The organism is Prauserella shujinwangii (genome assembly GCF_003001955.1).
Classification (GTDB): Bacteria; Actinomycetota; Actinomycetes; order Mycobacteriales; family Pseudonocardiaceae; genus Qaidamihabitans; species Qaidamihabitans shujinwangii.
The window spans coordinates 163,683-221,353 of record NZ_PVNH01000009.1; the positions used below are offsets into that span (position 1 = coordinate 163,683).

At 73.2% G+C, this 57,671-nt stretch carries 53 protein-coding genes and 1 pseudogene (2 of these 54 cut by a window edge); 38 read left to right on the forward strand and 16 right to left on the reverse strand.

What is annotated here, in order from left to right; genetic code table 11:
* Both B0I33_RS21845 and B0I33_RS21850 read left to right on the forward strand, forming a co-directional pair.
* Window positions 1–7,936, forward strand: the 3' portion of a protein-coding gene (locus B0I33_RS21845; protein WP_106180706.1) for a non-ribosomal peptide synthetase. Its footprint begins 5,531 nt before the window's first position; 7,936 of the gene's 13,467 nt are visible here — the last part of the coding sequence; its start codon lies off the left edge, out of view; its stop codon occupies window positions 7,934–7,936.
* Window positions 7,933–8,130, forward strand: coding sequence for an MbtH family protein (locus B0I33_RS21850; protein WP_106180707.1), 198 nt, complete (start codon window positions 7,933–7,935; stop codon window positions 8,128–8,130). The genes B0I33_RS21845 and B0I33_RS21850 overlap by 4 nt, the downstream gene beginning before the upstream one ends.
* A 15-nt stretch (window positions 8,131–8,145) precedes the next feature.
* On the opposite strand, the gene B0I33_RS21855 is transcribed toward B0I33_RS21850, so the two are convergent.
* A complete protein-coding gene (locus B0I33_RS21855) occupies window positions 8,146–8,778 on the reverse strand; it encodes a LysE family transporter (protein ID WP_219927240.1) in 633 nt (210 codons plus the stop codon).
* 255 nt (window positions 8,779–9,033) lie between these two features.
* On the opposite strand from B0I33_RS21855, the gene B0I33_RS21860 reads away from it, so the two are divergent.
* Entirely contained in the window at window positions 9,034–10,464 is a 1,431-nt protein-coding gene (locus tag B0I33_RS21860) for an ATP-binding protein (protein WP_106180709.1), read from the forward strand.
* 79 nt (window positions 10,465–10,543) lie between these two features.
* On the opposite strand, the gene B0I33_RS21865 is transcribed toward B0I33_RS21860, so the two are convergent.
* Window positions 10,544–12,295: an ABC transporter ATP-binding protein gene (locus tag B0I33_RS21865; protein ID WP_106180710.1), complete on the reverse strand. Its 1,752-nt coding sequence runs from the start codon at window positions 12,293–12,295 to the stop codon at window positions 10,544–10,546.
* Window positions 12,292–13,971 (reverse strand): ABC transporter ATP-binding protein, encoded by a 1,680-nt coding sequence (locus B0I33_RS21870; protein WP_106180711.1) that lies wholly within the window; start codon window positions 13,969–13,971, stop codon window positions 12,292–12,294. The genes B0I33_RS21865 and B0I33_RS21870 overlap by 4 nt, the downstream gene beginning before the upstream one ends.
* A gap of 83 nt (window positions 13,972–14,054) precedes the next feature.
* On the opposite strand from B0I33_RS21870, the gene B0I33_RS30225 reads away from it, so the two are divergent.
* Genes B0I33_RS30225 through B0I33_RS21885 form a run of 3 tightly spaced genes read left to right on the forward strand, consistent with a single transcriptional unit; the run spans window position 14,055 to window position 16,989 of the window.
* Window positions 14,055–15,110, forward strand: coding sequence for a FecCD family ABC transporter permease (locus B0I33_RS30225; protein ID WP_106180712.1), 1,056 nt, complete (start codon window positions 14,055–14,057; stop codon window positions 15,108–15,110).
* Complete coding sequence (locus tag B0I33_RS30230) at window positions 15,107–16,159, forward strand: FecCD family ABC transporter permease (RefSeq protein WP_245900923.1); 1,053 nt, start codon at window positions 15,107–15,109, stop codon at window positions 16,157–16,159. The genes B0I33_RS30225 and B0I33_RS30230 overlap by 4 nt, the downstream gene beginning before the upstream one ends.
* The gene (locus B0I33_RS21885; protein WP_425440511.1) at window positions 16,156–16,989 is read left to right on the forward strand and encodes an ABC transporter ATP-binding protein; all 834 of its coding nucleotides are present in this window, start codon (window positions 16,156–16,158) and stop codon (window positions 16,987–16,989) included. Before B0I33_RS30230 ends, B0I33_RS21885 begins: the two co-directional genes overlap by 4 nt.
* Window positions 16,990–17,051: 62 nt before the next feature.
* Here the strand turns inward: B0I33_RS21885 and purU are convergent, their stop codons facing one another.
* From purU to B0I33_RS21920, 7 genes and pseudogenes are all read right to left on the reverse strand, one after another.
* Complete coding sequence (purU, locus tag B0I33_RS21890; protein WP_106180857.1) at window positions 17,052–17,921, reverse strand: formyltetrahydrofolate deformylase; 870 nt, start codon at window positions 17,919–17,921, stop codon at window positions 17,052–17,054.
* A 128-nt stretch (window positions 17,922–18,049) separates the two neighbouring features.
* Window positions 18,050–18,691 (reverse strand): annotated as a pseudogene (locus tag B0I33_RS21895) (maleylpyruvate isomerase family mycothiol-dependent enzyme); the annotation flags it as partial.
* Window positions 18,588–19,373: a DedA family protein gene (locus B0I33_RS21900; protein ID WP_245900925.1), complete on the reverse strand. Its 786-nt coding sequence runs from the start codon at window positions 19,371–19,373 to the stop codon at window positions 18,588–18,590. The pseudogene B0I33_RS21895 and the gene B0I33_RS21900, both read right to left, overlap by 104 nt.
* Complete coding sequence (locus B0I33_RS21905) at window positions 19,366–20,049, reverse strand: lysophospholipid acyltransferase family protein (RefSeq protein WP_106180716.1); 684 nt, start codon at window positions 20,047–20,049, stop codon at window positions 19,366–19,368. Before B0I33_RS21905 ends, B0I33_RS21900 begins: the two co-directional genes overlap by 8 nt.
* A gap of 68 nt (window positions 20,050–20,117) precedes the next feature.
* Complete coding sequence (locus B0I33_RS21910) at window positions 20,118–20,852, reverse strand: GNAT family N-acetyltransferase (protein ID WP_106180717.1); 735 nt, start codon at window positions 20,850–20,852, stop codon at window positions 20,118–20,120.
* Window positions 20,853–21,004: 152 nt separating this feature from the next.
* Window positions 21,005–21,796 (reverse strand): class I SAM-dependent methyltransferase, encoded by a 792-nt coding sequence (locus B0I33_RS21915; protein ID WP_106180718.1) that lies wholly within the window; start codon window positions 21,794–21,796, stop codon window positions 21,005–21,007.
* Window positions 21,778–22,275, reverse strand: coding sequence for a DUF2505 domain-containing protein (locus B0I33_RS21920; protein ID WP_106180719.1), 498 nt, complete (start codon window positions 22,273–22,275; stop codon window positions 21,778–21,780). Before B0I33_RS21920 ends, B0I33_RS21915 begins: the two co-directional genes overlap by 19 nt.
* A gap of 25 nt (window positions 22,276–22,300) precedes the next feature.
* Here B0I33_RS21920 and B0I33_RS21925 point away from each other — a divergent pair, with 25 nt between their 5' ends.
* A complete protein-coding gene (locus B0I33_RS21925) occupies window positions 22,301–23,350 on the forward strand; it encodes a UDP-N-acetylmuramate dehydrogenase (RefSeq protein WP_106180720.1) in 1,050 nt (349 codons plus the stop codon).
* Between the two features lie 122 nt (window positions 23,351–23,472).
* On the opposite strand, the gene B0I33_RS21930 is transcribed toward B0I33_RS21925, so the two are convergent.
* The gene (locus tag B0I33_RS21930) at window positions 23,473–24,204 is read right to left on the reverse strand and encodes an SDR family NAD(P)-dependent oxidoreductase (protein WP_106180721.1); all 732 of its coding nucleotides are present in this window, start codon (window positions 24,202–24,204) and stop codon (window positions 23,473–23,475) included.
* 71 nt (window positions 24,205–24,275) lie between these two features.
* Between B0I33_RS21930 and B0I33_RS21935 the strand changes: the two genes are divergently transcribed.
* The 4 genes from B0I33_RS21935 to B0I33_RS21950 all read left to right on the forward strand — a co-directional run bounded on the left by B0I33_RS21935 (window position 24,276) and on the right by B0I33_RS21950 (window position 28,168).
* Window positions 24,276–25,436 (forward strand): L,D-transpeptidase, encoded by a 1,161-nt coding sequence (locus B0I33_RS21935; protein ID WP_106180722.1) that lies wholly within the window; start codon window positions 24,276–24,278, stop codon window positions 25,434–25,436.
* Window positions 25,437–25,510: 74 nt separating this feature from the next.
* Entirely contained in the window at window positions 25,511–26,338 is an 828-nt protein-coding gene (locus B0I33_RS21940) for an alpha/beta fold hydrolase (RefSeq protein ID WP_106180723.1), read from the forward strand.
* Window positions 26,339–26,354: 16 nt separating this feature from the next.
* Window positions 26,355–27,650 carry a D-inositol-3-phosphate glycosyltransferase gene (gene mshA / locus B0I33_RS21945; RefSeq protein WP_106180724.1) on the forward strand — a complete coding sequence of 432 codons (1,296 nt, stop codon included), beginning with the start codon at window positions 26,355–26,357 and terminating at the stop codon, window positions 27,648–27,650.
* Window positions 27,647–28,168, forward strand: a complete 522-nt coding sequence (locus B0I33_RS21950) for a type III secretion system chaperone family protein (protein WP_106180725.1) — start codon at window positions 27,647–27,649, stop codon at window positions 28,166–28,168. The genes mshA and B0I33_RS21950 overlap by 4 nt, the downstream gene beginning before the upstream one ends.
* On the opposite strand, the gene B0I33_RS21955 is transcribed toward B0I33_RS21950, so the two are convergent.
* Window positions 28,165–28,563 (reverse strand): hypothetical protein, encoded by a 399-nt coding sequence (locus tag B0I33_RS21955; RefSeq protein ID WP_106180726.1) that lies wholly within the window; start codon window positions 28,561–28,563, stop codon window positions 28,165–28,167. The genes B0I33_RS21950 and B0I33_RS21955 overlap by 4 nt on opposite strands.
* A gap of 466 nt (window positions 28,564–29,029) precedes the next feature.
* Between B0I33_RS21955 and B0I33_RS21960 the strand changes: the two genes are divergently transcribed.
* Window positions 29,030–29,779, forward strand: coding sequence for a phosphoglyceromutase (locus B0I33_RS21960; RefSeq protein ID WP_106180727.1), 750 nt, complete (start codon window positions 29,030–29,032; stop codon window positions 29,777–29,779).
* A gap of 16 nt (window positions 29,780–29,795) precedes the next feature.
* Here B0I33_RS21960 and B0I33_RS21965 read toward each other — a convergent pair whose 3' ends face one another.
* Window positions 29,796–30,440: a helix-turn-helix domain-containing protein gene (locus tag B0I33_RS21965; RefSeq protein WP_106180728.1), complete on the reverse strand. Its 645-nt coding sequence runs from the start codon at window positions 30,438–30,440 to the stop codon at window positions 29,796–29,798.
* Between the two features lie 96 nt (window positions 30,441–30,536).
* On the opposite strand from B0I33_RS21965, the gene B0I33_RS21970 reads away from it, so the two are divergent.
* From B0I33_RS21970 to B0I33_RS22030, 13 genes are all read left to right on the forward strand, one after another.
* On the forward strand, window positions 30,537–31,424 hold the full coding sequence (locus B0I33_RS21970; RefSeq protein WP_106180729.1) for an oxidoreductase: 888 nt from the start codon (window positions 30,537–30,539) through the stop codon (window positions 31,422–31,424).
* A 150-nt stretch (window positions 31,425–31,574) separates the two neighbouring features.
* Window positions 31,575–32,786, forward strand: coding sequence for a sensor histidine kinase (locus B0I33_RS21975; RefSeq protein ID WP_281259453.1), 1,212 nt, complete (start codon window positions 31,575–31,577; stop codon window positions 32,784–32,786).
* On the forward strand, window positions 32,783–33,475 hold the full coding sequence (locus B0I33_RS21980; protein WP_106180730.1) for a response regulator transcription factor: 693 nt from the start codon (window positions 32,783–32,785) through the stop codon (window positions 33,473–33,475). The genes B0I33_RS21975 and B0I33_RS21980 overlap by 4 nt, the downstream gene beginning before the upstream one ends.
* Before the next feature lie 27 nt (window positions 33,476–33,502).
* On the forward strand, window positions 33,503–34,492 hold the full coding sequence (locus B0I33_RS21985; protein ID WP_106180731.1) for a Ppx/GppA family phosphatase: 990 nt from the start codon (window positions 33,503–33,505) through the stop codon (window positions 34,490–34,492).
* 35 nt (window positions 34,493–34,527) lie between these two features.
* Window positions 34,528–36,051: a hypothetical protein gene (locus B0I33_RS29750; protein WP_146147541.1), complete on the forward strand. Its 1,524-nt coding sequence runs from the start codon at window positions 34,528–34,530 to the stop codon at window positions 36,049–36,051.
* Between the two features lie 8 nt (window positions 36,052–36,059).
* Window positions 36,060–36,857, forward strand: coding sequence for a sugar phosphate isomerase/epimerase family protein (locus tag B0I33_RS21995; RefSeq protein ID WP_181193407.1), 798 nt, complete (start codon window positions 36,060–36,062; stop codon window positions 36,855–36,857).
* Window positions 36,858–36,979: 122 nt separating this feature from the next.
* The gene (locus tag B0I33_RS22000; RefSeq protein WP_106180734.1) at window positions 36,980–37,921 is read left to right on the forward strand and encodes a proline dehydrogenase family protein; all 942 of its coding nucleotides are present in this window, start codon (window positions 36,980–36,982) and stop codon (window positions 37,919–37,921) included.
* Entirely contained in the window at window positions 37,918–38,742 is an 825-nt protein-coding gene (locus tag B0I33_RS22005) for a thioesterase family protein (protein WP_106180735.1), read from the forward strand. The genes B0I33_RS22000 and B0I33_RS22005 overlap by 4 nt, the downstream gene beginning before the upstream one ends.
* Before the next feature lie 10 nt (window positions 38,743–38,752).
* Window positions 38,753–39,562, forward strand: a complete 810-nt coding sequence (gene proC / locus B0I33_RS22010; protein ID WP_106180736.1) for a pyrroline-5-carboxylate reductase — start codon at window positions 38,753–38,755, stop codon at window positions 39,560–39,562.
* A gap of 338 nt (window positions 39,563–39,900) precedes the next feature.
* Entirely contained in the window at window positions 39,901–40,116 is a 216-nt protein-coding gene (locus B0I33_RS22015) for a helix-turn-helix domain-containing protein (RefSeq protein WP_106180737.1), read from the forward strand.
* Window positions 40,117–40,239: 123 nt separating this feature from the next.
* Window positions 40,240–40,341 (forward strand): 30S ribosomal protein bS22, encoded by a 102-nt coding sequence (locus B0I33_RS22020; RefSeq protein ID WP_005453035.1) that lies wholly within the window; start codon window positions 40,240–40,242, stop codon window positions 40,339–40,341.
* Between the two features lie 234 nt (window positions 40,342–40,575).
* Complete coding sequence (locus B0I33_RS22025; RefSeq protein WP_106180738.1) at window positions 40,576–41,625, forward strand: NAD-dependent epimerase/dehydratase family protein; 1,050 nt, start codon at window positions 40,576–40,578, stop codon at window positions 41,623–41,625.
* Window positions 41,622–42,668: a lysophospholipid acyltransferase family protein gene (locus B0I33_RS22030; RefSeq protein WP_106180739.1), complete on the forward strand. Its 1,047-nt coding sequence runs from the start codon at window positions 41,622–41,624 to the stop codon at window positions 42,666–42,668. Before B0I33_RS22025 ends, B0I33_RS22030 begins: the two co-directional genes overlap by 4 nt.
* A 12-nt stretch (window positions 42,669–42,680) precedes the next feature.
* Here B0I33_RS22030 and B0I33_RS22035 read toward each other — a convergent pair whose 3' ends face one another.
* From B0I33_RS22035 to B0I33_RS22045, 3 genes are all read right to left on the reverse strand, one after another.
* Window positions 42,681–43,610 (reverse strand): HAD family hydrolase, encoded by a 930-nt coding sequence (locus tag B0I33_RS22035; protein ID WP_106180740.1) that lies wholly within the window; start codon window positions 43,608–43,610, stop codon window positions 42,681–42,683.
* A 69-nt stretch (window positions 43,611–43,679) separates the two neighbouring features.
* Complete coding sequence (locus tag B0I33_RS22040) at window positions 43,680–44,780, reverse strand: DUF5667 domain-containing protein (protein ID WP_146147542.1); 1,101 nt, start codon at window positions 44,778–44,780, stop codon at window positions 43,680–43,682.
* Window positions 44,781–44,865: 85 nt separating this feature from the next.
* The gene (locus tag B0I33_RS22045; protein WP_106180859.1) at window positions 44,866–45,546 is read right to left on the reverse strand and encodes a sigma-70 family RNA polymerase sigma factor; all 681 of its coding nucleotides are present in this window, start codon (window positions 45,544–45,546) and stop codon (window positions 44,866–44,868) included.
* 201 nt (window positions 45,547–45,747) lie between these two features.
* On the opposite strand from B0I33_RS22045, the gene B0I33_RS22050 reads away from it, so the two are divergent.
* From B0I33_RS22050 to hemL, 13 genes are all read left to right on the forward strand, one after another.
* Window positions 45,748–47,271 (forward strand): AMP-binding protein, encoded by a 1,524-nt coding sequence (locus B0I33_RS22050; RefSeq protein WP_106180742.1) that lies wholly within the window; start codon window positions 45,748–45,750, stop codon window positions 47,269–47,271.
* Window positions 47,272–47,278: 7 nt separating this feature from the next.
* Window positions 47,279–47,521: a glutaredoxin family protein gene (locus B0I33_RS22055; RefSeq protein ID WP_106180743.1), complete on the forward strand. Its 243-nt coding sequence runs from the start codon at window positions 47,279–47,281 to the stop codon at window positions 47,519–47,521.
* A gap of 80 nt (window positions 47,522–47,601) precedes the next feature.
* Window positions 47,602–49,215, forward strand: coding sequence for a molybdopterin-dependent oxidoreductase (locus B0I33_RS22060; protein ID WP_106180744.1), 1,614 nt, complete (start codon window positions 47,602–47,604; stop codon window positions 49,213–49,215).
* 134 nt (window positions 49,216–49,349) lie between these two features.
* Entirely contained in the window at window positions 49,350–50,030 is a 681-nt protein-coding gene (locus B0I33_RS22065) for a fasciclin domain-containing protein (protein ID WP_425440513.1), read from the forward strand.
* 233 nt (window positions 50,031–50,263) lie between these two features.
* Window positions 50,264–51,082, forward strand: a complete 819-nt coding sequence (locus B0I33_RS22070) for a redox-sensing transcriptional repressor Rex (RefSeq protein ID WP_181193408.1) — start codon at window positions 50,264–50,266, stop codon at window positions 51,080–51,082.
* Complete coding sequence (locus tag B0I33_RS22075) at window positions 51,082–52,413, forward strand: glutamyl-tRNA reductase (protein ID WP_106180746.1); 1,332 nt, start codon at window positions 51,082–51,084, stop codon at window positions 52,411–52,413. The genes B0I33_RS22070 and B0I33_RS22075 overlap by 1 nt, the downstream gene beginning before the upstream one ends.
* Window positions 52,397–53,365, forward strand: coding sequence for a hydroxymethylbilane synthase (gene hemC / locus B0I33_RS22080; protein ID WP_106180747.1), 969 nt, complete (start codon window positions 52,397–52,399; stop codon window positions 53,363–53,365). The genes B0I33_RS22075 and hemC overlap by 17 nt, the downstream gene beginning before the upstream one ends.
* Before the next feature lie 67 nt (window positions 53,366–53,432).
* Window positions 53,433–54,965 carry a bifunctional uroporphyrinogen-III C-methyltransferase/uroporphyrinogen-III synthase gene (locus tag B0I33_RS22085; protein WP_106180748.1) on the forward strand — a complete coding sequence of 511 codons (1,533 nt, stop codon included), beginning with the start codon at window positions 53,433–53,435 and terminating at the stop codon, window positions 54,963–54,965.
* A gap of 157 nt (window positions 54,966–55,122) precedes the next feature.
* Window positions 55,123–56,094 (forward strand): porphobilinogen synthase, encoded by a 972-nt coding sequence (gene hemB / locus B0I33_RS22090; protein ID WP_106180749.1) that lies wholly within the window; start codon window positions 55,123–55,125, stop codon window positions 56,092–56,094.
* A gap of 10 nt (window positions 56,095–56,104) precedes the next feature.
* On the forward strand, window positions 56,105–56,626 hold the full coding sequence (locus tag B0I33_RS22095; protein WP_106180750.1) for a hypothetical protein: 522 nt from the start codon (window positions 56,105–56,107) through the stop codon (window positions 56,624–56,626).
* Entirely contained in the window at window positions 56,623–57,051 is a 429-nt protein-coding gene (locus tag B0I33_RS22100; RefSeq protein WP_106180751.1) for a DUF3093 family protein, read from the forward strand. Before B0I33_RS22095 ends, B0I33_RS22100 begins: the two co-directional genes overlap by 4 nt.
* Before the next feature lie 13 nt (window positions 57,052–57,064).
* The gene (locus B0I33_RS22105) at window positions 57,065–57,394 is read left to right on the forward strand and encodes a hypothetical protein (RefSeq protein ID WP_106180861.1); all 330 of its coding nucleotides are present in this window, start codon (window positions 57,065–57,067) and stop codon (window positions 57,392–57,394) included.
* Window positions 57,395–57,432: 38 nt separating this feature from the next.
* A protein-coding gene (gene hemL / locus B0I33_RS22110) for a glutamate-1-semialdehyde 2,1-aminomutase (protein WP_106180752.1) crosses the window boundary here: on the forward strand, window positions 57,433–57,671 show its 5' end (the start). 1,066 nt of this gene lie beyond the right edge of the window; only the first 239 of its 1,305 coding nucleotides appear in the window; the start codon lies at window positions 57,433–57,435; its stop codon lies beyond the right edge, outside the window.

Consider the following 57,671-nt stretch of genomic DNA (forward strand, 5'->3'; position numbering starts at 1 on the left):
CGTCGGCTACGTCGTGCCCTCCGGCGCCGAACCGCACCCCGGCGAGCTGCGCGCGGCCCTCGCCGACGCGCTGCCCGCCGGCATGGTGCCGGGCGCGTACGTGGTGCTCGACGACCTTCCGCTGACGCCGAGCGGGAAGCTCGACCAGCGGGCGCTGCCCGCGCCCGAGGTCGTCACCGGGCCCGCGCGGGAACCCGCGAACGAGCGGGAACGGCTGCTGTGCGACCTGGTCGCCTCCGTGCTCGAGCTGCCCTCGGTCGGCGTCGACGACGACTTCTTCGTGCTCGGCGGAGACAGCATCACCTCGATCGCCGTGTCCACCCTGGCCAGGGACCGCGGTCTCGACGTCAGCCCGAGGGACGTGTTCGAGCACCGCACGCCCGCCGCGCTCGCGGCGGCGGTGGGCACCAGCGCGGAGCCCGTGCCCGCCGAGCTGGCGCGGGTGGAGCTGACCGGCGACGAGCGGCGGCGCGTGGCCGCGCTGGCGGGCGGTGCGGTCGAGGACGTCTGGCCGCTCTCGCCCCTGCAGGAGGGCCTGTACTTCCACGCCACCTACGACGAGGCCGCGCTCGACGTCTATCTGTCCCAGGAGACGCTGGACTTCGACCACGCGCTCGACGCCGACCGGCTGCGCGCGGCGTGCGCGGCACTGCTGGCGCGCAACCCGAGCCTGCGGGCCGGGTTCGCCAGCGACGGCCTTTCCCGCCCCGTGCAGTTCGTGGCCACCGAACCCGAGGTGCCGCTCACCGAGGTCGACCTGTCCGGCCTGTCCTGCGACGAGCAGGACGAGCGGGTGGAGCGGCTGCTGGCCGAGGACCGCAGACGCCGGTTCGACCTGCACCGGCCCCCGCTGTGCCGGCTACTGCTCATCCGGCTTTCCGACGGCCGCGACCGGCTCGTGGTGACCCACCACCTCGTGCTGTGGGACGGCTGGTCGGCGTGGCTGTTCCTGGAGCAGCTGTTCGAGCTCTACGAGCGCGGCGGCGACCCGGCCGGGCTGCCGGAGCCCGGCACCTACCGCGACTACCTGGCGTGGCTGGCCGCGCAGGACGGTGCCGCGGCGCTGGCCGCGTGGCGGGACGCGCTCGCGGGGCTGGCCGAGCCGACGCTGGTCGGACCCACCGACCAGGGACGGGAGCCGATGATCCCCGCCGACTTCGACACGGTGCTGCCGAAGGCGGACAGCGACCGGCTGCGTGCCTTCGCCAGGGAGCACGGGCTCACCCTGAACACGGTGCTGCACGCGGCCTGGGGCTCGATCCTCGCGGCCATGGTCGGCAGGGACGACGTCGTGTTCGGTGCCGCCGTGGCGGGCAGGCCGGTGGAGGTGCCCAACGTCGGCAGCGTGATCGGCATGTTCCTCAACACCGTGCCCACGCGGGTGTCCTTCGACCCGGCCGAGCCGGTCGCGGGCCTGCTGCGGCGCCTGCAGGCCGAGCGGGCCGCGCTGATGCCGTACGAGTACGTCGGGCTCGGCGACATCCAGCGTGAGGCGGGCCACCGGAAGCTGTTCGACACGCTGTTCGTGCTCCGCACCGCCGACGGCGACGAGCGCGCCGAGCGGCTGCGCGCGCGCCACGGCATCACCAGTGTGTCCAATGTGGACGGAACGCACTTCCCGCTGACGCTGATCGTCACGCCGGAGGACGAGCTGCGGGTGACGCTGGCCGCGCGGCCCGACCTGTTCGACGAGCGGGCGGCGCGGACCGTCCTGGAGCGGTTCATCGCGGTGCTGGGCAGGCTCGCGGCCGACCCGGACCAGCCGGTCGCGCGGGTCGGCCTGCTGACCGAGGGCGAACGGCGTGAGCTCGAGGCGGAGTGGTCCGCGGTGGAGCGGCCGATCGGGGACGAGACCGTGGCCGACCTGCTGGCGGCGCAGGCCGCCCGCACACCGGAGGCGACGGCGCTCGTGTTCGGCGGCACCACGCTGACGTACGCGGAGCTGGACGCGCGGATCAACCGGCTGGCCCGGTTCCTCCTCGCGCACGGCGCGGGCCCGGAGCGGGTGGTGGCGCTGGCGCTGCCCCGGTCGATCGACATGGTCGTGGCGTTGTTCGCCGTGTTGCGCACGGGGGCCGCCTACCTGCCGCTCGACCTGGACCACCCCGCCGAGCGGCTGCGCGCCATGCTCGACGACACGTCCCCCCTCTGCGTCCTGGCTGTGACCGGCAGTGAAGGTGGCCTTCACTGGCCGACGTACCTGCTGGACGGGGAGGGGGTGCGGGACGAGGTCGAGGGGTACTCCGGGGAGGCGCTGGACGACGCCGAGCGTCCCGCGTTCGCCCGCGGCGTGCCGGACCGGCTGGAGTATCCCGCCTACGTCATCTACACCTCCGGCTCGACCGGGCGGCCGAAGGGCGTGGTCACGCCGTACCGCGGCCTGACCAACATGCAGCTCAACCACCGCGGGGAGATCTTCGGCCCCGCCATCGACGCCGCGGGCGGGCGCAGGCTGCGCATCGCGCACACCGTGTCGTTCGCGTTCGACATGTCCTGGGAGGAGCTGCTGTGGCTCGTCGAGGGCCACGAGGTGCACGTGTGCGACGAGCAGCTGCGCCGCGACGCCGAGGCGCTCGTGGCGTACTGCGCCGAGCACCGCATCGACGTGGTCAACGTGACGCCGACCTACGCGCAGTTGCTGATCGAGCAGGGCCTGCTTCGCGATCACGTGCCACCGCTGGTGCTGCTCGGCGGCGAGGCGGTGTCCGACGCGGTGTGGACGACGCTCGCCGACACCGAGGGCACCTACGGCTACAACCTGTACGGTCCCACCGAGTACACGATCAACACGCTCGGCGCCTCCACCATGGACAGTGCGACGCCCGCGGTGGGCAGGCCGATCCTCAACACGCGTGCCTACGTGCTCGACCGCTACCTCCGCCCGGTGCCGCCGGGCACGCCGGGGGAGCTCTACATCGCGGGCATCGGGCTCGCCCGCGGCTACCACGACCGGCGAGGGCTCACGGCGGAACGGTTCGTGGCCGACCCGTTCCGGCCAGGCCGGATGTACCGCACCGGCGACCTGGTGCGGCGCAGGCCCGACGGGATCATCGACTTCCTCGGCCGCACCGACGACCAGGTGAAGATCCGCGGCTACCGCGTCGAGCTCGGCGAGGTGGAGGCCGCGCTCGCCGAGCACCCCGACGTCCGCCACGCCGCCGTGGTCGCCGACTCCACCACGGCCGTGCGGCGGCTCGTCGGTTACGTCGTGGCCGAGCGCGAGTTCGACTGGCGCGCGCACCTGAAGGAACGCCTGCCGGGCTACATGGTTCCCTCGGCCGTGGTCGCCGTGCCGGAGCTGCCGCTCACCGTGAACGGCAAACTCGACGTCAAGGCGCTGCCCGCCCCGGACATCGGGGCGGTGGGGGAGAGCAGGCCACCGCGCACCCGCGCCGAAGAGGTGCTGTGCGAGCTGTTCGCCGAGCTGCTCGGCGTGCGGGGCGTCGGCATCGACGACGACTTCTTCGACCTCGGCGGGCATTCGCTGCTCGCCACCCGGCTCGTCAGCCGCGCCCGCGCCGCGCTGAACGCCGAACTGGCGATCCGGGATCTGTTCGAGGCCCCGACCGTGGCGGAGCTGGTCACCCGCATCGGCCGCCCCGCCCGGCCCGCGCTGGTGCCCGCCGAGCGGCCGGCCGAGCTGCCGCTCTCCCCGGCCCAGCGGCGGCTGTGGCTGATCCAGCAGCTGGAGAGTTCCGCGGCGGCGTACAACTTCCCGCTGGTGGTGCGGCTGCGCGGGCGGCTGGACCTCGCCGCGTGGCGGGCCGCGCTCGCGGACGTGGTGGACCGGCACGAGGCGCTGCGCACGGTGTTCGCCGAACGCGAGGGTGTTCCGTACCAGCGGGTCCTGACCGGAGTCCGGCCGGAGGTGGAGGTCGTGGACGCCGCCGGGGCGCAGGTGCCCGACCTGGTGCGGGAGGCCGTGTCGCGCCCGTTCGACCTGGCGACCGAGCTGCCGCTGCGCTGCACGGTGCTCCGGCTCGCCGAGGACGAGCACGTGGTCGTGCTGATGCTGCACCACATCACCACCGACGAGTGGTCCGACCGGCCGTTCCTGCGCGATCTGTCCACCGCGTACGCGGCCAGGGTCGACGGCGCGGCCCCGGACTGGCCGCCGCTTCCGGTGCAGTACGCGGACTACGCGCTGTGGCAGGAACGGCTGCTCGACGCGGTCGGCGCCGAGCAGCTCGCGTACTGGGAGTCCACTCTGGACGGGATTCCGGAGGAGATCGATCTGCCCGCGGACCGCACCAGGCCGGGCAGGCCGACGTTCCGGGGCGGCTCGGTGGACATCGAGCTGGCGCCGGAGACCGTCGAACGGCTGCGCGCGCTCGCGCAGGACACCGGCGCGAGCATGTTCATGGTGCTGCACGCGGCGGTGGCGGCACTGCTGCACCGCATGGGCGCGGGGGAGGACATCCCGCTCGGCGCACCCATCGCGGGCCGCACGGACTCCGCCCTCGACGACCTGGTCGGCTTCTTCGTCAACACGCTCGTCCTGCGCACGGACGTCTCCGGCGCGCCGGGTTTCGCCGAGCTGGTACGGCGGGTCCGCGCGGCCGACCTGGCGGCGTTCTCGCACGCCGACGTGCCGTTCGAGTCGGTGGTCGAGCGGCTCAACCCGGCGCGCTCGCTCGCGCGGAACCCGCTGTTCCAGGTGATGATCGGCTACCACGTGCGGTCGGGGGAGCCGCTCGAGCTGCCCGGCCTGACCGCCGAGTTCGTGCCAGGACAGGCCGAGACGGCGAAGTTCGACCTGGTGTTCAGCTTCACCGACCAGCTCGGCACCGGCCGCCTCGGCTGCCGCGTCGAGTACAGCACGGAGCTGTTCGACGCGGAGACCGCGAGCAGGCTCGGCGAACGGCTCGCGCTGCTCGCCGACACCGTGGCCGCGGCTCCGGACCGGTCGCTGCGCGAGGTCGACCTGCTGATCGACGACGAGCGGCGGCTCGTGCTGGCGGGCTTCAACGCCACCGAGCGCGTGGTACCGGAGAAGTCGCTGCCGGAACTGTTCGCGCGGCAGGTCGCCGAGCGGCCCGGCGCGGTGGCCGTGGTCGACCGCTCGGACTCGGTGACCTACGCGGAGCTGAACGCACGGGCCAACCACATCGCCCGGCTGCTCGCCGGGCACGGGGTGGGCACGGAGGACGTCGTTGGCGTCGCCGTCCCGCGCTCGGTGGACACGATCGCGACCGTGCTGGCCACGCAGAAGCTCGGCGCCGCCTTCCTGCCGCTGGACCTCACGTACCCGGCCGACCGGCTCGCCTACATGGTCCGGGACTCCGGCGCGAAGGTCGTCGTCACGACCCCGGCCGCGGGCGGGGCGGTGCCGGACGTCGCGCCGGTGCTGACCCTCCTCGGCGACGATCGGGACGAGTCCGGCGTGGACGCGCCGATGCCCGCGCTGGACCAGGCGGCGTACGTGATCTACACGTCCGGCTCCACCGGCAGACCCAAGGGTGTCGTCGTGCCGCACGACGGCATCGCGAGCCTCGTCGCCACCGCCGTCGACCGGATGGGGCTGGAGCCGGACTCGCACGTGCTGCAGTTCGCGTCCGTCGGGTTCGACGTGTTCGTCTTCGAGCTGTCGATGGCGCTGTGCCACGGCGGCAGGCTCGTGCTGATCCCGGAGGAGGCCAGGGTGGCGGGCCCGGCGCTCACCGACTTCCTGCACGAGCAGCGGGTGACCCATCTGATCCTGCCGCCGTCGCTGGTGTCCGCGCTGCCGGACGACTGCGCGCTGCCGGACGGCTCGACGATCCTCGTCGGCACCGAGACCGTGCCGCCGGAGCTGATCGAGCGCTGGGCGGGCAGGCTCAACCTGATCGCGGCCTACGGGCTCACCGAGGCCACGGTGAACTCGACGCTGTGGCCCGCGAAGCAGGGCTGGCAGGGCCCGGTCCCGATCGGACGGCCGGACCCGAACACGGTCTGCTACGTGCTGGACTCCGCGTTGCGGCCGGTGCCGCCCGGTGTGGCCGGGGAGCTGTACGTCGCGGGCCGCGGGCTCGCGCGCGGTTACCTCGGCAGACCGGGGCTCACGGCGGAGCGGTTCGTGGCCAATCCGTTCGGACCGCCGGGTTCCCGGCTCTACCGCACCGGGGACCGGGCGCGGTGGCGCAGCGACGGGAACATCGACTTCCTCGGCCGCACCGACGACCAGGTGAAGATCCGTGGGTTCCGCATCGAGCTGGGGGAGGTCGAGGCCGCCCTCACCGCGCTGCCGGGGGTGCGGCAGGCGGCGGTGGTCCCCGACCGCAGGGGAGACATCGTGCGGCTGGTGGGCTACGTGGTCACGGACGAGCCGGTCGAGTGGCGGGAGCCGCTGCGGGCCGCGTTGCCGGACTACATGGTCCCCGCGCTGGTGATCCGGCTCGACGGGCCACTGCCGCTCACCCCCAACGGCAAGCTCGACCGGCGCGCGCTGCCCGCGCCCGACTGGACCGAGCTGACCGGGCAGGCGCGGCCGGTCACCGCCGAGGAGCGCACGCTGGCGCGGCTGTTCGGCGAGATCCTGGAACTCACCGATGTCGGCGTGCACGACCACTTCTTCGAGCTGGGCGGGCACTCGATGTCGGCCATGCGCCTGCTCGGCCGCATCCGCACGGAACTGGGCGTCGACCTGACGGTGCGGGACGTGTTCGACGCGCCGACCGTCGCCGGGATCGCCGCCAAGCTCGGCGGGGCGTCGGCGCACCGGCCCGCGCTGGAGCCGCGGGAGCGGCCCGCGCGGGTGCCGCTGGCCCCGGTACAGCGGTGGGCGTGGCGACGGTACCGCGAGCGGCCGGGGTTCGACCACGCGCTCGCGCTGCGCTCGGAGACCGAGTTCGACGTCGCCGCGCTCGCGGCCGCGCTGCGGGATGTCGCCGGGCGGCACGAGCCGTTGCGCAGCCGGTTCGCCGAGCGCGACGGTGCCGTGTGGCAGGAGCTCGGCGCACCGCCGGAGCTGACCGTGGAGTCCGATGTGGACATCGAGATCCGCCTGGCGGAGCTGGCCCGCGACGCGCCCGACCTGACGGTCGAGCCGCCGCTGCGGGCGAGCCTTCTGGTGGGCGAGTCGGAGCAGGTGCTGCTGCTGGCGATGCACTACCTGGGTGTGGACGAATGGTCGGTGGTGCCGCTGCTGCGGGATCTCACCGCCGCCTACACGGCCCGGCGTGCGGGCACCGCGCCGGAGTGGGCACCGCTGCCGGTCGGCTACGCGGACTACACCCGGTGGTCGGTGGAGCTGACGCGCGAGGTCGCCGACCGGCAGTTGGCGTACTGGCTGCGGACGCTGCGCGGCGCGCCGGACATCGCCCTCCCCGGCGCGCGGCCGGGCGCCGGGGGCGATGCGGACCTGGTCGGCTTCGTGCTCGACGAGGATCTGCACGCCCGGATCGACCGGCTGGGCAGGCGGTACGGCGCGAGCATGTTCATGGTGCTGCAGGCCGCGTTCGCGCGGGTGCTCGCCGACCGGGGCGCCGGGACCGACCTGCCGATCGGCACCGCCGTCGCCGGCCGCACCGAGGAGGAGCTGGCCGGGCTGGTCGGCTGCTTCGTCAACACGGTGGTGCTGCGCACGGACGTCTCCGGCGATCCTTCCTTCCCCGAGTTGTTGCGGCGGGTACGGGCGACCGGGCTCGCCGCGCTGGACCGGCAGGACGTGCCCTTCGCCGACGTCGTGGCGGAGACGGGCGTGCGGCCGAGGGTGGCGGTACTGCACCACGAGCAGGCCGGGCTGGCCGACCTGGAGGGCGGGCACGGCTCACTCGAGGCCGTGCCGGCCGCGGCGGCGGACGCCGACCTGACGTTGAGCTTCTACGAACCGCGCGGGAGCGGGGCCGTGCACTGCTACCTCGGCTACGCGACCGGGGTACTCGACCGGTCCACTGTGGAGGATCTGGCGCGGCGGCTGCACGCACTGCTGGACGAGGAGACGAGGAGGAACCCGTGACCAACCCGTTCGAGGACCCCGAGGGCCGCTTCTACGTGCTGGTGAACGACGAGGAGCAGCACTCGCTGTGGCCGTCGTTCGTCGCCGTGCCCCCTGGCTGGCGGATCGTGTTCGGCGAGGACTCGCGTGCGGCCTGCCTGGCGTACGTCGAGGAACACTGGACCGACCTGCGCCCGGCCAGCCTGCGCTCGTGAGCGCGGCGCCCGACGTCATGCGCCCACCACGAGGTGGACGGCCAGGGCGGTGACGACGGCGCTGGACGCCAGCGCCGTCGCGAGCCTGCCCCTCGGGCCGCTGAGCACGCGGCCCAGCAGCGTGCCACCGCACGCGAGCAGCAGCTGCCAGCTGGCGGAGGCCACGAACGCCGCCAGCGCGAACACCACGGCCGCGGCGGCGCCGTCCGCCACGATCGCGCGGTGGCCCGCGACGAGTGCGGCGAAGTACACGACGGTGGCCGGGTTGAGCGCCGTGATCCCGAGCAGTGCGGTGTACGCGCGCACCGGCGACATCCGGTCGGGCAGCGCGCCGCCGTCCTGCTCGGTTCGCGTGCGGTGCCGCCGGAACGCGCGGAGGGCACCGGTGGCGGCCAGTGCCACCAGCGCCGCGGCCGACGCCCAGCGCAGCGTGCCCGCGAACGGCGCGACCGCCCCGGCGAGGGCCGCCCCGCCGAGCGCGGCCACGAGCGCGTAGAGACCGTCCGCGGTCGCGACGCCGAGGGCGGCGCTCGCCCCGATCCGGGGTGAGGTCCGGGCAGAGAGCGAGACCAGGTACGCCCCGACGGCGCCGACGGGGATCGCGATGCCGTAGCCGGCGACGAGCCCCGCGACGAGCGCGGCGCTCACGCGACCGCGCGGGTGGTCCTTCCCGGTGGCGCGGCCTGCTGCCGGGCCGTCCCGCGTGCGGGCGCGGTCGTCGGCAGCGGGACGGGGCACGGTGCGGTCATGCGGGCATCGTGCGGCGTGGCCCGGCCACCGGACAAGCGAATATCCGGCTGCTCCGGGAGAGGCCGCGGTGGCCGGGCACCCGAGAACTCGGGAGGATACCTTCAACGGTGATACTGTCATTGATGTTAGTATCATTGATGATAGTCTCTCCGGGTGACGACATTCACCGGGCGTGAGCGTGAGCTCGCGATCCTGGACCGGGCCCTCGAACGCACCCGATCCGGAGGGCGAGCCGGCCGTCCCGGCCGCGCGATGCTCATCCGCGGTCGCCGCCGGGTCGGCAAGTCCCGGCTCGTCGAGGAGTTCATCGAACGTGCCGGCGTGCCCCATCTCTTCTACACCGCCTCCGCGCAGCCGGACGCGGCGACCGACCTGGCCTTGTTCACCGAGGCGGCGGCCGGGAGCGAGCTGCCGGGCGCGGAGGTGTTCCTCGACCAGACGCCTCGTTCGTGGGACGCCGCTCTCCGGCTGCTCGCCGGGGCACTGCCGGACGATCAGCCCAGCGTTGTCGTGCTGGACGAGCTGCCCTACCTGCTTTCCAACGATCCCGGCTTCGAAGGCACGCTGCAGAAACAGTTCGACCGTGAACTGTCGCGGAAGCCGGTGCTGCTGCTGTGTGTCGGCTCGGACCTCGCGATGATGGAAGCGCTCAACGAGTACGGACGTCCGTTCCACCAGCGGGCGACGGAGCTGGTCGTGCCGCCGCTCAGTCCGGCGGACGTGGCATGCCTGCTCGCGCTGCCCGCCGCCGACGCCTTCGACGCGTACCTCGTGACCGGAGGGTTGCCGCTCGTCCTGGACGAGTGGCCGCAGGGTGCTTCCGTGGCCGAGTACCTCGCCGGGGCGCTGGCCGATCCGACCTCGGCGCTGCTGGTGAGTGCCGAGCGCGCACTCGCCGCCGAGTTCCCGGTCGAGGCGCAGGCCAGGCGCGTGCTGTCCGCCATCGGATCGGGCGAACGGACGTTCTCGCTCATCGGCAAGGCGGCGGGCGGGCTCCCGCAGGCGTCGCTGAACCGCGGGCTGCGCCTGCTGGCCGAGAAGCGTCTCGTCGACGTCATGGTGCCGCTGTCGGTCCGGCCCGCGAAGGAGACCCGGTACGTGATCGCGGACCCGTACCTTCGGTTCTGGCTGTCGTTTCTCGGTACGCGGTTCGCCGAGATCGAGCGCGGCAGGGGCGATCTCGTGCTCGCGCGAATCATGGCGTCGTGGACCGCCTGGCGAGGCCGGGCGATCGAGCCCGTCGTGCGGGAGTCGCTGCGCCGCCTTCCCCCCGGCGTGCTGCCGGAGGGGACGAACGTCGTCGGCGGCTACTGGACTCGCACGAACGACCCCGAGATCGACATCGTCGGCGCCGACCGGGAGCCGGTCGCGAAGCGGATCACGGTCGTGGGCTCGATGAAGTGGCTGGAGCAACGCCCCTTCGACGCCCACGATCTCGGGCGGCTGGTGTCGCACCGGTCCCGGCTGCCCGGCGCGGACGAGACCACACCGCCGCTGGTCGTCAGTCGTAGCGGAGCGACGGTCGGCGGTGTTCAGGTCATCGGACCCGAGGAGCTGCTCGCCGCGTGGGCCCCCGGCTCGTGAGTGAGAAACGCCCACCTGCCGCCCGGCCACCCCCTGGCGGAGGCGCTCCGCGCCGCCGTGTTCTCACCACGTTCCTCACTCACGAGCGGGTGCCGGACCAGGCGCGCCAGAGGTCGGCGTAGCGGCCGCCCGCCGCGACCAGCTGGTCGTGGGTACCGGTCTCCACCACGCGGCCCGCGTCGAGCACGACGATCCGGTCCGCACCGGCCGCCTGGGTCAGCCGGTGCGCGACGACCAGCCCGGTGCGCCCCTCCAGTGCCCTGCCCGCCGCCGTCTCCAGTGCCCGCGCGCCCGCGCTGCCCGCCTCGGCGGTCGCCTCGTCCAGGATGGCGATCGGCGGGTCGGCCAGCACCAGCCGGGCCAGCGCGAGCTGCTGCGCCTGGGTCACCGTCAGCCGGTGCGCGCCCTCGCCGACCACAGTGGACAAACCCGAGGGCAGCGCTTCCACCCACGCCGTCGCCCCCACCCGGGCCAGCGCCGCGCGCAGGTCCTCGTCGGTCGCCCCGGGCCGGGCCAGCCGCAGGTCGTCCGCCAGCGGCCCGGCGAAGACGTGCACCTCCTGGCTGATCAGGGCGACCGTGCGCCGCGTCGCGGCGGGACCGAGCTCGTCCAGCGACACCCCGCCCAGCGAGATCGAGCCCCGCGTGGGGCGGTGGATGCCCGCGATCAGCTTGGCCAGCGTGGTCTTGCCCGCACCGCTCGCGCCCACCAGCGCCACCCGCTCGCCGTCACCGAGATCGAGGTCCACATCGGACAGCACGTCGTGGCCGGTGACGTACGCGTGCCCGACGGCGGCCGCCTTGACCGACGCGCCGGCGGGCGCGGCCCCGTCCCCGGTCTCCCGCTCGCCCTCCAGGTCGGACACCCCGACGATCCGCGCCAGGCTCGCCGTGGCGGCCTGCGCGTCGTCCACCAGCGCGAGCGCGGCGTTGACCGGGTTGAACAGGCTGTGGAAGTACAGGGCCGCCGCCGTGGCCGTGCCGATCGTGGCGGCGCCGGAGCCGACCAGCCAGAACCCGGCCGCCAGCACGGCGGAGAGCCCCACGTACTCGGCGAGGTTGAGCCGGGAGAAGAACCGCGTCATCAGCCGGATGCCGCGCAGCGCCAGATTGACGGCCTCCTGCGAGCGCCCCCGCACCCGGCCGACATGGTCGGCGGACAGCCGGAACGCGCGCACGGTGCGGGCGCCCCCGACCGTGTCGAGCAACTGGTGCTGCAGGGCACCGCCCGCCACCCGCTGCGCGGCGTACAGCGGCACCGCGCGCCGCACGTACCAGCGGACCGTCCACAGCTGGATCGGTGTCGCCAGCAGTGCCGCCAGCAGGAACCGCCAGTCGAGGATCGCCAGCGCACCCAGGGTGAGCACGATCGTCAGCACCGACCGCCCGAGCTCGGGCAGCGCCTCCCGGACCGACTTGGCGATCACCGCCACGTCGGTCGTCACCCGCGCCGTCAGGTCGCCCGACCCGGCCTTCTCGACCTGTTCCAGCGGCAGGCCGAGCGCCCGCTCGACGAAGCGCTCGCGCGCGTCGGCGAGCATCTCCTCGCCCAGCCGCGACACCAGCGCGAGCCCCCACGCGTTGGCCGCCCCGCGCGCGAGCGCGACCGCCGCGAGCCCGGCGACCGGCAGCGTGAAGTCCGTGCTGCCGCGCGCCACCAGGTCGACGATGTGCCCCAGCAACGGCGCCGTCAGCAGGCCGATCGCGGTCGCGGCGACCAGCACGGCCAGCCCGCCGAGCGCCAGCCCCCTGCGTGGCCGCAGCAGCTGCCCGACCGCGGCCCTGGTGCGCCTGGCGGTCGCCGTGGGCAGCAGTTCCCGTTCCGTGCTCACGACAGCACCACCGCCCGGTACGCGGCGTCGGAGTCGACGAGCCCGGCGTGCGTGCCCTCGGCCCGGACGGTGCCCTCGTCGAGCACCACGACCCGGTCGGCGGCGGCGAGCAATGCCGGGCTGGTGGTGACGGCCATCGTGGTGCGGCCGCGCCGGACCTCCCGCAGCGCACCGGCGATCCGGGCCTCGGTCACCGCGTCGACGGCGGTGGTCGGGTCGTGTACCGCCAGTACGGCGGGGTCGGCGGCGAGCGCACGGGCCAGCGCGACCCGCTGCCGTTGCCCGCCGGACAGCGACCGGCCACGCTCGGCGACCATCGTGTCGACCCCTTCCGGCAGCGTCCCGGCGACCTCGTCGGCCGCGGCCGCGGCGAGCGCGGGTTCCACAGTGGACCCGCGTGTTCCGGCGAGTACGTTGTCCAGCAGGGTGCCCTCGAACAGGTCGGCGTCGTGGGCCGCGACGAGCACGGCGGACCGCAGCTCATCGAGGTCCAGCTCCGGCAGCGGCACGCCGTCCAGCTCCACCGAGCCCGCTCCGGGGTCGGCCTCCCTGGCGAGGCATTCCAGCAGGTGCACGGCGTCGGCCGGGTCGGGGCAGACCACCCCGAGCAGCTCGCCGGGCCGGACCTCGAGGTTCACGCCGCGCAGGGTGCCGTGGGTGACGCCGCTGAACCGGACGTGCCCGGCGGTCCCGCCGGACAGCACGCCGGTTCCGGGCACCACGGCGGGCGGCGCGGCCAGCACCGACGCGATCCGTTCCGCGGACGCCCTGCCCTGCGCCAGCTGGCCGTTCACCCACGCGAAGATCTGGAACGGCGTCAGCAGGAACTGGGCCAGCCCGACGGCCGCGACGAGCTGGCCCACCGTGATGTCGCCGCGCGCGGCGAGGTGCGCGCCGACGAGCGCGACCACCGCGATGAACAGTCCGGTGAGGGCGAGGATCACGCCGTCGTGCCCGGCGTGCGCGCGGGCCGCGCGCAGGGTGGCCGCCAGCGAGTCGCGGCTCGTCCTGCGGTACCGCGCGACCGCGGCGGCCTCCGCGCCGATGCCCTTCAGCACCCGCAACCCGGCCACGAGGTCCGCGGCGACGCCGGACGCGTGCGCCGCGCGCTCCTGCTCGTCGCCGCTGCGCCGCTCCAGCGGCCTGCCGACGAGGTGGGTCAGCCACAGCAGCGGCGGCGTGCCGAGCAGCACGAGCAGGCCGAGCGGCACCGAGATGCGCAGCAGCAGTACCGCGCTCACCAGCAGCCCGGCGAGCCCGGCCACGGCGAAGGGCAGCACCCCGTTCACCGCACCGACGCGTTTGGCGTCGCCGGTCGCGATGTTGACGAGCGCGCCGGGCAGCCTGCCCGCCTCCGCGCCACCGCGCGCGTCCAGCACGCGGCCGGTGACCTCGAGCCGTAGCCGGTGCGCCGCCTGTTCCGAGGCTCGCTCGGCCGCGCGGGAGGCGAAGCGGTAGCTGACCGACAGCCCGGCGAACACCGCGGCGAGCACGGCGAGCCAGCGCAGCAGCGCCGCGGCGTCGCCGGTGGTCACGGCCTCGTCGATGATCACACCGATGAGGACGGGGACCAGCGCCTCACCGCCCTGGTGGGCCGCGGCGAGGGCGGATCCGCCCACGACGTACCGCCGCTGGTCCGAGACGGCCTTCCGGAGCACGCTCCGGCCGGTTGGCATCACCGTTCACCTCCGCGCTTGTGAGCGGAGGTTAGGCTATCTTAAGTTTGAAGCACGGTCACTCGTTCGGTTAGCCTCACCTTATGTCGCTCGCCACGGCCCCCACCGCACCTCCGGGCGCCGTGGCCCCCCAGCGCAAGCCGCCGCACGCCCTGCGTGCCGCGGGCCTGCTCGTGGCCGTCGGCGCGCTCCTGGCCACGGTGCTGCTCAGCGTCTGGCTGGGCTCGAAGGACATCGGGTTCGCCGCGACGTGGGACGTGCTCTGGCACCACGACGGCTCCGACGACGCGCTGATCATCCACTCCTACCGCATCCCGAGGACCCTGCTCGGCGTCCTGGTCGGTGCCGCGCTGGGTGTCGCGGGCGCCCTCATGCAGGCGATCACCCGCAACCCGCTCGCCGAGCCGGGGCTGCTCGGCATCAACATGGGCGCCTCGACGGGCGTGGTGCTCGCCCTCGTCCTGGTCGGCGTGCCCTCGGTGCTCGGCTACGTCTGGTTCGCCTTCCTCGGCGCCGCGCTCGCGTCGGTCGCGGTGTACGTGCTCGGCGCCACCGGACGCGGTGTCGCGACCCCGGAGCGGCTGGTGCTGGCCGGTGCGGCGTTCACCGCGGTGCTCTACGCCGTGAACAGCGGCCTGCTGCTCACCGACCCCGAAGCGCTGGACGAGTACCGGTTCTGGAACGTCGGCTCCCTGGCCGGCCGGTACTACTCCGTGCTGCTGCCGGTGCTGCCGTTCATCGCGGCGGGCCTCCTGCTCGCCCTGCTGCTCACCCGGTCGCTGAACGCGCTCGCGATGGGGGAGGACGTGGGCCGCGCGCTCGGCGCCCACCCCACCCGCACCCGGGTCCTCGGGGCGATCGCGATCACCCTGCTGTGCGGGGCGGCGACCGCCGCGGCGGGGCCCATCGCGTTCGTCGGGCTCGCGGTGCCGCACGTGGCGCGGCTGCTGGTCGGGCCCGACCAGCGCTGGGTGCTGCCGTACTCGCTCGTGCTCTCCCCGATCCTGCTCGTCGGCGCCGACATCCTGGGCCGCGTCGTCGACCCGCCGGGCGAGGTGCAGGTCGGCATCGTCACCGCCGTCGTCGGCGTGCCGGTGTTCATCGCCCTGTGCCGGCGCAGGAAGCTGGCCACGCTGTGAGCGCGCCGGTGACCGGCCGGGTCCTGCGCACCCGGGGTGAGGGACTGTCGCTGCGGGTGGACGGCCGCGCACTCGGCGCGTCGCTCGGCCTCGCGGTGGCGCTGGTCGCGGTGATGCTGGTGACGCTGACCACCGGCGAGTACGAGCTGTCGGTGCCCGAGGTGCTCGCGGCCCTCGTCGGCCAGGGCGACGGCGGGGCGGAGTTCATCGTCGGCACCCTGCGCCTGCCGCGGCTGCTCACCGCGCTGTTCGTGGGCGCCGCGCTCGCGCTGAGCGGGGCGATCCTGCAGAGCCTCTCCGGCAACCCGCTGGGCAGCCCGGACGTCATCGGCTTCACCAACGGTGCCGCGACGGGCGCGCTGCTCGTCATCATCGTGCTCGGCGGCGGCATGACCCAGACCGCGTTCGGCGCCTTCGCCGGTGGCCTCGCCGCCGCGCTGCTGATCTACCTGCTGGCCTTCAAGGGCGGCGTGCAGGGCTTCCGGTTCATCCTCGTCGGCATCGGCATCAGCGCGCTCGCGCTGTCGGTGAACTCCTACCTCGTCACGCGGGCGAGCCTGCACGACGCGGTGGCCGCGCACGCGTGGCTCATCGGCAGCGTCAACGGGAGGGGCTGGGAGCAGGTCGCGGCCGTCGGCGGCACGCTCGCCGTGCTGCTGCCCGTCGCGCTCGGGGCCGCGCGCAGGCTCTCGTTGCTCCAGCTGGGCGACGCCACGGCGACCGCGCTCGGCGTCGGCGTGCAGCGCAGCAGGCTCGTGCTGATCGCCACAAGCGTGCTGCTGGCCGCCGTGGCGACGGCGGCGGCAGGGCCGATCTGGTTCGTCGCGCTCGCCGCGCCGCAGCTCGCGCGGGGGCTGACCCGCGTGGCCGGGCCGGGCCTCGCCTCGTCGGCGCTCATGGGCGGCCTGCTGCTCACGGCGGGAGACCTCGCCGTGCAGCTGCTGTTCCCGACATCCCAGCTGCCGGTGGGCACGGCGACCGGTTGCCTCGGCGGGCTGTACCTGTGCTGGCTGCTGGCCGCGCAATGGCGGAAGGGAAGCTACACGTGACCAGGCTCTACGCGGAGAACCTGACGCTGGCCTACGACGAGCGGACCGTCGCGACCGAGCTGGGCGTGGCCATTCCCGACGACTCGTTCACGGTGATCGTCGGGCCGAACGCGTGCGGGAAGTCGACGCTGCTCAAGGCGCTCGCGCGGATGCTCAAGCCGCGTGGCGGCGCGGTGTACCTCGACGGCAAGGGCATCGGGGAGTACCGGACGCGGGAGGTCGCGCGGCGGCTCGGCCTGCTGCCGCAGACGTCGGTCGCCCCCAGCGGCATCACGGTTGGCGACCTGGTGGCCCGTGGCCGGTACCCGCACCAGCGGATGCTGCGCCAGTGGTCGCGCGCGGACGAGGCCGTGGTGACGGAGGCGATGCGGCTGACCGGCGTGCTGGAGCTGTCCGGCAGGCTGGTGGACGAGCTCTCCGGCGGGCAGCGGCAGCGCGTGTGGCTGGCCATGGTGCTCGCGCAGCAGACGTCGATCCTGCTGCTCGACGAGCCCACGACGTTCCTGGACATCGCCCACCAGGTGGAGGTCCTCGACCTCTGCGCCGACCTGCACGAGCACAAGGGACACACGCTCGTGGCCGTGCTGCACGACCTCAACCAGGCCTGCCGCTACGCCACGCACCTGATCGTCATGCGGCCGGGCGGGCAGATCGCGGCGCAGGGGCGGCCCGGCGAGATCGTGACCGCGGACCTGGTGCGGGAGGTGTTCGGCCTGCCGTGCCGGGTCATCGACGACCCGGAGACCGGCACCCCGCTGATCGTCCCCGCGTCCCGCCGTTCGTCCCCCAAGGCCACCGTGGTCGCGGGAATCGAACGCAGCGGCGCGTAGCGTCTCCATCTGGGTGGCGGTGGGAGACGGGTGGGCGTGACCAAGGTGCCCTTGGGGGACGACTAGAAGACCACGGTGCGGTTGCCGTGCACCAGGACGCGGCTCTCCAGGTGCCACCGCAGGCCGCGGGCGAGCGTGACCTTCTCGATGTCGCGGCCCTTGCGCACCATGTCGGCCACCGAGTCGCCGTGGTCGACGCGGATCACGTCCTGCTCGATGATCGGCCCCGCGTCCAGGTCCGCCGTCACGTAGTGGCACGTCGCACCGACCAGCTTCACGCCCCGCGCGTGCGCCTGGTGGTAGGGCCGCGCTCCGACGAACGACGGCAGGAAGCTGTGGTGGATGTTGATGGCCCTGCCCGCCCAGGCCTCGCACAGCTCGGGCGGCAGGATCTGCATGAACCGCGCCAGCACCACCGCGTGCGGGTCGTGCTCGTCCACCAGCTTGCGGACCTCGGCGAACGCCTCCGCCTTCCCCTCGGTGCCGTGCGCGGGAAACGGCACGTGGTGGAACGGGATCCCGTGCGCGCGGGTGACGTCGGCCAGCACGTCGTGGTTGCCGATCACCGCCCGCACGTCCACGTCCAGTTCGCCGGCGGCCACCCGGCCCAGCAGGTCGTAGAGGCAGTGCCCCTCCTTCGAGACGAGCAGCACCACCCGCGGCCGCTCGGCGGTGTCGTCGATCCGCCAGTCCGACTCCGCGCCCAGCGACCGCGCCACCCCGGCGAAGCGGGCTCGCAGCTCCTCGACGTCGAACGGCAGGGTGTCGGCCCGCACCTCCTGGCGGGTGAAGAACCAGCCCGTATCCAGGTCGGAGTGGTAGGCGGCCTCGACGATCAGGCCACCCGCCTCGGCGAGGAACGACGAGATGCGCGCGATGATGCCGGTGCGGTCGGGGCAGCCGAAGGTGATGACGTAGCGGCGTTCGGACACCAGCGCATTGTCGCCCGGGTGGCCCCGCGGCCGCACAGGCAGGTCCTGGAAGTGTCATGAGTGGCTCGTTACCGACGAGAAGTGTCAGTGACGAGCCACTCATGACATCCGGAGCCGGGGTGCGGCGATCACGGCGCGGCCAGCGGCTCCAGGAGAGCGGCGTCGCCCGTGACGCTCGCCGCGCTCGGCCTGCGCCACACCGCCCGGTACACCGCGTCGGCCGAGCCCTCGACCGTCACGTCCGGTTCGAACGGCTGCTCGGTGTCGGCCAGCCGCGGCGCCTTGCCGGGCAGCAGCCGCAGCGTCCACAATCTCCCGATGTCCTCGGCATGCACGAGCACCGTGCCGTCGGCGGCGAACGCCGACCAGTCCCGCCGCCCCCACACGAGCATGGCCAGCAGCTCGTCGATGCCGTCGCCCGCGAAGGCCGGATCGAACTGCACGGTGCCGCCGCCCCTGGCGAGCTCGGCGTCGATCCGGTGGATCGCCGCCTCGTGCGCCTGCCGCCGCGCCCACGAGCCGACGGTCCGCGTGTAGTTGCCGAACGAAAGCCACGCCGGGGCGTCGGGGCCCGCGGTGAACATCTTGCGCAGTGCCTCCCGCTGTTCCTCCCACCAGGCCAGCAGCGCGTCCCAGTCGTCGGGCGGCGTCCCCGCGCGGACGTTCTCACCGCTCGGATCGGCTCCGGCGGCCACCGTCCAGGAGTGCACCCTGGCGATGTGCCGCACGAGTCTCCGTACTGTCCATTTCGGACAGGAGGGCACCGGGGCATCCGGCCCGGCCGCGATCGCCGCCGCCCGGAGCCCGTCGCTGTGGTCCTCCACTGCCCGCACCAGCGTCGCGTAGTCCACGGCGAGAGAGTATCCGCCGCCCGCCCTCGACGCATCCAGCCACCAGCAGGCCGATCAGGAAGGCCAGCAGCATGCCCTTCATGGGTTCCTCGGCGAAGCGCGCCCCGCCCAGGTAGCCGAGCGCGACGCTGTAGCAGGCCCAGATCGTCACCCCGGCCGCGTCCAGTAACGCGAACCGGCCCGCCGGGAACCGCATGCTGCCCGTGGCGAGGGCCGACGCCACGCGCCCTCCCGGCAGGTAGCGGCCCGCGACGATGAGCACGGTGGCGTGCCGGTGCACCTGGTGCCGGGCCCATTCGTAGCGCCGCTTGCCCCGCTCGTCGCGGGTCAGCCTGCGCAGGGTGCGCGGGCCCGCGGCCCGGCCGAGCCAGTGCCCGAGGCAGTCGCCGGCCAGCGCTCCGGCCGCCGCGACCACCACCAGCAGCGCGAGCCCCCGCACATCCGGCCCGAGCAGCACGGCCATCGTGATCACCGTGCCCTCGCTGGGCATGAACGGCAGCAACGCGTCCAGCCCGGCCACCACGAACAACGCCAGCCACAGCCACGGCGAGTCGAGCGCGCCCCGCAACAGCTCGGTGGCGTCGTTCAGCAGGTCAAACACGGGCAGGCTCCCGGCCGAGCACCGCGTCCCTGGCGAGAGCCGCCAGCTGCCGCCGGTCGCCGGCGGGCGGCAGCGGCTCCCTCGGCCGCACCCGGACGGTGAGGTCGGCGGCCCGCAGCACCCGCCCGACCGAGCGGACGAGGGTGTCGTCGCCGACGAACGCGGCGACCGTGCTCGGCCGCCCACCCTGGGTGTACTCCAGGCTCACCGGCCGCACGGGGGCACCCGCGTCCAGCGCCGCCTGGAACGCGGCCCGCCGGAACGGCCCGCCTGGGGCCGAGCACCACGTGGTGGCCTCGGGAAACACCACGACCGACCGGCCCTCCCGCAGCCGCGCGGCCACGGTCGCGACCGTGGCGGGCAGCGACCGCAGTGCCCAGCGGTCCACGAACAGCGTGCCCTGCGCCGCGGCGACCGGTCCCAGCACCGGCCAGTCGCCGACCTCCCGCTTGGCGAGAAACGCCGCGGGCTCGACCGCCAGCAGGGCCACGATGTCCAGCCACGACACGTGGTTGGCGACGATCAGCGTGCCCGGGCCACCCGGCACGCTCAGCGGTCCGGCGGTGGCGTCGAGCCGGACGTCCAGCGCGTCCAGCACCCGCCTTGCCCGCTCCCGCAACGGCCCGCCGCGCCCGAGGGACACCGCGAGCGCCGAACCGCGTCGCACGGCGTCCATCCTGCTCACCGGAGGTCGACCGTGGGTGACGCAGCGGGGAGAACAGGGTGAACACACGCGGTAGGCGCTCACCGGTCCGCGCCGAGGAGGAAGCGGGCGTAGCGCTCGTCGATCGAGTCCAGCCGCAGCAGTACGAAGAAGTCGGCGACGCCGAACGCCGGATCGTGGGCGGGTGGCCCGCAGACGACCGCACCGAGCCGCAGGTATCCGCGCAGTAGCGGCGGCACGTGGGCGTAGCTGGGCCGCTCGCGGAGCGGGCGCGCCGGCACCCACGGCAGGTGCGGCCGCACCCGCAACTCCGCGGGCGCGGCGTGCCGGGTGTCGGCGAGCTGCCAGGTGGTCGCGGCGGCGCGGCCACCGTCCGCCAGCGGCACCGACGCGCAGCCCGCGAGGTGGGTGTGCCCGCCGAGCAGCGCGTACCTGGCGAGTGCCGACCACATCAGGTTGATCACCGCGCCGCCGCGGTGGTCCGGATGGACGCACGACCGGCCCGCCTCCACCAGGCCGCCCCGCAGCCCGGCCAGCGCCGAGACGTCGAACTCGCCCGCCGAGTACAGCCGCTCGGTGCGGCCCGGTGGCAGCAGCCGGTACGTGCCGACCACCGCACCGGTCGGCTGGTGCTCGACGATCAGGTGGTCGCAGAACTCGTCGAAGTCGTCGGAGTCCAGCCCGCCCGCGATGCGAGCGCCGAGCTCACCGGCGAACACCGAGTACCGCAGCCGCTGGGCCGCGCGGATCTGGCCCGGCGTGTGAGCTATCGAGACCGTGTAGGCATGCGTGGGTACCTCGGCCAGCGTTGCCATGAGGGTGCTCCGTCCTTGCCGTGGAATGTCGTTCGCTCCTACCCGGGTACGAACGACACTCGCAGGACTGGACCACCGATGGCTACTGTCGAAGGGCAATATCCGGGGCAACTCCGGGAGAGGTCAGGGGAACCCCTACCGGCAGCCCCGACTCACCCCGGTGCCACGCACTCCCAGGGCACGGTCAGCTCGCCGCGGCGCCAGTGATCGCGGCGCCCGCGCACCGGCCAGCCGCGCTCGGCGAGCAGGCGCACCGACTCCGTCCACCGTGCCCTCGGCCCGAAGGCGCCGAACGGGGCCGCCTTCGCCCAGCATCCGTCCAGAGCGGACAGTAAAGCATGCACGCGCTCGCCGGGGATGTTGCGGTGGATGAGCGCCTTCGGCAGCCGCTCCGCCACAGTGGACGGTCGAACCAGGGACGCGGGACGCACCGAGAGCGTCAGCGAGCGCGGGCCCGCGTGCGACACGGTGATCCACGAGCACAGCCTGCCGATCTCGTCGCACGTCCCCTCGACCAGCAACCCGCCGGGCACGATGCGGCTCAGCATCGCCTCCCACGCGGGGGCGACGTCCGCCTCGCCGTACTGGCGCAGCACGTTGAACGCGCGCACCAGCACGGGCCTGCTGCCACCCAGTTCGAAGCCGCCCCTGCGGAACTCCAGCCGGGGCGGGTCCGCGGCGTGCCGTGCGGCGTCGACCCGCTCGGGATCCAGCTCCAGACCCAGCACCCGCACCCCGGGATGTGCCACGCCCAGCCGCCGCGCGAGCTCCACCGTCGTCACCGGGGACGCGCCGTAACCCAGATCGACGACCAGCGGGCTCGGGTGCGCCGCGAGGACGCGCCGCACCTCGGCGGCGGTGGTGAGCCAGCGATCGATCCGGCGCAGCCGGTTGGGGTTGGTGGTGCCGCGGGTGGGCGTTCCGATCAGCCGCGCCCGAGCCACGACGCCGTGAACTCGGCCTCACGCTCGAGCAGGCCGGTGACCTGGTCGGCGATGATGCCCTCCAGCTTGCCCCCGACGAGGGGGATACGGACCTTGGCCTCGCCGCGGGTGCGCTGCACGCTGCCCGTGCCCTCCGCGGTCAGCTCCGTGCGGGCGGTGATCTCACCGGGGATACCGGTCACGTGGGCGCTGATCGTGCCGGTGTACCGCTCGCCGGACCCGGACCAGGTGTGCACCCGCCGCACCACGAGGTCACCCTGGTGCACCGTGCGCACCACCTGGGGCAGCTTCTCGGCGGGCACCCCCTGCAACAGCACGTACCGCACGCCGTCCGGGGTCTCCTCGTGCTCCTCCAGCCGCGCGTTCACACCGCCGACCTCGGCCAGCCGCGCCCGCAGCGCGGCCGGATCCGACTGCGCGGCCAGCACGTCGGCGACGCCGTGCGCGAACGTCGCGTGGTGCTCGATACGGGATGCCATGCCCCGGACAGTACCGTTACGTGCCGTGAGCGCTGTCGAAACGTCCACCCAGGAGGCCCTGCGCGGGTACACGACGCTGCGGCTCGGCGGCCCGGCGCGCCGGTTCGTCGTGGCCGGGACCACAGCGGAGCTGGTCTCGGTCGTCCGGGAGCTGGACGCGGCAGGCGAGCCGGTGCTGCTGCTCGGCGGCGGCTCCAACCTCGTGGTCGCCGACGCGGGCTTCCCGGGCACCGTGGTGCGGATCGCCACCACCGAGCGCGACGGCTGGGACGTGGCGGCGGGCCGGGACTGGGACGGCTTCGTGGCCGAGACCGTCGCGGCGGGCCACGGCGGGCTGGAGTGCCTGTCCGGCATCCCCGGCTCGGTCGGGGCGACGCCGATCCAGAACGTCGGCGCGTACGGCTGCGAGATCAGCGAGGTGCTGCACTCGATCCGGCTCTACGACCGGCGTGCGGGCGAGGTGCGCACGCTGACGGCCGCCGAGCTCGGCTTCGGCTACCGCACCAGCGTGCTCAAGGGCACGGACACGGGCGTGGTGCTCAGCGTGCGGTTCGCGCTGCACGACGACGGGCTGTCCGCGCCGATCCGGTACGCGGAGCTGGCGCGCACGCTGGGGGTCGAGATCGGTGCCCGGGTGCCCGTCGCGGAGGCCAGGGAGGCCGTGCTGCGGCTGCGCCGGGGCAAGGGCATGGTGCTCGACGCCGCCGACCACGACACGTGGAGCGCGGGCTCGTTCTTCACCAACCCGGTGGTGCCCGACGGCGAGCTGGCGGACGTGCTCGCACGGATCGCCGACGTGGTGGGCGAGGACGTGCCGGTGCCGCGGTACCCGGCGCGGGACGGGGTGAAGCTGTCGGCGGCGTGGCTCATCGAGCGGGCCGGGTTCGCGAAGGGGCATCAGGGCCCCGGCGGGCGGGTGTCGCTGTCGACGAAGCACACGCTGGCGCTCACCAACCGCGGCTCGGCGACCACGGCCGACCTGCTGGCGCTGGCGAGGGAGGTCCGGGACGGCGTGCTCGCCCGGTTCGGCGTCCGCCTCGTCCCGGAACCCCTCCTCGTCAACTGCGCCCTCTAGCCGCCCACCCACTCGCGGCGACTTCCCCAATGTGGCATTCGGTGCGCTGGCCGCACCCAATGTGGCATTCGGTGCGTTGAACGCAACCAACGCCACATTGGGGAAGTCGGGGCCGGGGGATGTCACTCGCGGTGGAACCGGCTTCCGTTGTACTGGGCGCGCGGCTTGAGCACGATCTGGTCCAGGTTGACGTGCGAGGGCCGCGTCGCGGCGAACGCGATCACCTCGGCGACGTCGTCCGCGGTCAGCGGCTGCAGCCCCTGGTACACCTTCGCCGCCCGCTCGCTGTCGCCCCCGAACCGGTTCAGGGAGAAGTCCGTCTCCACCATCCCGGGCACGATCTCGGTGAGCCGCAGCGGGTCACCGAGGTGTTCCGAGCGCAGCGTCTGGTGCAGCGCCGCCTGCGCGTGCTTCGCCGAGGTGTAGCCGGAGCCGTTGTCGTAGACCTCGTGCCCGGCGATCGACGTCACAGTGATCACGTGCCCGTCCCCGGACGCGAGCAGCGTGGGCAGCAACGCCTTGGTCACCCGCAGCGTGCCGAGCACGTTCGTCTCCCACATCCAGCGCCAGTTCGCCTCGTCGGCGTCCACCACGCGCTCCAGGCCACGCGCGCCACCGGCGTTGTTGACGAGCACGTGGCATTCTGGAATGTGCTCCGCGAACGAGGCAACGGAGTCCGCGTCCGTGACGTCCAGTGGGAGTGCGGTCCCGGAGAGCTCGTCGGCCAGCGCTTGCAGCCGGTCGTGCCTGCGCGCGCCGAGAACGACGTGGAAGCCGGCCTTGGCCAGGGCCCGGGCGGTGGCCGCGCCGATGCCGGCGCTGGCTCCGGTGATGACAGCGGTTCGGGTGCTCATGGCATGCATGCTGCCAGGTAATGTCGAGCTGCTCACGAGCGGTTTGGCGTGGGTGTACGGGAGGTTGAAGGGTGATCGAACGGCGTACGGTCTTCAGAGCCGCGCTGGGAGCCGGTTCCGCCGGGCTGCTCGCCGCGTGTTCCGGCGGCACCACGGCCGGTACCCCGCACGCTGATCCGGCGCAGCTCCCACCCGAGGCGACGATCAGCGTGGACCCGGCCGTGGACGCGCAGGACGTCCCGGTCCTCCAGCCGGTCAAGGTCACGGCCAAGGACGGCGCGCTGACGGAGGTGGCGCTCACCAACGCCGACGGCGGCGCGGTGAAAGGCGAGTTCAACGCCGACCGCACCGAGTGGACGAGCACCGAGCCGCTCGGCTACGGCAGGACCTACACGTACTCGGCCAAGGCCAAGGGCGGCGACAACAAGGTCGCCGAGCTCACCGGCAGCTTCGGCACGGTGACGCCGGCCAGGGAGGTCAGGGCCACGCTGAACCCGATCGACGACGCGCAGGTGGGTGTCGCCATGCCGATCAGCGTCAAGTTCGCGGAGGCGATCAGCGACCGCGCCGCGGCTCAGCGGGCGCTGAAGGTCGAGACGACCCCCGAGGTCGAGGGCGCGTGGGCGTGGCTGTCCGACCGCCAGGTCGACTGGCGGCCCAAGGAGTACTGGCCCGCGGGCACCCAGGTGAACGTCACCGCGAAGCTGTACGGCGTGCACTACGGCGGCGGCGCCTACGGCAAGGCCGACGTCACCACGAGGTTCACGATCGGCCGCAACCAGGTCGTCAAGATCCACACTCCCGACCACCGCATGCGCGTCTACCGCGACGGCACCGAGTTCGCCAACTACCCGTGCAGCAACGGCCGCGACGACGACCCGAACCTGAACACGCCCAACGGCACCGTGATCGTCATGACCAAGGAGCCGACCTCGATCTTCGACAACGAGCGCTACGGCTACACCAACGTCAAGAAGAAGTGGTGCTGCCGGATCTCCAACCACGGTGAGTACATCCACGAGAACGAGGAGAACCGCGCCAACATCGGCAAGAAGAACACCTCGCACGGGTGCGTGAACCTCTTCGAGGCCGATGCGAAGGCCTACTTCGACTCGGCGCTGATCGGCGATCCGGTGGAGGTCACCGGTTCGAAGGCGTCGTTCCCGACGACGTCCGACGTGATGGACTGGCTGCTGGACTGGGAGACCTGGAAGTCGAAGTCGGCGCTGTAGCCGCTCGTGAGTGGGAAACGTGGTTCTCACCACGTTCTTCACTCACGAGCCCGGAGCGGGAGAGACGCGAGCGAGTGAGAACGGAAGTGGTGGGCGCCGGCGGCGCCCGGATCGGCGTGCGCGTGGAAGGCAACGAGGCGGCGCCCGCCATCGTGTTCGTCCACGGCTGGGCCCAGTCGGCGAAGGCGTGGGACCGCCAGTTCGCCGACCCGGAGCTGCGCAGGCGGTTCCGGATGGTGGCGCTCGATCTGCGCGGGCACGGTGCCTCGGACGTGCCCGCGGGCGGTTACGACGACCCGGAGACGTGGGCGGGCGACCTCGCGGCCGTGCTCGGCCTCGCCGGTGAGCCCGCCGTGGTGGTCGGCTGGTCGTACGGCGGGCTGGTGATCGCCGACTACCTGCGCGTGCGTGGCACGGCGGGGCTGGCGGGGATCGTGCTGGTCGGCGCGATCACCGAGATCGGGCGGGGCCGTGCGGGCGGCCGCGTCGGCCCCGCGATGCGCGGCGCGTTGCCGGACGCGCTCTCCGCGGACCTCGACGTCGCCCTGCCCGCGCTGACCGGCCTGGCCAGGGGCATGGCCGCACGGGAGCTGCCCGGTCCGACGGCGCAGTCGCTGCTGGGCGCCAGCCTCGCGGTGCCGCCCTCGGTGCGGGGTGCCCTGTTCCGCCGGGAGGTCGACAGCGCCGAGGTGCTCGCCGCCGTGGACGTGCCCACGCTCGTGCTGCACGGCACGGAGGACGCGGTCGTCGACGTCACCGCGGGCGAGTACGCGGCCGGGAAGATACCCGGGTGCGCGACGCGTTGGTGGGAGGGTGTAGGCCATTTGCCGTTCGTCGAGGCCGCATCCGAGTTCGACGCGACGTTGCTGCGGTTCGCCGGGGAGCGGGCTACCGGCGCGTGAGCAGAAAGGTGGTTCGGTGACGATCTCCTTGCACCGGCGGGCGAGGCAGCCGCGCCGGGTGGCGGTGATGTCGGTGCACACCTCGCCCCTGGAGCAGCCGGGCAGGGGAGATGCCGGTGGGATGAACGTCTACATCACGCAGACGGCGGTGGAGATGGCCCGCCGTGGCGTGAGCGTGGAGGTGTTCACCCGCGCCACGTCGTCGGACCAGCCGCCGGTGGCCGAGCTGGCGCCGGGGGTGCTCGTGCGGCACCTCCCCGCGGGCCCGTTCGAGCCGCTGGGCAGGCACGAGCTGCCCGCCCAGCTGTGCGCGTTCACCTCGGGTGTGCTGCGCACCGAGGCGTTCCACGAGCCGGGCCACTACGACCTGATCCACTCGCACTACTGGCTCTCCGGACAGGTCGGCTGGCTGGCCAGGGACCGGTGGGGCGTGCCGCTGGTGCACACCGCGCACACGCTGGCGAAGGTGAAGAACGCCGCGCTGGCCCACGGCGACACGCCGGAGCCGAGGACCCGCGTGATCGGCGAGGAACAGGTGGTCGCCGAGGCCGACCGGCTCGTCGCCAACACCGACGTGGAGGCGAGGGAGCTGGTGGACCTCTACGACGCCGACCCGGCCGCGGTGCAGACCGTCTCGCCGGGGGTGGATCTCGACCGGTTCGCACCCGGCTCCCGGGCGGCCGCGCGGGCCGCGCTGGGGTTGCCCGCCGACGCGGTCGTGCTCGCGTTCGTCGGCCGGATCCAGCCGTTGAAGGCGCCCGACGTCCTGCTGCGTGCGGCGGCGGAGCTGGTGCGCGAGCGGCCGGAGCTGCGGGAGCGGCTGGTGGTGCTGGTGGCGGGCGGACCTTCCGGTTCCGGTCTGGAACAGCCGGAGGCGCTGCGGGAGCTGGCCGGTTCGCTCGGCATCGCCGGATCGACACGGTTCCTGCCGCCACAGGCGGGGGAGGCGCTGGTGGACGTCTACCGGTCCGCCGACGTGGTGGCGGTGCCCAGCTACAACGAGTCATTCGGGCTGGTCGCACTGGAGGCGCAGGCGTGCGGCACGCCGGTGGTGGCCGCCGAGGTGGGTGGCCTGCCGGTGGCGGTGGCGCACGGCGAGTCGGGCCTGCTCGTGCCCTCGCACCGCGCCGGCGACTGGGCGGGCGCGCTGGCCCATGTGGCGTTGAACCCGGGACGGCGGGCGGAGCTGGCCGCGAGCGCGGTGCGGCACGCGGCGCGGTTCTCGTGGGAGCGCACCACGGACGCGCTGCTGGCGGCGTACGCGGAGGCGATGCGGGACTTCCGCGACACGGCACTGGAGGTGGCGGTGTGAGCCTCGACGACGTGATCTCCTCGGCGCTGGATTCCGCGGAGCTGACCTACGACCGCAAGGGCGACGGTGTGTACTTCGTCACGTTGCCCGGCACGAAGAAGCTGCAGACGAACTGCTGGCTGGTGGCGCGGGAGCACTCGTTCGCGGTGGAGGCGTTCGTGTGCCGCCGTCCGGACGAGGCGCACGAGGACGTCTACCGGTTCCTGCTGCGCCGCAACGCGAAGCTCTACGGCGTGCACTACACGATCGACGACGCGGGGGACATCTACCTGGTCGGCCGGTTCGGGCTGGACACGGTGACCGAGGCGGAGCTGGACAAGCTCCTCGGGCAGGTGCTCGAGGCGGCGGACGGGGACTTCAACACGCTGCTGGAGCTGGGCTTCGCGTCGTCGATCCGGCGGGAGTGGGAATGGCGGGTCTCGCGGGGCGAGTCGCTGGCCAACCTGCGGGCGTTCCGGCACCTGGTGGAGCCCGCCTCCCCGCACGAGCCAGGCTCCCTCACCACCGACGGAAACTAACCGGCCAACCGCGCCGGAGCCCGAACCACACTGACGAACCGGCGCTGGTCACCCCCGGCCAGACCACCGGCGTACCGGGCCAGCCGGTGCTGGTTGCTCCTGGCCGGACCACCGGCGTACCGGGCCAGCCGGTGCTGGTTGCTCCTGGCCGGACCACCGGCGTACCGGGCCAGCCGGTGCTGGTTGCTCCTGGCCGGACCACCGGCGTACCGGGCCAGCCGGTGCTGGTTGCTCCTGGCCGGACCACCGGCGTACCGGGCCAGCCGGTGCTGGTTGCTCCTGGCCGGACCACCGGCGTACCGGGCCAGCCGGTGCTGGTCACCCCCGGCCAGACCACGCCGCCAAGGCGAGGAGCCCGCACCGTGGGGGTCTGGGGGCTCGGCCCCCAGAAACAATGGCGGAGCCCCGTGGTGCGCGCTTTCCGCGCACAGGGGGAGCGGAGGGCGGAGCGGAGCGGCTCGAGGGAGGGGGGAGTCGCGAACTCGAGCCGCCCCGCTGACGTTCCCGCCGCATGGACCCGGTGGCGAGGGGGATGCCAACGGGGCCGGCGGGTCGCAGCTCGGCAGGGGGGAGACGAGCTGCGCCTGTGCCCGCTTTCGGTCGGGGAGTGCGTGGTTGCCGGCCGAGCGGGTTGATAGCCAACTTGTCAGACTCGGGTCAGTAATCACAAGGCTACTCATTACTCCTTTCGAGTGAACTTGCTGTCAATCGTTAACGCAATGCGACCTGGTTAACCCGGCCGAAATCTTGTTGGCAGAGTGCTTAGCGAACGAGTGATCTGCGTTACCTCCCCCGGGAAACTTTGAGTAGAGCCGCTGGCCGCGGGGTTCGTTCGCAACCGTCTCTGGCAGGCTGAACGGCATGGCCGAACTTGGGACCCTGGTGCTGCTGCGACACGGGCAGAGCACGTGGAACGCGGAAAACCTGTTCACGGGCTGGGTGGACGTCCCGCTGTCCGAGCTGGGCGAAGCCGAGGCGCGCCGCGGCGGCGAGCTGCTCGCCGAGACCGGGCTGCTGCCGGACGTGGTGCACACGTCGCTGCTGCGGCGGGCCATCTCGACGGCGAACATCGCGCTCGACGTCGCCGACCGGCACTGGATCGACGTGCGCCGTGACTGGCGGCTCAACGAGCGGCACTACGGCGCCCTCCAGGGCAAGAACAAGAAGCAGACGATGGAGGAGTTCGGCGAGGAGCAGTTCATGCTGTGGCGCCGCTCCTACGACACCCCGCCGCCGCCCATCGAGCCGGGCAGCGAGTTCAGCCAGGACGCCGACGCACGGTACGCCGGTCTCGGCGCGGAGATGCCCCGCACCGAATGCCTGAAGGACGTGGTGGCGCGGCTGCTGCCGTACTGGGACTCGGCGATCGTGCCGGACCTGCGGGCGGGCCGCACGGTGCTGGTCGCGGCGCACGGCAACTCGCTGCGCGCGCTGGTCAAGCACCTCGACGGCGTCTCCGACGAGGCGATCGCGGGACTGAACATCCCGACGGGCATCCCGCTGCGCTACGACCTGGACGCCGACCTGAGGCCGGTCAACCCGGGCGGTACCTACCTCGACCCGGACGCGGCGAAGGAGGCGGCCGCGGCGGTGGCCAACCAGGGCCGCTGAGCGCCGCCGCGCGCCGTCAGACCAGGCCGAGCTCCCTCGCCCGGATCCCGGCCTGGAACCGGGAGGTCGCGCCGAGGGCGGCCATCAGCTCCGCCACCCGGCGCCGGTACGTCCGCAGGCCCATGCCGAGTCTGCGGGCGGCCGTCTCGTCCTTGCACCCGGAGCCGAGCAGGTCGAGGATCCGCGGCGCGAGCAGCCGGATCTCGGCGAACCTCGATTCGTACACCGCGAGCTCGGTGGCGCCGCGCCAGGCCGCCTCGAACAGCGAGCACACGCCCTGCACCACCTCGGGCACGGTGACGACGCTGTAGCCCCGCACACCGGCCGCGAGGTCACCGGCGAGGATGGCCAGCCGCCGGTCGAGGATGATCGTCTCGTTGATCTCCTCGGCGGTGATCCGGATGTCCGCGCCCGCTTCCGCGACCTCCCGCAGGTGCCGCGCGGTCGCGGGGTCGAGCAGCACGCCGGGCCGGTAGATCTTGCGCACCCGCAGGGTCGCGGGGTGCCGCGCCGTGCCGGATCGTCGCCGCCGGGCGGCCGCCCACGTGTGGAGGTCGTTCGCCGCGCACGCGACCTCACCGGCCGTGGCGAACAGGTGCGCCGTCCGTTCGAACAGCTCCTCCTCGCCGCGCACCACCACGGCGTCCCCGGTGTCTCGCACCGGTCCAGTCTGGCCAGGCGGCGGCGCGCTCGGCAACGTGTGGCAGCAAGCTGCCGTTCGTGGCGGTCCCCGGCCGGGCCGGGCGAGGCTGGTGCCATGACAGTCACGACCACGAACAACGCAGGCACCGGCCCCGCGGGCGCGGCGGGCACCTGGCGGCTCGGCGACCGCACCGTCAACCGGCTCGGCTTCGGCACCATGCGGCTGCCGCAGGACTCCGGCTGGCGCCCGCGCGACCGCGAGCAGGCCGTTGCCGTCCTGCGCCGGGCCGTCGAGCTCGGCGTGAACCACCTCGACACGGCCGCGTTCTACTTCTCGCCGTCCCGGTCGGCCAACGAGCTGGTCAACACCGCGCTGCGCGGGCACTACGACGAACTGGTGATCGGTACGAAGGTCGGGCCCGGCCGGGACCCGTCCGGAGACTGGCTGCCCGAGGCCCGGCCCGAGCAGCTGCGCGGGCAGGTCGAGGAGAACCTGCGCCAGCTTGGCCGGGATCACCTGGACCTGGTGAACCTGCGCATCGGCGCGGCGCTCGAGCGGGGCACCGGGTCGCTGGCCGACCGGTTCGGAGTGCTCGCCGAGCTGCGGGAAGAGGGCCTGATCCGGCACCTGGGGCTCTCCAACGTGGGTCCCGAGCACCTCGCCGAGGCGCAGGCGATCGCGCCGGTCGTGTGCGTGCAGAACCAGTACGCCCTCGGCAACCGCGCCGACGACGCGCTGGTCGACCTGTGCGCCGAGCAGGGCATCGCCTTCGTCCCGTTCTTCGCGATCCAGTCGGGCACCACGGACGAGCGGGTGACCGCCCTCGCCGAGACGCACGGTGTCTCCCCGGCGCAGATCCTGCTCGCGTGGAGTCTGCACCGGGGACCGCACGTGCTGGCGATCCCGGGCACCGGCGACCCGGCCCACCTCGAGGAGAACGTGGCCGCTGCCGGCATACGACTCTCCGCGCAGGACATGGCCACGTTGAACTCGATCGAATGAGCTGTTCTTGCAGGTAGATCGACGGAGAGCGACGACCAAGTAAACTTGCCTTGAAGTGGCGGCGAACAAGACACCTGAAGGTGTCACGGCCATCACGACAACGCCGCCAGGACTAGGCCAATGGGCTACCTCGATGCTTACGATTCCCCCGTGACCGCGCCCGCAGCACTCGCTCTGGCCATCGGCGCGCTGGTGGCCGGTGCGGTGATCGGTTTCGTGCTCGCCCGCGGCCGGTCGGCGGGCACGCGGGGCGTGCCGGCCGGGCCCACGGTGGCCGACCTGCTGGAACGCATCGTCCGGTCGTCGAACAACGGGGTGCTCGTCCTCAACCGGTTCGGCGACATGGTGCTGCACAACCGGCGAGCCGAGGCGCTCGGCCTGGTCCAGAACGGGCAGGCCGACGCCAGGGCCCGCAAGGCCGCCGAGCAGGTGGTGGAGACGGCCGAGCCCGCCGAGATCGACCTCTCGCCGCTGGCCGTCCGGGGCAGGGGCCCCGAGGCCGTGCTCGGCGAGGTGCGGCCGCTCGGCGACGGCTTCACCGTCGTGGAGGCCGTGGACCACTCCGACGCGGTGCGGCTGGAGGCGACCCGGCGGGACTTCGTCGCCAACGTCAGCCACGAGCTCAAGACCCCCGTCGGCGCGATCGCACTGCTCGCGGAGGCCGTGCTGGACGCGGCCGAGGACACCGACGAGGTGCGCCGCTTCGGCGAGAAGATCCTCCGCGAGTCCACCCGGCTCGGGAAGCTGGTCACCGAACTGATCGCGCTGTCGCGCCTGCAGGGCGCCGAGCGGCTGCCCGATCTCAACGTCGTCGAGGTCGACGCCGTCGTGCGCGAGGCACTCGGCCGCACGAAGCTCGCGGCCGAGTCGGCGAACATCTCGGTGGCCACCGACGACCCCAGCGGGCTGCTCGTCGAGGGCGACCGCACGCTGCTGGTCACCGCGCTGTCGAACCTGCTGGAGAACGCGGTCGCCTACTCCCCGGAGGGCAGCCCGGTGTCGATCAGCAGGCGGCTGGTGGACGGCTACGTCGAGATCGCCGTCACCGACCGCGGCATCGGCATCGCCAAGGACGAACAGCAGCGGGTGTTCGAGCGGTTCTACCGCGTCGACAAGGCCCGTTCGCGGGTCACCGGCGGCACCGGTCTCGGCCTCGCCATCGTCAAGCACGTCGCCGCCAATCACGGCGGCGAGGTGAAGCTGTGGAGCAGCCCGGGCACCGGTTCCACGTTCACGTTGCGCATCCCCGCGCACGCCGGACCCGAACGGCAGCAGCAGGCCCCCGCCCCCCGGCGCGAGGAGACCCCCGCGCCGCTGGTGGCGACCTCTGGAGAGAGCACCGAACAGGGAGGAACACCGTGACGAGGGTGCTGATCGTCGAGGACGAGGAGTCGTTCGCCGACCCGCTGGCCTTCCTGTTGCGCAAGGAGGGATTCACCACCGCCGTCGCCACCGACGGCCAGCAGGCGCTGGAGGAGTTCGACCGCAACGGCGCCGACATCGTCCTGCTCGACCTGATGCTGCCGGGTATGAGCGGCACCGACGTGTGCAAGCAGCTGCGGCAGCGCGCCTCGGTGCCGGTGATCATGGTGACGGCGCGGGACAGCGAGATCGACAAGGTGGTCGGGCTCGAGCTGGGGGCCGACGACTACGTCACCAAGCCGTACTCGGCGCGCGAGCTGATCGCCCGGGTCCGGGCCGTGCTGCGCCGCGGCGGGGAGAACGGCGGTTCCGAGGGCGACCTCGCGCCGCCGGTGCTGGCGGCCGGGCCGGTCCGGATGGACGTGGAGCGGCACGTCGTGACGGTCGACGGCACCGAGGTCTCGTTGCCGCTGAAGGAGTTCGACCTGCTCGAGTACCTGCTGCGCAACGTGGGCCGGGTGCTCACCAGGGCGCAGCTCATCGACCGGGTGTGGGGCGCGGACTACGTGGGCGACACCAAGACGCTCGACGTGCACGTCAAGCGCCTGCGCTCCAAGATCGAACCCGATCCCGGCTCGCCGAGACACCTCGTGACGGTGCGTGGGCTCGGCTACAAGTTCGAAACGTAGTCCGCGCGCCGGGTACCGTAGGGTTTCGTGCGCCTAGGGGTACTCGACGTCGGGTCGAACACCGTCCACCTGCTCGTGGTGGACGCGCATCGCGGTGGCCACCCCACGCCGATGCATTCCGAGAAGACCGTGCTCCGGCTCGCCGAGCAGCTCGACGCGGACGGGCAGCTCACCAAGGCCGGAGCCGACGGCCTGGTCCGCGCGATCGCGGCGGCCAGGGAGTCGGCGGCCCGGCTCGGCTGCGAGGACGTACTGGCGTTCGCGACGTCGGCCGTGCGCGAGGCGGGCAACTCCGGCAAGGTGCTGCGCAAGGTCACCGAGGAGACCGGGGTCGAGCTGCAGGTGCTCACCGGCGTCGACGAGGCGCGGCTGACGTTCCTCGCCGTGCGCCGCTGGTTCGGCTGGTCGGCGGGCAAGCTGCTGGTGCTCGACATCGGCGGCGGCTCGCTGGAGGTCGCCATGGGCATCGACGAGGAGCCGGAGCTGGCCGAGTCGCTGCCGCTCGGCGCGGGCAGGCTCACGCGCACGCGATTCCGGCACGACCCGCCCACCCGGTCGGAGCTCGTGTCCACCACCGCGTGGCTGGACGAGCAGGTCAAGGGGCTGGCCAAGGAGGTCGCCGGGCTCGGTGAGCCGGACCGGGTCGTGGCCACGTCCAAGACGTTCCGCTCGCTGGCGCGGCTCACCGGTGCCGCACCCTCCTCGGCCGGGCCGCGGGCCCGCAGGACGCTGACCGACACCGCGCTGCGGCAGCTGATCTCCTTCATCTCGCGGATGTCGTCGGCCGACCTCGCCGAGCTGGAAGGGGTCAGCTCCAGCAGGGCACACCAGCTCGTGGCCGGCGCGCTCGTGGCGCAGGCCACGATGCGCGCGCTGGGTCTCGCTGAGCTGGAGATCTGCCCCTGGGCCCTCCGCGAGGGGGTCATCCTGCGGCGACTGGACCACGCGAACGGTGCGGACCAGACTGCACTGTTGACCGGCCAGGGTCGGCGCGATTGCCGTCCTAGTTCACACTAGACGCAGACAACGGGCGACGGGCACGGTGAAAGGTGATGACTCGAGACAGCGACGGCGAGAAGCGGACACAGAAGACTGTGGCCGAACTGCTCGCCCAACACGGCGGGCAGGTCGGTGGCACACGCCGCCGGCGGCGTCGCGCTGCCGAGGATGACGACGCACCTGGCGGCCGTCAGCCGGACATCAGCGACACGGCGCCCCAGGCGATCATCGAACGCATCCGGTCGGAGAGCGCGTCCGCACCCGGCCGCAACGGCAGGGGCGAGCACGCCGCTCCCGCACGCAACGGGCACGTGGCCCCGGCCGAGCCCCAGCCACCCCAACCGGCCCAGCCGCCGCCCGCACCGCAGCCGCCGCAGGACGAGGCACCCCCGCAGCCGCCGCCGCGGTACCAGCCGAGGAGCGCGCCGCCACCGCCACCACCGCAGGCTCCGCCGCCCGCGGCACCGCCGCACGGCACGGGTGCCTACCCGGCTCCCGCGCCGGAGGAGAACGGCAGAAATCCGCTGCCCCCGCGTGGAGCCGCTCCCGCCCAGCCCAGCCAGCCCCTGCCGGTGCCGCCGGAGGCGCCGCGCGGGCGGGGGCCGAGAGCGGTGCCCGCCCCGCCACCGCCGCCGCAACCCCCGCCACAGCACCACGGGCCGGACGGAACCCTCTCGGCCCGGCTCGACGGGCTGGGGGACGCCACCTCCGAGCCGGGCGCTCCGGAGCAGCCGGGGCCACCCGTACCCCCGCCGCCGCAGGCCGGCGGCTACCCCGCGCCGCCGCTGCGCCGCAGACCGCTGCGGGGAGCGCCGCCGCCCGCGGCCGAGCCGAACACCGAGCAGTTCCCCGCGGTGAGCGACGGTCCCGCGCCACCGGAGGCGCACGCGCCCGACGCGGCCCCCAACGTGGACGAACCGCCCGCCGGGCTCTCCGGCTGGCGCGGGCGCCGGACGTCCCGGCGGGAGCGGGACCCGGTCGCGCAGGAGGACACCGAGGTCGGCGTGATGCCCGCCGTGCCGCCCGGCCCGGGGGGCGCCGCCGACGCCGGACCGCCCACCGGGCATTTCGTGCCGGACTTCGACGACGAGGACGACTACGGCGACGGGCCAGGATTCGGCGGCCGCGCGCGCACGGGCGTCCTCGACGACGACCCGCTCGGCGAGGGCGGGACGGCCGTCGGCTACGCCGGTGAACCGTACGACGACTACGAGGACGAGCCGTACGACGAGTACGCCGCCGACACCGACGACGACCTCGACGACGCCGATGCCGACGACGCCGAGGCGTTCCCGGAGGCCGCGGAGGAGCCGTCCCCGGCCAGGCAGTGGCTGGCCCTCGCCGGCCAGCTCGCGCTCGGGGTGGTCGGCGGTGCGGGCGTGTGGCTCGCGTTCAACTGGCTCTGGGTGCAGCTGCCCGCCGCCGCGCTGGTCGCCGCGCTGGTGGTGACGGTCGGGCTGGTGTGGATCGTCCGCCGGGTCCGGCGTGCGGAGGACCTCCAGACGACCGTGCTCGCGCTGCTGGTGGGGCTGGTGGTGACGGTGTCACCCGCCGCCCTGCTGCTCGTGTCGAGGTAGCGCGCTTGGTGAACTCGGCGATCCCCGTCGGACTGTCGACGGCGTCGGTGTGGCCGCTGCGCGCGCAGAACGCGTTCGAACTCGCGGCGGCGCTCGGCTACGACGGGGTCGAGGTGATGGTCTGGGCCGATCCGGTCAGCCAGGACGTGCCCGCGCTGCGCAAGCTGAGCCAGGGGACGGGGGTGCCGGTGCTGTCGGTGCACTCGCCTTCGCTGCTCATCACGCAGCGGGTCTGGTCGCCGGACCCGGTGGTGCGGCTCAAGCGGAGCGTGGAGGCGGCCCTGGAGCTGGAGGCTCGGACCGTGGTGGTCCACCCGCCGTTCCGCTGGCAGCGCCGCTACGGCGACTACTTTCCCGACCTGCTCGCCGAGCTGGAGGAGTCCAGCGGCGTGGCCATCGCCGTGGAGAACATGTTCAAGGTCCGGCCGCCCGGTGGCGGCCGCCACAGCAGGGTGTCGGCGTTCCGGCCCTCGATCGACCCGACCGACGTCGGCTACCGCAACTACACCCTCGACCTCTCCCATGCCGCCGCCGCGCACATGGACGCGCTGGCGCTGGCCGACCGCATGGGTGCGGGGCTCAGCCACGTGCACCTGGCCGACGGCACCGGCGTGCCGAAGGACGAGCACCTGGTGCCTGGCCGGGGCGGCCAGCCGTGCGCCCAGCTGCTGGAGCGGCTGGCGACCACCGGTTTCCAGGGGCAGGTCGTGCTCGAGGTCAACACCCGCGGCGCCCGGCGCAGCGCACAGCGGGTGAAGGATCTGGCCGAGGCCCTGCTGTTCGCCCGGTTCCACCTCGGCCAGTAGCGGGCGGCAGCCGTCGTGCCTGGTCACGCATCGTGAGCACGCCGCGTGGTGCACACCACGCGGCGGCACGACGTACGAAGGCAGGCATCGATCGGTGCCTACCGACACGTACAGTTTTTGCTGTGAACCCGCTGCGTTCGTTGATCCTCGCCGCCGCAGGCAACGAGGCGATCCGGCGCCTCGTCGCCACCGCGCCGGGCACCCGGGGCGTCGTCCAGCGGTTCGTGGCAGGCGAGACCACGGCCGACGCCCTCGCCGCCGTCCGGGCCCTCGCGGCCGACGGCCGGTACGCCACCCTCGACTATCTCGGCGAGGACACCAGTGACCGGGCCCTGACCGAGGAGATCGTGCGCAGTTACCTGCGCCTGCTCGACGAGCTGCACGCCGAGGGGCTCGCCGGGCGGGCCGAGGTGAGCGTCAAGCTCTCCGCCCTCAGCGTCCGGACCGGGACCGGCCCCTTCGACGAGCGGCTCGCGCTCGACAACGCCTCCCGCGTCTGTGCCGCCGCCGAGCAGCGCGGCACCACCGTGACCGTCGACATGGAGGACCACACCGCCACCGACGCGACCCTGCGCGTGCTGGCCGAGCTGCGGCGCACGTGGCCCCGGACGGGCGCCGTGCTGCAGTCCTACCTGCGCCGCACCGAGGCGGACGCCGCCGCGCTGGCGGGCCCCGGCAGCCGCGTGCGGCTGTGCAAGGGGGCCTACGCCGAGCCCGCGGACGTCGCGTTCGATTCGGCCCACGAGGTCGACCTCAGCTACGTACGCTGCGCGAACCTGCTCCTCGAAGGAGAGGGCTACCCGATGTTCGCGACACACGATCCGCGCCTCATCGCCGTGCTGGCGGAACGGGTCCGCTGGTACGGCCGCAAGCAGGGCAGCTACGAGTACCAGATGCTGTACGGGGTCCGGCCGGACGAGCAGCGCCGGCTGGCGGCGGAAGGGGAGACCGTGCGCGTGTACGTGCCGTTCGGTGAGCAGTGGTACGGGTACCTGATGCGACGGCTGGCCGAACGGCCCGCGAACACGGCGTTCTTCCTGCGAGCACTGGCCAGCCGTTCGTGAGCACCGTCGAGTTCGGTCCGGCGTCGTTCCAGTCGGCCTGCAGCGCCCGCTCGCTCGGGGACGGAACGTTCACGGCGGACCTGCGCCAGGAGTGGTCCATCGGTGGGCATCCGCACGGCGGCTTCGTGCTGGCGCTGCTCGCCAAGGCCGCGCTGAAGGCTCTCGCCGAGCAGGGTGAGCCGCCGGCCGAGCCGATGGTGGTCAGCGCCGAGTTCCTGCGCCCGCCCGCGTGCGGGCCGGTGCTGCTGCGCACCGACGTCCGGAAGGTCGGCAGGCGCACCACGGTCGTCGCCGTCGGGCTGGAACAGCGCGGGCGCAGCTGCGTCGAGGCCAGGGTCACCACCGGCAGGCTGCCCACCCGCAGGCCCGTGTGGAACGACGCGCCCGCGATGCCCGCCGAGCCCCCGCCGGGCGCCGTCGTGCTGTCCGGCGACACGTCGGAGGGCATGTTCAACCTCGCCAAGGGCTGCGAGGTGCGCCTCGACCCCGCGACGGCGGGCTACCTGTCCGGCCGCACCGGCGACCCACCGCGGATGCGGCTGTGGGTGCGGCCGAAGGACGGCGAGGTGGACCCCTTGTTCGCGGTGCTGGCCGGCGACGTCAACCCGCCCGTGGTGTTCAGCCTCGGCCGGTTCGGCTGGGCACCGACGGCCCAGCTCACCGCGCTGGTGCGAGCCCGGCCCGCACCCGGCTGGCTGCGGGTGCACGTGGAGTCCCGGTCCATCCAGGAGGCGTGGTTCGACTCGGACGCGACCGTCGTCGACTCGGCGGGCCGCATCGTGTGCCAGGCACGCCAGCTGGCGCTGGCACCCGCGCCGTAGGGTGAGCCGCATGTCGACGATCGCGGTACTCGGAGCTGGGAAGATCGGTGAGGCGCTGCTGTCCGGGCTGCTGCACAGCGGCAGGCCCGCGAGTGAGCTGTGCTTCACCGAGCGGCACCCGGAGCGCGCCGCCGAGCTGACGCGGCGGTACGGGGTCGAGAGCGTCTCGGTCGGCGACGCGGCCAAACGGGCCGACGTGCTCGTGGTGGCCGTGAAGCCGCAGGACATCGAGCCGCTGCTCGCGGAGCTGGCCCCGCTGATCGGCCCCGACTCGCTCGTCGTGTCGCTGTGCGCGGGCCTGCCGACCGCGCTGTACGAGCGGCGGCTGCCGGAGGGCACCCCGGTCGTGCGGGTGATGCCGAACACGCCGATGCTGGTCAACGAGGCCATGAGCGCCGTGTCCGCGGGCCGGTACGCCACGCCGGAGCACGTCCGGACCGTGGCGGCGGTGCTGTCCAGCGTGGGCAAAGTCGTCGAGGTGCCGGAGTCGCAGCAGGACGCGGTCACCGCCCTGTCCGGCTCGGGGCCCGCCTACTTCTTCTACCTGGTCGAAGCCATGATCGACGCGGGCATCCTGCTCGGCCTGCCGCGTGCGGTCGCCGAGCAGCTCATCGTCCAGTCCGCCGTCGGCGCCGCGAAGATGCTGGCCGACTCCGACGAGCACCCGGTGATCCTGCGGGAGAACGTCACCTCACCCGCCGGGACCACGATCAACGCCATCCGGGAGCTGGAGAAGCACGGCGTGCGCGCCGCCCTGCTCGCCGCCATCGAGGCCGCCAGGGACCGTTCGGTCGAGCTCGGCAGGGCCCACGAGGACTAGGAGCGCGCTGAACGACCGCCGCCCTGCTGCGCGGTGCCAGACGGCGCCTCGCCGCGTTGCCGGATCGCCCGAGTACGCTCCGGTACGCGGACGACCCTCCGCCTTGCGACGCATCCGTCTGGATCACCGCTCGCGACGGGCGAGGTTGTGCAGCACGCTCCCGGAGTGACCACCGTTCGCCCCGCCCTGGTCACGGAGCGTTCCGGCCGATGGTCATTCCTCGTGACAGGCGTCGCATTCGCCCCACCCGTCCCGCTACCCTCGTGGGAGTACGTGCGTGCCGATCCGTCGGTGGGGAAGCCGAGCGGCGCGGCACGTGGATGGGACATGGTGAAAAGATGCCGCCGGACAGAAAGGAAGACGTGCCGGGTCCCCGGCAGGTGCAGTTCCTGACGGTTGCCGAGGTGGCCTCGCTGATGCGGGTGTCCAAGATGACGGTCTACCGGCTCGTGCACTCGGGCGAGCTGCCGGCCGTGCGGGTCGGCAAGTCGTTCCGCGTGCCCGAGAAGGCCGTGCACGACTACCTCGACAACGCGTATTTCGACGTCGGTTAGGGGCCCAGGTCGAGCGCCTGCCCAAGCCCCGGGTAACCTGGTAGGCCGTTCGTGGCAGATGCGCTCGGCGTGGTACGCCGTGCGGCCCCACGTGAACCGACGACCGACGTTAAAGGAGCACCTGTGGGCTCGGTGATCAAGAAGCGCCGCAAGCGCATGTCCAAGAAGAAGCACCGCAAGCTGCTGCGCCGTACCCGGGTGCAGCGCCGCAAGCAGGGCAAGTAGGCCCGCTGGCGCGCTTGCCGGCAGGACAGCCGCGCAGAACGCTTCCGATGGCCCGTCCGGCATCGTCCGGGCGGGCCATCGCGCTGTCGGGTGACAACCGGTGGACAGCGGGCGTGAGCCGGGTTAATAGCATGTAAGAGCCCGCTCCGTCACCTCTTTCGCGGAGTAACATCTCCAGGCGCGTCCTTCCGTCGCGTCGCCGCCCGTGCCCAGTCCCACGTCGCAGGGGGTCCGATGCCGTCCAACATCGTGCTCGTCACCGGGGTCGGTGGTGAGCTCGGCGGCAGGCTGCTCGCCCGCCTCGGGAACAACCCCGAGCTCGAACGGGTCATCGGCGTCGACACGTCCCCGCCGGGCAAGGACATCCAGCGGCGGATGGGTCACGCCGAGTTCGTGCGCGCCGACATCCGCAACCCGCTCATCGCGAAGATCATCGGCTCGGCCCGGGTGGACACCGTCGTGCACGCGTCCACGACCTGTCACCCCGCGGGCCCCGGCAGGCGGATGGCGATCAAGGAGGTCAACGTCATCGGCACGATGCGGCTGCTCGCCGCGTGCCAGCGTGCGCCGCTCGTCCGCAAGCTCGTGGTCAAGTCCACGGCCGCCGTCTACGGCGCCGGTCCCCGCTCGCCCGCCGTGTTCACCGAGGAGTCCGAGCTCATCCCGGCCTCGACCAACGGCTACGCGAAGGACGCCGTGGAGATGGAGGGCTACGTCCGGGGCCTGTCCCGGCGGCGGCCGGACATCACCGTCACCACGGCGCGGTTCGTCAACATCATCGGACCCGAGGTCGACACCGTGCTGGCGCGGTACTTCTCGCTGCCGGTGGTGCCGACCGTGCTCGGCTACGACGCGCGCCTGCAACTGCTGCACTCCTCGGACGCGCTGGCCGTGCTGGAGGCCGCGACGCTGGCGGACCAGCCGGGCGTGTTCAACGTCGCCGCCGACGGCGTGCTCACGCTGTCGCAGGCCATCCGCCGCGCTGGCCGTGTCGAGCTGCCGGTGCCGAGGGCGATGATGCCCTCGGTCGGCAAGGTGCTGCGGGGCGCCAACCTGGTCGACTTCTCCTCCGACCAGGTGCGCCTGCTCAACTACGGCCGCGTGGTGGACAACACCAGGCTCAAGCGGACGTTCGGGTTCACACCCCGGTGGACCACCCGCGACGCGTTCGACGACTTCGTCCACGGCCGGGGCCTGCGGGCGCTGGTGGACGGCGACCGGATCGCGCGGCTGGCCGACAACGTGCTGGCCGCCGCCGCGACGGGACAGGCAGCGAGACGATGACACATCCGCGAGACCGACGCAGGGAGGCGGACACTGTGACGACCGGGACAGCCGGCACGACGGCACAGGTCATTCCACTGCATCGCGGCCGGGAGGTGGTCACCGAACCGATTCCCGCCCCGCCCGGTGCGGACCGGGGCAGGGACCCGGTGGTGGCGCTGCCCGGCAGGGCGGAGCCGCTGCCGGAGGCCGACGGGGTGGCGTCCCCGCCGGAGGTGCTCGACCGGCTGCTCGGCTTCCTGCGCCACCGGCTCACCGGCGACTACCGGATCGACGAGTTCGGGTTCGATCCCGAGCTCACCGAGACGCTCGTGCTGCCGCCGCTGCGGTTGCTGTACGAGAAGTGGTTCCGGGTCAGTACCGAGGGCCTGGCCAACGTGCCGGGCGAGGGTGGCGCGCTGCTCGTGTGCAACCACTCGGGCGTGCTGCCGATCGACTCCGTGATGACCGCGGTCGCCGTGCACGACGAGCACCCCGCCCACCGGCACCTGCGGATGCTCGGCGCCGACCTGCTCTTCCGCACCCCGCTGCTCGGCACGCTCGCGCGCAAGTCGGGACAGACGCTGGCCTGCCACGCGGACGCGGAACGGCTGCTCGGCGCGGGTGAGCTCGTCGGCGTGTGGCCCGAAGGGTTCAAGGGGGTCGGCAAGCCGTTCGCGTCGCGGTACAAGCTGCAGCGCTTCGGCCGGGGTGGCTTCGTGTCCGCGGCGCTGCGGGCGGGCGTGCCGATCATCCCGTGCGCCATCGTCGGCGCCGAGGAGATCTACCCCAAGATCGGGGACATCCGCCCGCTCGCCCGCCTGCTCGGGTTGCCGTACTTCCCGGTGACGCCGTTCTTCCCGCTGCTCGGGCCGCTCGGGGCCGTCCCGCTGCCCACGAAGTGGTACATCGAGTTCGGCGAGCCCCTCCGCACGGACGCGCTCGACGCCGACGCCGAGGACGACCCGATGCTCGTGTTCAACCTCACCGACCAGGTCCGCGAGAGCATCCAGCAGATGCTCTACCGCAGGCTCTCCCAGCGGGAGGGCGTCTTCAAGGGCTGAGCCGGGGCCGGTTCAGGCGACGCGCCTGCGGTAGGCGATGCCCGCGGCGACGGCGCCGGCCAGCGCGCCCGCGCCGAGCACCGAGGGCACCCCGATCTTCGCGGCCTTGCGCCCCGTGCGGAAGTCGCGGATCTCCCAGCCGCGGTCCCTGGCGATCTCGCGCAGCCCCGCGTCGGGATTCACGGCCACGGCGGTGCCCACCACCGACAGCATCGGCACGTCGTTCTGCGAGTCGGAATAGGCGGTGCACCGGCGCAGGTTGAGCCCCTCGCGGGCGGCGAGCGCGCGCACGGCGTGCGCCTTGGCCCGCCCGTGCAGCAGGTCACCGACCAGCCTGCCGGTGTAGACACCGTCCACGCTTTCCGCGACCGTGCCGAGCGCGCCCGTCAGACCGAGTCGCCGCGCGATGATCGCCGCGAGCTCCACCGGCGTCGCCGTGACCAGCCACACCCGCTGGCCCGCGTCGAGGTGCATCTGGGCGAGCGCCCGCGTGCCCGCCCAGATCTTGTCGGCCATGAGCTCGTCGTAGATCTCCTCACCGACGGCGACCATGTCGTCCACCGTGCGCCCGGCCACGAAGGACAGCGCCTGCTCCCGGCTGGACTGCACGCCGTCCCTGGACTCCCTGCCGCCGACACGGAACTTCACCTGCTGCCACGCGAATCCGGCCAGGTCGGAGGAGGTGAAGTACTTGCGCGCCGCGAGTCCCCGCGCGAAGTGGAAGATCGAGGCGCCCATCATCATCGTGTTGTCCACGTCGAAGAAGGCGGCCGCCGTCAGGTCGGGGGGTGCGGGCGGCGGCGCGGGCTCCTCGGTGCGGACCTCCGGCTCGGCCGCCGCGGCCGCCTCCATCGCGACGGCGGCGTCGGCCGAGGCCTCGCCGGCCAGCGCCGCGCGGCGCTCCCGCTCCTGGCCCCTGCCGGGAAGCCACCACCGTGACACGCGTACCGCCTCCGCCTCGACTCCAGTGGTTCGTACAAAGAGTAGCGAGGATATGACCCGGCTCCCGAACTAGCCGATCGAGATCCCGGGCAGGCCGGGCAGCAGTGGCGGGATGGACACGGCCGGCGGATCGCCACCGTCCGTCTCCGGCAGCCGGGGGCCGGGCACCGTCGTCGGCACGGGTGCCTCGACCACCGGCGGGGGTGTGGTCGTGACGGAGGGTTCGGGCAGCCGGACCGAGGTCGGCCCGCTCGTCCGGTCGGTGCCGTCCCGTTCCCGCTCCCAGCCGGACGTGTCGGGGGCGACGGCGAGCGGCTCCTCCGTCGGTTTCGTGGGCTGCGCAGGCTCCGGCGTCGGCCCCGGTTCGGTCGGCAGGACGGGCAGCTCGCCGAGAGTCTCGCGGCACACACCCGCGGCGGGCAGCGCACCGAGCTCGTCGAACTCCCCGGAGGTGACCTGGAAACAGCCCATCCGGTCGGCCAGCGCGAGCGCCCGCTGCTCGATGCGGTCCAACAGCAGCGTGGGTTCCGCCACCGAGGGCAGCGCCGGGCGCAGTGCCGCCAGCTCCGCGGCCTGCTCGGTGGCCCACGACCGCAGCCGTCCGAGCTGGCGGCCGTCCGAGCTGGTCGCCACGGCCGTGAGCGTCGCGGCCCCCGACCTGGCCTGGTGGGTGAAGTCGTCCAGCGCGATGGCGAACGCGTGCTCGTCGGGGGCGCTCCGGTCGGCGAGCAGCGTCAGCTCGTCCACCCGCCTGCCCGCCAGCTCGAGGTGCTTCAGCGCCCGCTCCTCCTCGCCGAACGTGAGCCGCAGCTCGGCGGCCTCCCGCAGCCGTTTGAGGTCGTAGAGCGCGTCACCGGGCAACGCGGTGCCGGACAGCAGCACGCCGAGCCCGGCCAGGGCCAGCAGGGCGAGCGCGGCCGCGACGGGCAGCCGGGTCCGGTGGCGCGGGTGGCGGGGGTGCCTCCGCACGGGCCCGGGATCGCTGGTGGCGCGCCGCTCGATCCGCTGCCTGGCCTCGTCGTCCAGCTCCGCCTCGGAGCCGAGCCTGCGCAGGGCGGAGACGATCGCGAGCTCCTCGTCGAACTCGCGGTCCGCGGCGTGCCCGTCCACGGCACGGGCGAACCGCTCGTGCTGCTCGTCGCGCCCCGCGCGCCATGGAGGCCTCTTCACCGCCGCGTCCGCCTCCATGCTCCTGGTCGCCCGAAACCTTCGCAGCAGCAACGACCAGCGGGGGCCCGCGGTTACGGTCGGGCGATCAGCGCAGGTCGGTGGGCATCAGCTGGGCGAGCCTGCGGACGGCACGGTGCTGCAGCGCCTTGATGGCGCCCTCGTTGCGGTTCATGATCGCCGCGGTCTCGGCGACCGAGTGACCCTGCATGAACCGCAGGATGATGCACTCGCGCTGGTCGTCCCCGAGGTCGGCGATGCAGCGCAGCAGTTCGGCGTTGGTCGTCTTGCTGATGACCTGCTGCTCGGGGCCCGGACTGCCCGCGGTGGGCGTGCCGCCGAACGCGGGCGCACCCGACTCGGTGACCTCGTCGGTGACGACCTCGAGGCGGAACCGGCTCGACTTCACGTGGTCGAGCACGAGGTTGCGGGCGATCGTGATGAACCAGGCGCCGACATCGCGGCCCTGGTAGGTGACGGAGGTGATGCGGCGCAGCGCGCGCAGGAAGGTCTCACTCGTGACGTCCTCGGCGACGTGCCGGTCACCGAGCCGGAACAGCACGTACCGGTACACCGGCTCGACATAGCGGTCGTACAGCTCGCCGAAGGCCGCGGTGTCGCCGTGCTGGGCGGCGCGGACGAGCGCCCACGTCTCCTCCATCGCGGCGTCGACGGGGTCGGGTGCCGGCCGTTCGACGAGCGCCGCCCGCTCGACCGGCCGGGGCTGCACCAGCGTCGGACCAGCCGCAACGGCGATCGGCAAGCTCATCCTGCGCACCTCCCCCGGGTCGGTTCCCGGCTTCCGCGTGACCATCACCACTGATGTGCCTGTGGAGCATACGCGTTGTTACCGCGAAGTAGGTAGTGGTGTTTCGATTGCGAGAAGGAGACGGCGCGGCTTCCTCCCCATGACGGGGGAGGTGGCTGCCACACTGGACGCGCTCGCGTCCGAGATCGAGAGGGGCGGTTCGTGTCCGTGCAGCAGGAGCCGGGTGGCAACGTCGCCGACCTCGTGGTCGCCGCCGCGGCCGAGAGGCCGGGTGCGGCAGCGCTGGTCGACGCCGCGACGGGGAGCACACTGACCTGGGCGGAGGTGGACGCCGCGGTGAGCGGCCTGGCCCGCAGGCTGGTCCGGGAGGGGGTGACCGCGGGCGACCGCGTCGCGCTGCGCCTGCCCACCTCCACCGCGTTCGCCGTCGCGTTCTTCGCGCTCGCCAGGGCCGGAGCCATCGCGCTGCCGCTCTCCCCGCAGGCGCCCGCCACCGAACTGCGCGCCCTGCTCCAGCACAGCGGCGCCCGGCTGCTGGTCACCGACGACGACACCGACGGGCTCGGCGCGGACACCGAGGGCGTCGGCGTGCTCGACCCCGCCGCCGAACCCACCGACGAACCGTTCCCCGCCGTCGGCGGTGGCGAGGACATCGCCGTCCTGCTCTACACCTCCGGCACGAACGGCCCCTCGCGCGGCGCCATGCTCTCGCACCGCGCGCTGCTCGCCAACGTCGCGCAGGTCCGGCGGCTGCGGCCCGCGGTGACCGAGCCGACCGACCGGGTGCTGATCGCGATCCCCCTGTTCCACATCTACGGCCTCGGGCCCGGCCTGCTGCTGACCGCCGCCGCGGGAGCGGAGGCGGTGCTCGCGCCGCGCTTCGACGCGAGGCAGACCCTCGCCCTGTGCGCCGAGCACCGGATCACCGCGGTCGTCGGCGTGCCCACGATGTTCACCGACCTCGCCGCGCTGCCCGCCGACGAGGTGGGGGAGGCGCTGTCGACCGTGCGCCTGCTGACGTCCGGCGCCGCGCCGCTGCACCCGAGGACGCTCGCCGCCATCCGCGGCGCGACCGGGCTGAACGTCTTCGAGGGCTACGGCCTCACCGAGGCCGCGCCCGTCGTCACGTCCACGCTCGTCACCGGCTACCCGAAACCGGGCTCGGTGGGCAGGCCGCTGCCCGGGATCGAGCTGCGGCTCGTCGACAGTGACGGCAGCCCCGAGCCGGTGCCGCTCGACGAGGACGACCCGGACGACATGTTCGCCGAGGAGCCGGACGGCACGGGCCTCGTCGCCATCCGGGGCGCGAACCTGTTCTCCGGCTACTGGCCGGACGGTTCGTACGGGCCCGACGCCGACGGCTGGTTCCGCACGGGCGACGTCGGTTACCTCGACACCGACGGCGACCTGCACCTCGTCGACCGCGCCAACGACCTGATCATCGTCAACGGGTTCAACGTGTTCCCCCGTGAGGTCGAGGAGGTCATCGCCGGGCTGCCCGGCGTGGCCGAGGTGGCCGTGGCCGGGGTCATCGACGAGCGCACCGGGGAGGCCGTCAAGGCCGTCGTCGTACCCGAGCCGGGTGCGGCGCTGTCCGAGCAGCAGGTGGTCGACCGGTGCGCGGAGCGGCTCGCCGGGTACAAGGTGCCGACCCGGGTCGAGTTCGCCGACGAACTGCCGCACTCGCCGACCGGCAAACTGCGCAGGGAACGACTCCGGGAGTGAGGAAGCCATGCCCCAGGTGACCGTGATGAGCAGGGAGGGCTGCTCGGCGTGCGTGCGCGCCGAACAGGACGTCGAGCGGATCTGCGGCGAGCTCGGCGTGCCGTGGTCGGTGTCCGACGTCGACGCCGACCCGGAATGGCGCGCCGAGTACGGCGACCGGGTGCCGGTGATCCTCGTCGACGGCAGGGAGCACGGCTACTGGTCGGTGGACGAGGACCGGTTGCGCGCCGAGCTCACGGGCCGGGCCTGAGGTCGGGCGGCCGGCCGCGGTAATACACCCGTAAGCGCCACCGACCAATCGGATCGGCGTTCGTCACCGAATATCGGGACATGAGCGATTCCAGCCCGGCCCCAGCCTCAGCCGAAACCCGTCCCGACCGGATGCCGGCCGGGGCCGCCGCGCTGACCGGGGTGCTCGCCCTCGCGGCGGCACTGGCCATGGGGCATCTCGTCGCGGCGTTCGTCGGGATCGGCGCCTCGCCGTACCTCGCGGTGGGCAACTCGGCGATCGACCTCACCCCAGCGCCGGTCAAGGACTGGGCGATCGAGACCTTCGGCAGTTACGACAAGGTCGCGCTGCTCGGCGGCATGGCGGTGGTCATGGTGCTGGCCGCCGTCGTGGCCGGGCTGGTCTCCCGCCGCTCGGCGCTGCCGGGGACCCTCGTGATCGCGGTGTTCGGCGTCGTCGGCGGCGTTGCCGTGTACACCCGGCCCGCGCTCGGCCAGCTCGCGCTGCTCGCACCGCTGGCAGGCCTGCTCGCCGGGCTCGCGGTGTTCCGCTGGCTGCACGCGCTGGCCCTGCGCGGCGTGTCCGCCATCGGGGAACACGAGATCGCGCCGCCCGGCGCGGACACGCGAGTGCAGCCCGCGGACACGGCGAACCGGCGGCGGTTCCTCGTCGGCGCGTCGGGGGTCGCGCTCGGCGCCGGGGTCGCCGGGCTCGGCGGGCAGCTGCTCGGCCAGGCCAAGAACGCCGAGGGTTCCCGGCAGGCGATCGGCACGCTGCGGGTGGCCGACCCCGCGCCGCCGGTCCCGGACGGCGCCGACTTCCGGCGGCTCGGCACACCGGCGTTCCTCACGCCGAACAAGGACTTCTACCGGGTCGACACCGCGCTCGTCGTGCCGCAGGTGCGCGCCGAGGACTGGTCGCTGCGCGTGCACGGCATGGTCGACCGGGAGCTCCGGCTGGACTACGCCGACCTCCGCTCCCGACCGCTCGTCGAACGCACGATCACCCTGTGCTGTGTGTCCAACGAGGTCGGCGGGCCGTACATCTCCACGGCGAACTTCATCGGCGTCGAGCTCGCCGACGTCCTGGCGGAGGCGGGCGTGCGGCCGGGTGCGGAGCAGTTGTTCTCCACGAGCGTGGACGGCTGGACGTGCGGCACCCCGGTCGAGGCCGCGCTCGACCGCGACCGGGGGGCGTTGCTGGCCATCGGCATGAACTCCGAGCCGCTGCCCCTGGAACACGGCTTCCCGGTGCGGATGGTCGTTCCCGGACTGTACGGCTACGTGTCGGCGACCAAGTGGCTCACCGACATCGAGATCACCACGTGGGACGCGCGCCGCGCCTACTGGCTCGACCGGGGCTGGGCCAGGGAGGCCCCGGTCAAGACGCAGTCCCGCATCGACGCGCCGGAAGCCTTCGAGAAGGTGCCGTCGGGCCGGGTCACGGTCGCCGGCATCGCGTGGGCGCAGACGACCGGGATCGCCAAGGTCGAGGTGAGCATCGACGACGGGCCGTGGCGGCCGACGGAACTGTCCACTGCGGTCAACGAGGACACGTGGCGCATGTGGAGGATCGACGTCGACCTCCGGCCGGGACAGCACAAGGTCGTCTGCCGCGCCACCGACAGGTCCGGCTACACGCAGACCGACCGCCGCCAGCCCACCGTTCCGGACGGCGCCACCGGCAGGCACACCGTCCTGTTCGAAGTCACCTGACCGCGAGTCCCCCGCTCCAGCACTCGCCCAGGAATGCGGAACTCGCGCGAGATTCGACCAATCCGGCTCCGGCCCGGTCCCGAATAACCGTTGGTAAAGGAAATCCGGGCCCGGTCCGGGACCAGAATGGAGTGATCGAAGTGAGCACAACGCGACGCATCGCCGGCGCCGGGATCGCGGCGGCCGCACTGCTCTCGCTGGCCGCCTGCGGGAGCGGCGGGGACTCCGCCGCCGAGGGCGGGGAGTCCTCCGCACCGCGGTCCAGCGCGCCGGCCAGCTCGCCGATGAACGAGTCCGCCGGTGGCGAGGGCGTCACCACCGCGATGGACGTCTACGGTCCGGCCTGTTCGCAGGTGCCGACCGACGGCGAGGGCTCCGTGCAGGGCATGATCGACGACCCGGTGGCCACGGCCGCCAGCAACAACCCGCTGCTGACGAAGCTCGTCGCCGCGGTCGGCGCGGTGGACGGGCTCGCCGACACCCTGAACTCGGCCGAGAACATCACCGTCTTCGCGCCCGCCGACCCGGCCTTCGAGGCACTCGGCGAGCAGAAGTTCAACGAGCTGGCGAACAACCCCGACCAGCTCGCCCCGATCCTGCAGTACCACGTGGTCCCGCAGCGTTACGACGCCGAGGGCCTCGCGCAGGCCGGTGAGGTGGAGTCGCTGAACTCCGACGGCGGACCGGTCACGATCGAGGGTTCGGGCGAGAACATCACGGTCAACGGCGCCAAGGTGCTCTGCGGCAACATCCCGACCGCGAACGCCACCGTGTTCGTGATCGACTCGGTGCTCATGCCGGGCACCAACAGCTGATCCGACGGCACCCGCCCACGACGCGGCGTGCACGCGCCACCACCGCGCGTGCACGCCGCGTCGCGCTGTCCCGGGACGGGCGGTGTGGCGTGTGTCAACGCCGCGACCAGCCACTTTGTGCCTACGTTCACAAGTGGCTACCGTTATCCCATCACCCGCGCGGCGCCGTATCGAACACCCTCGTGGCCGCCGGGTCAAGGTTTGTCTGCGAACTCGGCGACAGGAGAGCCAGCGTGGTGGCACAGCGGGGCCGGCGCAACGGGGCCAAGCGCACCCGGTCGGAGGCCGCCCCGGACGCCGACAACGCGCCCACCGCCGAGATGCCCGCCGTCACCGAGAACGGCACGGATCCCGAGATCCGCGCCCGGTCGATCCCCGAGGCCGCCGTCGCCCGGCTGGCGGTCTACCTGCGGGTGCTGTCCGCCATGGCCGACCAGGGCGCCACCACGGTCTCCAGCGAGGAGCTCTCCACCGCCGCGGGGGTCAACTCGGCCAAGCTCCGCAAGGACCTCTCCTACCTCGGCTCCTACGGCACCCGGGGCGTCGGCTACGACGTGGCCGTGCTCGTCGGCCACATCGAGCGCACGCTGGGGCTCACCCGGCAGCACCGGGTCGCCGTGGTGGGAATCGGCAACCTCGGCCATGCGTTGGCCAACTATGGCGGTTTTCCCGGACGCGGGTTCCCCGTCGAGGCGCTCTTCGACATCGACCCGGACCTCATCGGGGTCCCGGTCGGCGGGCTGCCGGTCTCGCACATCGACGACATCCCGGTGGTGTGCGCGGAGCGGGGCATCTCGATCGGGGTCATCGCGACACCGCCGCCCGCGGCCCAGTCCGTGTGCGACCGGCTGGTGGCCGGTGGGGTGCAGTGCATCCTGAACTTCGCTCCGGTGGTGCTGCAGGTGCCCGAACATGTCGAGGTGCGGAAGGTCGACTTGGCTGTGGAGCTGCAGATTCTGTCGTTTCACGTCGCCCGGAGGGCGGACGGTGAGGCGAATGGCCGGGTGATCGACGAGGGCTCGGTCGCGGGCAACGGAGTGGTGGTGCCCTGATGAGCATCCTCGCCCTGGGGCTGTCCCACCGGACGGCCGACCTGACGACCCTGGAACGGGTCGCCGTCCCCGCCGCGGAGCACGACAAGGTGCTGCACGAGCTGCAGCAGGCCGAGCACGTCTCCGAGGTCATGCTGCTCTCGACCTGCAACCGCGTCGAGGTCTACGCCGTCGTCGAGGCCTTCCACGGCGGTCTCGGCGACATCTCCGAGGTGCTCGCGCGGCAGGCCGGTGTCGAGCCCGCCGAGCTGTACGACAACTTCTACGTCCACTACGCCGGTGCGGCCGTCGAGCACGTGTTCTCCGTCGCCTCGGGGCTCGACTCGATGGTCGTCGGCGAGACCCAGATCCTCGGCCAGGTGCGCTCGGCGTACGCCACCGCGCGGGACGCGGGCACGGTGGGCCGGACGCTGCACGAGCTGATCCAGACCACGCTGCGGGTCGGCAAGCGCGTGCACACCGAGACGGGGCTCGACCAGCTCGGCGCCTCCGTCGTCTCCGAGGCACTGGCCGCGGCCGGTGACCTCGCGGGCAAGCGGGCGCTGATCATCGGCGCGGGTTCCATGGGCGCGCTCGCGGCGGCCCAGCTGCGCAAGGCGGGCATCGGCGAGGTGACGGTGGTCAACCGCACCGAGCGGAACGCGGCGCGGCTCGCCGAGTCGATCGTCGAGCAGGGTGTCCCCGCGCGAGCCGTGCCGATGGACGGGCTCGCCGAGGCGGTCGCGGCGGCCGATGTCGTGGTGTCCTGCACGGGCGCCAAGGGCGCGGTGCTCACCGCCGCGCACGTCGGGCGCCGGCAGCACACCCCGCTCGTGGTGTGCGACCTCGGCCTGCCGAGGGATGTCGACACCGCCGTCGCGGACGTGCCCGGCGTCGAGCTGGTGGACCTGGAGACGGTGCGGCGCCGGATGGACGCCTCCGGCAGCGGCACGACGGCACGGCAGACGGCGCGGGCGTCCGGCATCGTCCTGGACGAGGTCCGCGCCTACCTCGCCGGTCAGCGCAGCGCCGAGGTGACGCCAACCGTGACGGCCCTGCGCAAGCGGGCCGCCGAGGTCGTCGACGCCGAGCTGCTCCGCCTGGACAAGCGGCTGCCCGAGCTCGACGCGGGCGTGCGTGCGGAGCTGGGCCGCACGGTCCGCCGCGTGGTGGACAAGCTGCTGCACGCCCCGACCGTGCGCGTCAAGCAACTCGCCGCCGAGACGGCGGGCACCGACTACGCGGACGCGCTGCGCGAGCTGTTCGAGCTCGACCCGCAGGCACCGACGATCGTGTCCAGCCCTTCGGCAGGCGCCAAGCACGAACAGATCGACGGTGACAACAGTGTCTGACGAGCCCATCCGGATCGGAACCAGGGGCAGCAAGCTGGCCCTCGCGCAGACCGGGACCATCGCGGCGAAGCTGGAGCAGGAGGGGCGGCCCGTCGAGATCGTCACGGTCTCGACGCCGGGCGACCGGTCCAGCGCGCCGATCGCCGAGATCGGTGTCGGCGTGTTCACCTCCGCCCTGCGCGAGGCGCTGCTCGGCGGTGAGATCGACGTCGCCGTGCACTCCTACAAGGACCTGCCGACCGCGCCCGAGCCGGGCCTGGTGCTCGCGGCCGTGCCGCCGAGGGAGGACCCGCGTGACGCGCTGATCGCCAGGGACGGGCTGACGCTGGCGGAACTGCCGCCCGGCTCGGTCGTCGGCACGGGCGCGCCGCGCCGGATCGCGCAGCTGCGCGCCCTCGGCCTCGGGCTGGAGATCGTCCCGATCCGCGGCAACATCGACACCCGGATCGGCAAGGTGCGCTCCGGTGAGCTCGACGCGGTCGTGCTCGCCAGGGCGGGGCTGGCCAGGGTCGGCAGGCTCGACGAGGTCACCGAGACGATCGACCCGATCCAGATGTTGCCCGCGCCCGCGCAGGGGGCGCTGGCCGTGGAAACCCGCGTCGACGACGTGGACACCGAACACCTGCTTCAGTCCATCGTGGACGACGAAGCGACCAGGGTCGCGGTGGCCGCCGAGCGGGCCATGCTGGCCGCGCTCGAGGCGGGCTGCAGCGCGCCCGTCGGTGCGCTGGCCGAAGTGGTGGAGGACCTGAACAGCGAGGGAGCCGTCGTCGAGCGGATCTCGCTGCGCGGGGTCGCCGCCGTGGGGACCGAGGGGGACTCCGTCGAGATCCTCCGGGCCTCGGCCGTCGCCGAGAAGCACGAGGCGGACGAGCTCGGCCGGACGCTGGCCGCCGAGCTGCTCGACCTGGGAGCCGGAGCGCTGCCCGGCACCGGTCGCACGTCGCGCTGAGAAGCAACCGCACGAGTGAAGTTCGGCCGCAAGTGGTGAACGGCCGTCTAAGAGGAGAGACGAATAGATGACCCGCGCACGCAAGACCACGGGGCGGATCGCCTTCGTGGGCTCGGGCCCCGGCGACGCCGGACTGCTGACCGTTCGCGCCCAGGAGCTGCTCGAGAAGGCCGAGCTGGTGGTGACCGATCCGGACGTGCCCTCCGGGGTGCTGGCCTACGCCGGTGCCGAGGCGGAGGTGCGCCCCGCCGTCGGCGAGCCCGGCGACGTCGCCAAGGACCTGACCGCCGAGGCCAAGGCGGGCAGGCTCGTGCTGCGGCTGGTCGCGGGTGACCCGCTGACCCAGCCCGCGGTCGTCGCCGAGGTGCAGGCGGTGTCGCGGACGAGCGCGGTGTTCGACGTCGTCCCGGGCGTCGCGCCCGGTACGGCGGTGCCCGCGTACGCCGGGGTGGCCCTCGGCGGCACCCACACCGAGGTCGACGTGCGCTCGGAGGTGGACTGGGCGGGCCTCGCGGGCACGCCCGGCCCGATCGTGCTGCACGCGACGTCGAGCCACCTCGCGGAGGCGGCGTCCGCCCTGGTCGAGCACGGCCAGTCGCCGCAGACGCCGGTCGCCGTGACCGCCAACGGCACGATCAACACCCAGCGCACCGTGGACACCACGCTCGCCTCGCTCGCCGCGGACGCCGGTGAGCTGGTCGGCCCGCTCGTGGTGAGCATCGGGGCCGCCGCGGGGAACCGGTCGAAGCTGTCCTGGTGGGAGTCGCGCGCCCTGTACGGCTGGAAGGTCCTGGTGCCGCGCACCAAGGAGCAGGCGGGCGACATGGCCGACCGGCTGCGCAGCCACGGCGCCACCTCGCACGAGGTGCCCACGATCTCGGTGGAGCCCCCGCGCAGCCCCGCGCAGATGGAGCGCGCGGTGAAGGGCCTGGTCGACGGCCGCTACCAGTGGATCGTGTTCACCTCGACCAACGCGGTGCGCGCGGTGTGGGAGAAGTTCGCCGAGTTCGGTCTCGACGCCCGCGCGTTCTCCGGGGTGAAGATCGCGTGTGTCGGGGAGTCCACCGCGGAGAAGGTGCGCTCGTTCGGCATCATTCCCGAGCTGGTGCCCTCCGGCGACCAGTCCAGCGAGGGCCTGCTCGAGGAGTTCCCGCCGTACGACGACGTGCTCGACCCGGTCGACCGCGTGCTGCTGCCGAGGGCCGACATCGCCACCGAGACGCTGTCGGCGGGGCTGCGCGACCGTGGCTGGGAGATCGACGACGTGACGGCGTACCGCACCGTGCGGGCCGCGCCGCCGCCCGCCGAGACCCGCGAGATGATCAAGACCGGTGGGTTCGACGCGGTCTGCTTCACCTCGTCCTCCACGGTCCGCAACCTCGTCGGCATCGCGGGCAAGCCGCACACCCGCACGCTGGTGGCCTGCATCGGGCCGAAGACGGCGGAGACGGCGACGGAGTTCGGCCTGCGCGTGGACGTGCAGCCGGAGAAGCCGAACGTCGTGATGCTGGTCGACGCGCTCGCCGAGCACGCCGCCCGGCTGCGTGCCGAGGGCGCACTGCCCCCGCCGCGCAAGGCCAAGCGCGCCCGCCGCTCCTGACCTGAGCGGCAACCCGGTTGGCAGTGAAGGCCACCTTCAGTGCGCCCGCCCGTCTCCCACCACCACCCAAACGGAGACGCTGCGCGCCACAGTGCTCGATTCGAGCAGTGAAGGTGGCCTTCACTGCCGCCAGGGGGCACCGGAGTACCGTGGCGGGGTGTTTCCCGAGCATCGCCCCCGCAGGCTGCGGGGCACGGCCGCGCTCCGGCGGCTGGTCAGCGAGACCACCCTGCGGCCCCGGCAGCTGATCCTGCCCCTGTTCGTGGCCGAGGGGGCCGAGAGCCCGCGCCCCATCAGCAGCATGCCGGGCGTGGTCCAGCACACGCGCGACTCGCTGCGCAAGGCCGCCGTCGAGGCCGTCCGGGCGGGCGTCGGCGGGCTGATGGTCTTCGGGGTGCCCAAGCAGCGCGACGCGATCGGCTCCGGCGCCACCGATGAGCACGGCATTCTCAACGTCGCCCTGCGCGACCTGCGCGCGGAGCTCGGCGACGAGACCGTGCTGATGGCCGACACGTGCCTCGACGAGTTCACCGACCACGGGCACTGCGGGGTCCTCGACGCCACGGGCGCGGTCGACAACGACGCGACCCTGGACCGCTACGCGGAGATGGCGCTCGCGCAGGCCGAGGCAGGCGCCCACCTGCTCGGGCCGAGCGGCATGATGGACGGGCAGGTCGGCGTCATCCGCCAGGCGCTCGACGAGGCCGGGCGCACCGACGTCGGCATCCTGGCCTACTCGGCGAAGTACGCCAGCGCGTTCTACGGCCCCTTCCGCGAGGCCGTGGACTCGCAGCTCAAGGGCGACCGCAAGACCTACCAGCAGGATCCGGGCAATGCCCGCGAAGCGCTGCGCGAGGTGGAACTGGACATCGCCGAGGGCGCCGACGTGGTCATGGTGAAGCCCGCGCTGTCCTATCTGGACGTCATCCGGCAGGTCGCCGACGCGGCAGGCGTTCCCGTCGCGGCGTACAACATCTCCGGCGAGTACGCGATGGTGGAGGCGGCCGTCGCCAACGGCTGGCTGGACCGGCAGCGCACGGTGCTGGAGGTGCTGACCTCGATCCGCAGGGCGGGCGCCGACATGATCCTCACGTACTGGGCGGCGGAAGCCGCAGGCTGGCTGGACTAAGGTCGGAGCCGTGACTGACTCAGACGAATCGGACGACCAGCGACGCGCCAGGGGACTGCCACCGGCACCGCGGCCCCCCGGGGAGCAACGCGCTCCGGTGCACCCGCCCAAGCCGGTCAAGGTGTCCTTCGTGCTGTGGATCCTGGCCGGGCTGCTTCTCGCGACCGGTTTCGGCATCACGCTCACCGCGCAGGAGCAGATCGTCGAGCAGCTGATCGAGATGAACAACGACTCGCGGATCTCCGACGAGCAGATCGCGTCCGGCACCGAGTCGCTGCTGTGGACGCTGTTCATCGGCGCGATCGTGTTCGCGGTGCTGTTCGCGCTGTTCGCGTACAAGGCCAGGGAGGGCACCCGCTCGGCGCGGACGGTGCTCACGGTGCTCGCCGCGATCACGCTGATCTTCCAGGTGATCCTGTTCTCCAACATCATCACGCTGGCCGCCTCGCTGGTGGCGATCGTGGCGGCCGGTTTGCTGTACGTGCCGAGCGCCGCGGGCTACTTCCCGAAGGTCGCCAAGTCGGCGCGATGAGCGTGCTCTACCGCGAGCCGGGAGCGAGCGGCTGGCCGGTGCTGTGGGGCCCGCTGTTCGCGGCGGCGGGGTACCTGCTGGAACTGCTGGCCGGGGACCGGCCGCACACGCTGCTGTGGGTGTTCGTGGCCGCGGGGCTCTCGTTGTTCTTCGCGGCGTGGGTCTTCGCCCGCCGCCGGTTCCTCGCCGTGGCCGTCACCGACACCGAGCTGCGGCAGGGCGCCGAACGCCTGCCGGTCGAGCGGATCGAGTCGGCGTCCGACGTGCCGACCCCGCTGGGCACCCGCGTGCTCGGCGGCAGCTGGTCGGTGCCGCGCAAGTACACCGAACTGCCGCTGCGGCTGGACGACGGCACGGTGGTGCTCGCGTGGGCGCGGGATCCCGAGCGGCTCCGTGCCGCGCTCGAACGCGCCAGGCGGACGTGAGAAACTGCGCTCCGTGACCAACGAGGACGAGCCGCGACGGCGGCCGGCGAGGCTGCACCAGCCGTGGCGGGTCGCGGTCGCGGCCGGTGAGGTGCTGCTCGCCGCGGTGGCCCTGTGGGGCGCGTTCGTGTGCTGGGACGCCTCGGTGACCACCGTCACGATGCGGCTGGATGACGGCACCGAGCTCGTCTCCCGGCGCCTGGCCGGCCACCTCGTCACGGTCGCGATCGCGCTCGGCACGCTGGCCGGGATCGCCGTCCTCGACGCGCTCCGCCAGCTGCTGCTCGGGCTGCGTGTGCGCAGGCGGAGGCGCCGGAAGGTGGCGCGGCTCGCCCACACCTGAGTCATCCCGTCGAGGACGGCTTTGCGAGACTGGCAGCCGTGACACACGGAGCCGAGCAGTCCAAGGCATGGTTCGACCGGGCCGCCGCGGCGACCCCGGGCGGGGTGAACTCCCCGGTGCGGGCCTTCAGCGCGGTCGGCGGCACGCCCCGGTTCATGGTGCGCGGCGAGGGTGCCCACCTGTGGGACGCCGACGGCAACCGCTACGTGGATCTGGTGTCGTCGTGGGGCCCGATGATCCTCGGCCACGCGCACCCCGCGGTGGTGTCCGCGGTCCG

Coding starts and splice junctions, on each gene's coding strand:
- B0I33_RS21870 (WP_106180711.1), bottom strand. CDS start 13,971: ATGCCAACCGGCCGGAGCGTGCTCCGGAAGGCCGTCTCGGACCAGCGG.
- B0I33_RS30225 (WP_106180712.1), top strand. CDS start 14,055: ATGTCGCTCGCCACGGCCCCCACCGCACCTCCGGGCGCCGTGGCCCCC.
- B0I33_RS21905 (WP_106180716.1), bottom strand. CDS start 20,049: ATGGACGCCGTGCGACGCGGTTCGGCGCTCGCGGTGTCCCTCGGGCGC.
- B0I33_RS21910 (WP_106180717.1), bottom strand. CDS start 20,852: ATGGCAACGCTGGCCGAGGTACCCACGCATGCCTACACGGTCTCGATA.
- B0I33_RS21920 (WP_106180719.1), bottom strand. CDS start 22,275: ATGGCATCCCGTATCGAGCACCACGCGACGTTCGCGCACGGCGTCGCC.
- B0I33_RS21930 (WP_106180721.1), bottom strand. CDS start 24,204: ATGAGCACCCGAACCGCTGTCATCACCGGAGCCAGCGCCGGCATCGGC.
- B0I33_RS21960 (WP_106180727.1), top strand. CDS start 29,030: ATGGCCGAACTTGGGACCCTGGTGCTGCTGCGACACGGGCAGAGCACG.
- B0I33_RS21970 (WP_106180729.1), top strand. CDS start 30,537: ATGACAGTCACGACCACGAACAACGCAGGCACCGGCCCCGCGGGCGCG.
- B0I33_RS29750 (WP_146147541.1), top strand. CDS start 34,528: ATGACTCGAGACAGCGACGGCGAGAAGCGGACACAGAAGACTGTGGCC.
- proC (WP_106180736.1), top strand. CDS start 38,753: ATGTCGACGATCGCGGTACTCGGAGCTGGGAAGATCGGTGAGGCGCTG.
- B0I33_RS22015 (WP_106180737.1), top strand. CDS start 39,901: ATGCCGCCGGACAGAAAGGAAGACGTGCCGGGTCCCCGGCAGGTGCAG.
- B0I33_RS22025 (WP_106180738.1), top strand. CDS start 40,576: ATGCCGTCCAACATCGTGCTCGTCACCGGGGTCGGTGGTGAGCTCGGC.
- B0I33_RS22030 (WP_106180739.1), top strand. CDS start 41,622: ATGACACATCCGCGAGACCGACGCAGGGAGGCGGACACTGTGACGACC.
- B0I33_RS22045 (WP_106180859.1), bottom strand. CDS start 45,546: ATGAGCTTGCCGATCGCCGTTGCGGCTGGTCCGACGCTGGTGCAGCCC.
- B0I33_RS22055 (WP_106180743.1), top strand. CDS start 47,279: ATGCCCCAGGTGACCGTGATGAGCAGGGAGGGCTGCTCGGCGTGCGTG.
- B0I33_RS22060 (WP_106180744.1), top strand. CDS start 47,602: ATGAGCGATTCCAGCCCGGCCCCAGCCTCAGCCGAAACCCGTCCCGAC.
- B0I33_RS22075 (WP_106180746.1), top strand. CDS start 51,082: ATGAGCATCCTCGCCCTGGGGCTGTCCCACCGGACGGCCGACCTGACG.
- B0I33_RS22085 (WP_106180748.1), top strand. CDS start 53,433: ATGACCCGCGCACGCAAGACCACGGGGCGGATCGCCTTCGTGGGCTCG.
- B0I33_RS22100 (WP_106180751.1), top strand. CDS start 56,623: ATGAGCGTGCTCTACCGCGAGCCGGGAGCGAGCGGCTGGCCGGTGCTG.